The sequence below is a fragment of the Candidatus Methylomirabilota bacterium genome, from assembly GCA_035709005.1.
Taxonomy (GTDB): Bacteria; Methylomirabilota; Methylomirabilia; order Rokubacteriales; family CSP1-6; genus 40CM-4-69-5.
The window spans coordinates 168,988-224,210 of record DASTFB010000087.1; the positions used below are offsets into that span (position 1 = coordinate 168,988).

A 55,223-nucleotide genomic window follows, 5' to 3' on the forward strand; every position below is an offset into this window, starting at 1 on the left:
CTACATGTACCTCATCGACGACGGCGTTCGCGTGGTGAGCGACGTCCGGATCCGCGCCCTGCCGGCGCGGGGAGCCAAGCTCTTCGTGTGCGCCTATGGCTGCCAGAAACGTCGCATCGCCCTCCAGGAATCTTCGGACCTGACCTACTGTGGCCTGGTCGTCCTGACCGACATCATCAACGCGACCGATCGATTCATCGCGCTGAACTGACCCCGCCGTGGCCGGCTCCCACCCCGTCGTCGTCGTGATCTCTGCCGACCCGCGCGTCAGCCACCGGGCCTTCGAGGCGATGCGCATCGGCACCGGTATCGTGGCCGGCGAGAACCAGGTCGCCTTCGTGCTCACCGGCTCAGGCGTGCATCTCCTGGACGAGGACACCGAGGCCCTGGTGGACGGCGATGAGATCGCCAGGTTCCGCGCCACCCTCCGGGACCTGGGCGTGACGTTCCAGGTGGAGGCGACGGCGGTGCCCACCGATCCCACCTGGAACGCGGACAAACATCCCATCGTCCCGGTCAGCCGAGACCGCATCGCGGCCCTCCTGCGGGGCGCCGGCCGAACCCTGGTCTTCTGATGGCAGCGATGCTCCATCTGGTGAAAGGCGACCACACCGAGATGCTCCTCACCACCATCGGCCAACAACTCGCAGCGCATGAGGCGGTGACGGTGGCGCTGCTGCACGGCGCCCTGCCGCCGGCCCTGCCCCCGGCCGTGCGGGTCCTCCGGGTCCCGGACGACCTCTCCTACGCCGGCCTGCTGGACCTGATCTTCGCCTCCGACCACGTCGTCACATGGTAGATCGGACCGAGAGTGGCGTCGGCCGGGGGTGGTGGATGCTGTGAGACCCGTTTCCCTGGCGTGTTCAGCCCTCGCGGGTCGATGGCCAAGCGCGAGGCATCGGTCGGCACCGACCTCGTGGTCGAACAGCCTCCACCACCCCCGGCCGACGCCGCTCATCGGTTCCGGTACTCCTCCAGCCACGCCATCTGGATCTTCTCGAGGGCGGCCTCGGTAGACACCTTGGGATCGTCGGTGAATCCGGGCAGCTCGGTCACCCAGCGGTGGAGGTCGGTGAACCGCACCGCCAGCGGATCGGTGTCGGGGAAGCGCTCGGACAAGGCGATCCCGAGCTCCTCCGCGTCCCGCCACGTCAGCTTCAGCGTCAACTCGGAATCTCCACCACCACGTCTCCCTGCACCACCGCCTGGCAGCCCAGGCGCGAGTGGATCGTGAGCCCTGTCGCCGTGTCCAGGCGATCCTCCTCGTCCGCCTCCATCTCCGAGAGGTTCTTGTCGCCCTCCCTCACGATCACGTGGCACGTCGTGCAGGCGCAGTTGCCCCCACAGTTGTGCTCGAGGCCGATGTGGTGGGCGAGGGCGACGCCCAGGAGCGACCCCGGCTTGCCGTGATCGGCCAGGGGGTACTTCGCGTCGTCGACCTCGACGGTGACGTTCAGGGGCAAGAAGGTCACGCGATGCACGGCCATCAGTCCGTTCCCAGGATTTCCGCCGCCCGCCGGGTTCCCAGGGCCGTCCGGAGCGCCGCATCCATCAGCGCCTGGGCCAGGCCCTCGGTCACACGATTCAGCTCGCCGGTCCGGGCGCGGATCAGATCGCGATCGGCCGTCTCCCGCGCCCGTTCCAACGCCTCGAGGGCGGCCGTGATCCGGGCGACGTCGGTGGGCGTGGCCAGGTGCCCGCCCTGCTTGAGGGCGCGGCGGACGTGCGTCATGACGGTATCGGCCTCGTTGCAGACCTCGATCAGCATCCGGGTCTCCACGTCGGCCTCGGCGTACTGGAAGGACTCGTCCACCATGCGTTCGACGTCGGCCTCGCTGAGCCCGTAGGTCGGCTTCACGTCGATGGCCGCCGCCTTCCCCGTCCGCAACTCCTTGGCCGTGACCCGGAGGATGCCGTCGGCATCGATGAGGAACGTCACCTCCAGCTTGGGCATCCCCGCCGGCATGGGGTCGATCCCCCGGAGCTCGAAGCGGGCGAGGGACCGACAGTCTCCGGCCAGCTCGCGCTCCCCCTGCACCACGTGCAGGTCGACGACCGTCTGCCCGTCCACCGACGTCGTGAACAGTTCGCGGGCACTGGTGGGGATGGTGGTGTTGCGGGGAATGAGGACGCTGACGATCCCCCCCAACGTCTCGATCCCCAGCGACAGGGGCGTCACGTCGAGCAGCAGCATGCTGGTGATGCCGCCGGCCAGGATATGGGCCTGCACGGCCGCGCCCAGCGCCACCACCTCGTCCGGGCTCAGCCGGCTATGCGGGGTGCGGCCGAACAGCTCCTCGACGCGACGCCGGACCAGCGGCACGCGCGTGGAGCCGCCCACCAGCACGACCTCGTCGATCTGCGCGGGGGGCAGGCCGGCGTCGGACAGGGCCAGGCGGCAGGGCTCCAGCGTGAGCGCGACCAGCGGCTCGAGGAGCCGCTCCACCTCGGTCCGCTTGATCTCCACCCGATAGGTGAGGTCGTCGAAGGGAATGGTGAGCGTGGTCCGCTCCTCGGTCGACAGTCGCACCTTGGCGGCCTCGGCGCCGAGCCGCAGCTCCTGGATCGCTTGGGCGTCCCCGGCCACGTCGACGCCGTGACGCCGCCGGAGATCGTCGAGCAACCAGGCCACGAGGGCCCGGTCGAAGTCGTCGCCGCCCAGGCGGGTGTTGCCATTGGTCGCCAGCACTTCGAAGATGCCGTCCTTGACGCGGAGAATGGAGATGTCGAAGGTCCCCCCGCCCAGGTCGTAGACGGCGATGACGCCGTCCGGGAGGTGGTGCAGACCGTAGGCCAGGGAGGCGGCGGTCGGCTCGTTCAGGATGCGCACCACGTCGAGGCCGGCGATCCGTCCGGCGTCCCGGGTGGCCGCGCGCTGGCTGTCGTTGAAGTAGGCGGGGACCGTGATCACGGCCTTGTGCACGGGCTCACCGAAGTGGGCCTCCGCCCGCTCCTTGAGGCTCCGCAGGATGATGGCCGACACCTCGGGAGGCGTGACCAGGCGATCGCCGACCGCGAGCCGGACGATCCCGTCGGACGGCTGCACGGCGAACGGAAAGTATCCGAGCTCGTCCTTGACATCGTCGTAGCCGCGCCCCATGAGGCGCTTCACCGAGTAGACGGTGGCGTCGGGGCGGCGAACCAGATACCGCCTGGCGGCGTCGCCGACCACGATGCCGGCCGGCGTGAAGGCGACGATCGACGGCAAGAGGGGCCGGCCTTCGGTATCGGCGATGACCCGGGGCAGCCCACCGCCACCGTCGTCCACGTAGGCGATCAGGCTATTGGTCGTGCCCAGGTCGATGCCGACGATGCGCTCCACGACTAGACCGCCTCGGCTTCGCGCAGGGTCTCGCCGAGATCGTCGATGACCGTCTTGAGGTACGCGCGCACGGCCAGTCCCCGCTTGAGCTGCTCGAGCAGGGCGGGCCGTTCACCCGGAACGGCGGTGTCCCAGGCCGCGGTCAAGGGGCCGCTGAGCCGGACCTCCTCGTCCCGGCGCCGGGCGATCAGCCGTTCGCGCTGCTCGCGGAGCGCGCGGCGTGCGGCCGCGTCGAGCTGGCCGGCCCGCGCCTCGGCCAGCGCTTCCTGGATCTCGAACATCTCGCCGAGCAACTCCGGGGGCGCCGCCGGCTGCGCGGCGCCGCCATCACCGGTCTCGCGGCCGTCTTCGAGCTGCACCAGGTATTCGATGCGCGCCATGGGGTCGCGCAAGACCCGATACGCGGCGTTCAGTCGCGCCGACGTCTCCAGCACGCGGGCCTGGTCTTCGGGGGCAGCGGAGCCGTGGAAATCGGGATGGTAACGGCGTGACAGCTCGTAGAACCGCCGCTGTAGCGCTTCGGCGTCGACCCCCAGGCGGCGGGGTAGCCCGAAGACCTGGAAGTAGTCTGTCATTGACAGGGCACGGGCACCCGGGCCCTCACCCGCCTCGATCATTTCACCGCTCGCCTCGCGGCACGGCGCGCCTCGGCTCGCACGGCGGCCCCGCCGCGATCACCCGCGGAGCTGATTCGCTGGTCGGTCTGAGTCGTAACCCTGCCCCCCTAAAAAATGAACGGGCCCGCCGGCGGGCCCGTTCGACGACGCTCGCCGGGCCGCCTACCCCGAGAACGACGACCCACAGCCACAGGTCGATTTCGCGTTCGGGTTCACGAACGCGAAGCCGCCGGTGAGCCCCTGCTTGACGTAGTCCAGCGTGGTCCCGTTCAAGTACAGATAGCTCTTCTTGTCGACGACGACGGTGATCCCGTCCACGACGAACTCCCGGTCGTGGGCGGTCTTCTCGGTGTCGAACTCCAGGGCATACGACATCCCCGAGCAGCCACCGCCCCGGACCCCCATCCTGAGAAAGACCTCGTCGCCCAGGCTCTGGGCCCGCTTGAGCTCCCGCACCTGCTGCACGGCCGTTTCCGTCAGTGACACCGCCATCGCACTCGACCTCCCGGTCCCTACGTTGCCGCCGTCACGGCGCTGTGCCTGGCCTGATAGTCGGCCAGCGCGGCCTTGATCGCGTCCTCGGCCAGCACCGAACAGTGGATCTTGACGGGCGGCAGCTTGAGCTCGTTCACGATCTCCGTGTTCCGGATCTTGGCCGCTTCGTCCAGCGTCTTGCCCTTCAACCACTCAGTGGCGAGGCTCGAGGACGCGATGGCGCTGCCGCACCCGAAGGTCTTGAACCTGGCGTCCTCGATGACACCGGTTGTGGGGTTCACCTTGATCTGGAGCTTCATGACGTCGCCGCACTCCGGAGCCCCTACGAGCCCGGTCCCCACGTTCGGCATGTCCTTGGCGAAGGACCCGACGTTCCGCGGGTTGTTGTAGTGGTCGACGACCTTCTCGCTGTAGGCCATGGCCCGCCCCCTAATCGGCCTTCCACTGGATGGACTTCAGATCGATCCCTTCCCTGGCCAGCTCGTAGAGCGGCGACATGTCGCGCAGCCGTTTGACGACGTCGACCGTCCGCCGCCCGACCCAGTCGATCTCCTCCTCGGTGCTGAACCGGTGGAGACTGAACCGGATCGACGAGTGGGCGAGCTCGGCGCTGGCGCCCAGGGCGGCGATCACGTACGACGGCTCCAGCGTCGCCGACGTGCACGCCGAGCCAGAGCTGAGCGCGGTCTCTTTGTTCAAGCCCATCAGCACCGATTCCCCCTCCACGTACGCGAACGAGACGTTCACGTTGTGAGGCAGCCGGCGGTCGGGGTCGCCGTTGAGGTACGCCTCGTCGACATTGGAGAGGATGAGATCTTGCAGCCGGTCACGCAACGTCCGCAGCCGCTCGCTCTCGGCCGGCATGACCTCCTGGCAGATCTCAGCCGCTTTGCCGAACCCCACGCAGAGCGGAACCGGAAGCGTGCCGGGGCGCATCCCGCGCTCGTGGCCGCCACCGTCGAACAGTGCGGCCAGGCGAACCCGGGGCGCCTTGCGACGGACGTAGAGCGCGCCCACCCCTTTGGGTCCGTACAGCAGATGCGCGGTACACGACAGCAGGTCGATCCCCATCGCCTCCACGTCGATGGGGATCTTGCCGACCGCCTGGGTGGCGTCGGTGTGGAAGAGGACAGCCCGCTCCTTGGCGAGCTTCCCGATGGCCGCCACGTCCTGGATGGTGCCGATCTCGTTGTTGGCGAACATCGCCGAGATGAGAATCGTCTTGTCGGTGAGGGCTCGGGCGATGTCCGCGACGTCGACCAGCCCGTTGGGCCGCACGGGCACGTACGTCACCTGGAAGCCCTGCCGCTCCAGGCGCTTGCAGGTGTCGAGCCCGGCCCGCTGCTCGATCGCGGTGGTGACGATGTGGCTGCCCTTCTCCCGGTACATCTCGGCCACACCTTTGAGGGCGAGATTGATCGACTCCGTGCCGCCCGAGGTGAACACGACCTCCTTGGCGTCGCGGGCGCCGATCAGCCGGGCGATGCTGGCGCGGGCCGCGTCGCAGGCGGCCTCCGCTTCCCAGCCGAAGGCGTGGCTGCGGCTGGCCGGATGCCCGAACTTCTCGGTGAAGTAGGGCATCATAGCCTCGACCACGCGCGGGTCGCAGGGGGTGGTCGACTGGGCGTCCAGAAAGATGGGGAACTTCAGGGCCATGGATCCGATCCCCGTGCCGTCATCCCTTGATGGCAAGCAGCGTTGGCACGTCCTCGCCGACCAGCTCGGCCAGGCTCATGGTATCCAGCAGCTGGGTGATGGCCGCCTGGATCTTCTGGACCGGGCGCCGCAGGTTGCAGCGCTCCATCTGCGGGCAATCGGCGTCCTCCAGGCAGCTGACGATGTTGATCGGGCCTTCCAGCGCCCTGACCACCTGCCCGATCGTGACCTCGCTCGGCCGGCGCGCCAGAACGTAGCCGCCCTTGGGACCGTTCTGGCTGACGATCAACCGCTCACGCGCCAGCCGCTGGAGAATCTTGGCCAGCAGCTCCGGCGGGATCCCGAACTCCTCGGCGATACGCTTGGCGCTGACCGCGCCGCCGTCCTCGTGGACAGCGATGTAGTGGATCGCCATCAGGCCGTAGTCGGCGCGCTTGGTGAACCGAAGCATCTATCGGCGACCTTTTCAGTCGGAGTTTGACACCAGACACAGGAGGTGTCAAGCAAAACCTCGTCGAACTTAGCCTTCCCAGGCCTCCCTGAGCTCGGCCGCGGTCGCCTCCGGGGGCTTCTCGTTCACGAAGATGCCACCGACCCGGTTCGTCCGCTCAGGATTGGCGACGACCTCGATGTGCCAGTGGTAGTCGTCCCGGATGGTGGCCCAATCGCCCTGCAGGATCCGGGACTTCAGATTCGGGGCGTTGTGCAGGACCATCTCGTACCCGGGGTCGCCGAAACTCTTGGCCAGTGTCCGGAAGTACTGGGACAGCAGGAGGGCCAGATCACCGGCCGTCTGCGGTGTAACGGCCTCCTCGTACGTGCAGGCGTGCCGCCGTGGGAGGATCCAGGTCTCCAGCGAGGCCCGGGCGGCGTATGGAACCAGAACGACGAAAGCTGGCGTCATTTTGATCACCCGCTCCTCGGCGGCGATCTCCTGACGCACCATGTCGCAGTAGAGGCAGCGGCGCTTGTACTGGTAGTATTCGCGGGCCTCTCGCAGCTCGCGCCGGGTCTCGTCGAAGACGATCGGAATAGCGGTCACCCGGGAGTAGGGATGATGCGGCGGGACACCGACCTTCTTGTGGTGTCGCAGCACCAGGATGTCGCGGATCTGGCTATCCCGCTTGAGATCGAGGATCCGGTCGCGGTACATCCACAGGACCGCCTCGATCTGGCTCGGGTCCATCGTGGCCAGGGTGTCGTCGTGACGGGGGGACTCCAGAATGAGCTCGCCCGCGCCCCGGGGCGTGATCATGTCGAACATGCCGACACCCTCGCGGATGAGCTCTCGCTCGATACGGAAGTAGGGATCGGCGGCGGGCACGACCCTCACCGTCCAGCCGGGCCCGCCCGGGGGGGCGCCATTGTCGCGGTAGGCGGCGATCTCCGTCGTCGGGCCTTCGTTGCCCGGACAGTAGGGACACTCTCCGTCTGCTTCGAGCCGCGGCTTGGGCCTGACCAGCACCCAGCGCCCGCGTGTCGGATCCTTTCTCAGCTCGTCCACGTGTCCTCCCGCATGCCAACCGGCTGCCGAACCGACGCCCCGGATCCTGGCATCCTAAGATACGATCATACGGAGGCTGCCCAGCCCGACGCCACAAATCGGAGGAGCAGACTATGGCCCGTGATGTCGTTGTGTACTCCAGCCCCACCTGAGGCCCCTGCCGCGCGGCGAAAGAGTTTCTTTCGTCTCAGGGTGTCCCGTATCGGGACGTGAACGTCGTCGAGAGCGCCGAAGCCAGGGAAGAACTGGCCCGCCTCACCGGACGGATGTCCATCCCCGTCATCGTGGTCGACGGTCAGGTCGTCGTCGGCTTCGACAAGACCCGACTGGAGCGGCTACTGGCTAGTCCTTGAGCTGGCTCTTCAGCTTGCGAAGGTGCTGACGAGCGACATCGACCCAGTCCTTCTGGGCGGGGATCTGTGAGGCCAATGCGATGTAGCGCTCCCACTGGGCGATCGCTTCCCGCGGATCCACCTTCTCGTAGACGAGGGCCAGGTTGTAGAGCGCCTCCGCGTGCGCGGGCTCGGCCTCGATCACCCGCCCGTACTCCTCGATGGCCTCCTTGTACAGTCCTTTCTCCTCGTAGACCTCGCCCAGCCCCATCCGCGCCTCGACGGACCGCGGGTCCAGCTCGATCGCGCGCTTGTAGGCGTTCACCGATTCATAGTAGAGACCCTTTTCGCTGTGATAGATCTTCCCGAGGCTCACGTGGACGCGGGGACTGACCGCGTTGAAGGTCAGGGCCCGCTGATACGCGTTGATGGCGCCGTCCACGTCCCCTTTGGCGGCGAGCGCGTCGCCCAGTCCGACATGCGCCTCGGCGTAGAACGGACGGCGCTCGATGGCCTTCTGATACGCCTCCACCGCCTGGTCGAACAGCCGCCGGGGCGCGGACAGGAGCAGATCTCCCAACGCCTTGTAGGGCTCGGGATACGTCGCGTCGAGCTGTGTGGCCGCCCGGTACTGGGCGGCCGCCTTCCAGCGGTTGCCGAGGGCTTGATGCACCCGCCCCAGCGAGTACTGCGCCACCACGAAGTTGGGGTCGGCCTCGATGGCCCGCGCCAGAAGATCGGCCGCGCTCTCGTTGCCTTCTTGACCGCCGCGAGCGGCCGCCTGCTGGCTCCGCGAGTACAGCTCCAGCGCGCGGACCGATGTGGTGGGGCGTGTCGCCTTCTCGATGCGGGCCGTGTCGGCCTCGCTCAGCGTCACCTTCATGGTTCGGATGTAGGCAATGACGAGGGCCGGCAACCGGGTGGCCAGCTCATCGGCAGGAACAGTCAAGGGTTCCAGCCCCAGCGCGTCGCCTCCGGCGGCCTTCACGTTGAGCAGCCGGGCGTTCACGGTGAGGTCGGAGCCGACCCGGACCACTGTTCCGAACAGGGCCATGTCGGCGCCTAGAGAGCGGGCGGCCTGGCCCACGGCACCCTCGCCCCAGGCCTCCGGCTGCCCGAATGCCTTGAGCCGGGCCGGGTCGATCTGGACGACCCCCGCGTGCTGGGTCAGCCCCAGGCGTAGTACCTCGGCCACTCCCTGCCCCGTCCAGGACCAGTCCGGCCCGGCGGCCGCCGCGTCGAACGGAACCACGAGCACGACGTGCGTCTTGACCGCGGGGGCGGCCCCGGCCGGCTGCTGCATTACCAGGACCGTCAGCACGACAGTCAAGAGTGCGAACCGGTGCCGGAGGTCACGTACCATCACGCCCTCCCTCCGCTGGTCGAGCTCCGCGACGCCGGGGCCGGAGCGCCGTCACCCACCGCACGGTTCCGGCGCCGAGCCGCCGCAGCGCGATCTCCGGAATCAACAGCACCGCCACCGCCCCGACCAGCCAGGGCCACACGTCGACGGGAATCCGGGATTGGCGGCGTGACTTCAAAAATGCCTCGCGCGGCTGGCCGAGCGGGCCGCCGTTGGACAGCTCGGCCAGCTCCCGCAGGGCCGTCTCGTCCACCCCGAGGTCCCGGAGCTCTTGAGCATACGGTATCACCAGTCCGGCCAGTTGCGAGCCGATCACGCGATCGTTCCGGCGCTGGGCGGTCCCGATCAGGTAGACCCCCTCCTGAGGGGCCGGAAAGCGGCCCCGGTACTTGCCGGGCGCCACCTGCTCGAGATCGATGACCGTGCGCTCACGATTGGGCGCCACGACGCCGACCTGCGAATCGAGGAAGTTGATGAACTCCCCTTTGGCGTCGACGGCATCGACCACGACCTCACCCATGCCGTCGCGGCGCTCCACCAGGGCGACGGTATCCGAGCGCGAGGAGCTCCGCAGCGTCCACCGGGTGAGCTGGGCCCAAAACTTGTTGAAGTCCCGCCAGCGCAGCCACAGGACGCCCCACTTGGCCTTGGCGTCGGAGGTGAACGCCGCCGTCCGCCCCAGTCCGTAACGCCACGTGGCCAGGACGGGATCCTCCTGATGGCTCATGAGGACGAGCTCGGCGCTGCCCTTCACGGTCGTGGCCACGTAGCCGCCCAGCGGCGGCGCCGCGCGCCAGTCGATGTCCTGCATGGCCTCGTGAGCCGGCGCGGTGAGCTGGGGACGGAACGGCTGCTCGATCAACGAGGCCTTGGACGCCAGTTGCGTCTCCAGGGTGAAGATGCGGGGGATCGTCTGGGAGTCCTCGGTGTAATAGAACCGCCCCCGCCCCCACTTGGCGATGTCGACCATGAGCTGCAGGTCGGCGTCCTTGCCGATGGCCACCGTCGACACGGTGATCTTGTCCTTGGCCATGCGGCGGAGGAGGCCGCTGAAGTCGCCGCGCGTCATCTGGCCATCGGACAGGAAGATGACGTGCTTGAGTAGCGCGGGACGCTCGAACAATACCGAATAGGAGTCCTTGAGCGCGGGATACCCGTCCGTGCCCCCGCCGGCTTTGATCGTGGCGATGGCGTGGTGGACGGCCGCCCGGTCGCGGGCCGTCCGGATGGCGGAATCCCAGAGGAACTCGGTGTCCCAGCTCTGCACGCCGACCTCGTTGCGGTCGTCGAGGAGGTCCACGACGAGGTGGGCCGCCTCCTTGGCAACGTCGAGCTTGGTGACCTTCTCATCGCCGGTCGACATGGCCATCGAGCCCGACCGGTCGATCGACAGGACGACGGCCAGACTCGGGATCTCGACCTTCTGCTTGACCTCCATCGTGACCGGCAGGGCTTCCTCGACCGGGGTGCGATAGTAGCCGCCCAGGCCGAAGCTCTCCTCGCCGCCAACCATGATGAGGCCGCCCCCGTAATCGCGGACGTAATCCCGGATGTTGCCCATCTGGGATCGGCTGAGCTTGAGCGAGGAGACGTTGGAGAGAATGAGGCCGTCGTACCTCTGCAAGCCCGCCACGTCCTTGGGGATCCCGCTGGCCTCGACCACGGTCACGTCGATGTTCTGTGAGCGCAGGGCGGCGACCAGGGACCGGGCGTGGCTCTTGTCCTTCTCGGCGAGCAATACCTGGGGCCGGCCGCGCACGACCACCGTTCCGACCGCGCGGTTGTTGTCCTCGATGGTGTCGCCGCCGACCTCGAGCGCCGCCTGGTAGACGTGGATCCCGCTGTGATCCAGCGACTGGCGATAGCTGAAGACGTTCTTGCCGGCGGTGAGGCGGACCACCTGGGAGCCCAGGAACTCGCCGTTCCGGAACAGGGACAGGCGACCCTGCGTGTCCTTGAGGCTCCACGCCACCACCTTGGCCTGGAAGGGTTCGCCGAACTTCACCTCCTGTGGCAGGACCAGCGACTCGGCGACCACCTCCTGCTCGAACGTGAGCGGGGCCGGCACATAATAGATGTCCGCGCCGGCCGCCTTGGCGGCCTGGGCGGCGGCCAAGGCGGTGCCGCTGGTCTGACGACCGTCGGTGAGCATGACGATCCGGTTGGCGTGTCCGGGTGGCAGCGTGGCCAGGGCCAACTGGACAGCCTGGAACAGGTTCGTCCCCCGTCCGGCCACCTCGGCCTTGGGCCGCTCCAGCGTGGTGCGACTGGCCAGGGGTTGATCGACGACGGCGTCCTCCCCGAAGACGACCACGCCCGCCCGGTCGCCGCTGCGCATGGACTTCACGGACTCGGCGGCGAACCGCCAGGCCCGTTCCCGCGCGGCCAGGCTGACGCTGTCCGAGTGGTCGAGGAGGAAGACGACGTTCTGGCGATCGACGAATCGCGGCAAGGTCGGCTTCAGCAGCGTGGAGCACAGGACGACGAGCAGCGCGGCCCGCAATCCCAGGGCCCAGCGGTCGCCGGACGCCCGGGGCAGCAGCGGCCACTGCCCGCTCTGCCGGCGCCAATAGAGCAGCGCTTCGACCAGGAGCAGGAGCACGGCCAGCAGGACGAACAGCTGCCAGAGCTCGCGGTGCACCGGCACCGGCGCCGTCGCCGCGGTTGGCGTGCTCGCGGAGGTCGGCAGCGGTCGGGGCTGGACGTTCGACTCTTCGGCGTTGGACAGGTTGACGGCGACGCGCATCTCGCCCCGTGCCGTGTTGAAGCGATAGATGCCGACGTCCTCGGTATCGGGGAAGCTCACGACGCCGCGGGTGATCTGGGCCTTGATGGTGCGACCGCTCGGGGTGGTGACCGTCACCGAGCTCACCCCGTGCTCTACGGGCAGGAGGATGGGCTGCCCGGTAGCCAGCTGCAGGCTAGACTGATCGAGGGCGGCCGGGTGCAGCCAGCGGAGGCTGTTGGACAGGATCAGCGGAAAGGCCACCCGCAGGGGGAAGTCTGTCTTGAACAGGTCGAAGCCGATGAAGATCGCTTTCCGTTCCGGCTCCTCCAGGGCGTAGACGAGCGGACCGCCGATAGCCTCCACCAGCGGCCGCCCCGGAGCCAGGGGCCGGATGCGCAGCGCGTCCTCGATCACCACCTTGGCCAGCTCGACGTGTCGCATGACCGCGTGGGACCGGTCCCAATCCATGATGCTCGGCCGCTCCAGGCGGCCCAACACCTCCAACGGCACGTCGGGCGGAACCACGTTGACGAAGAAGAAGCGGCCCGGCCCGACCCGGGCCGGCGTCGTCGAGTCCAGCATGACGATGTCGGCCTCGGCCATGCCGCCCTCGTACTGATCAGGCGTGCGGACCTCCAGCGAAACCTGGGGATCCGTCCGGAGGACCTTCTCGAGGAACAGATTGCCGCGGCTGACCAGCAGCACCTGGATCTTGCGCGGGGGCGGGAGCACCGCGAAGGCGACGTCGTCCGATGCCAGGTCGTCGCGCACGTCGATACCCGCCTTCAGCGTGCCGCCCCCCGTATGGCTGAAGGGCAGGACGACCGACCGGCGGATGTTGGGCTCGAGGCTCAACGAGCGTTCGGCGATCGGCGAGCCGTCGAGCTCCAGCCGCAGTGTGAAGGTCTGAGGCTCGGCGGAATAGTTCACCAGTGAGGCGAAGGCCTGATATTCCAGCGCGCCCTGATAGCTCTTGCGGACCGCCAGATTGGTCAGGCCGACGTTGCGCCCGCCGCGCCCGACAGCGATCCAGCGCAGCCGGCTATCGGTCGTCTCCGGCGCCTGGGACAGCGTGAAGGCGCCGTCCGTGAACACGTAGATCTCGGCGCGGGGGTCGGCGCCGACGAGGGCCCGGGCCGTCCGCAGCGCCTCGGGCAGCCGGTTGGGCAGATCGCGCGCCTGGGCCGAGCGAATGGCGGCCAGCGCCCGGTCGCGATCCCGCGACAGCGGCGCCAGCACCCGGGGGTGCGCGCCGGTCTCCACCACCAGGACCTCGGCGCCCTCACCCAGCCGACCGACGAGGGCCGCCGCTTCCGCGCGGGCCGTCGCGAACCGGGACCCGCTACTGTCGCGGGACTTCATCGACGCCGAGGCGTCGAGCACGATCGCCACCTTGCGAGCCCCGTGCCCCATGATGGTCAGCGCGGGCCGGGCCAGGGCCAGGGTCAGCGCCAGCAAGGCCAGGAGTTGGAGCACGAGGAGCGGATCCCGCTGTAACCGCTGAAAGAAGGCCGAAGCCTGCCGGTCGTGCAGCGTCGTCTCCCAGAACAGGAGGCTGGGCACGCGCTGATCGCGACGCCGCACCTTGAGGAAGTAGAGCAGCACCAGGGGCAGCGAGAGGCCGAGAAGGGCGAAGGCCAGCGGTGTCAGAAAGCTCATGCCCGCTCCGTCACCCCAGGACCAGACCCCGCAGGTGGGACAGGACGAACTCCTCCACCGGAGTCTCCGTGCTCACCCGCCGGTATCCGATCTCCTGGGATCGGCAGAAATCTTCGACGCGCTGCAGGAACTCACCGAGGCGCTGGCGATATCTGCGTAGAGCCTCGCCGTCCACGGTGATCTCGAGCATGCTGTCGGTCTCGCTGTCGTGCAGGCGCAGGTCTCCGGCCAGCGTCGGCTGCAACTCCTCGGCGGCCAGGACGTGGATCACGTGCACCTCGAACCGGCGCTCCAGCAGCGCTCGCACCCCGCTCTCGAAGCCGCCGGGGTCGAGCAGGTCGGAGATGACGATGGCCAGCCCCGGCTCGTGGGCGCGGCGGGCGTAGTCGCTGAGCCCCCGGTTGAGGTTGGTGGCCCCGTCGGCCTCCAGCCGCGCCAGGAAATCGACCAGCGTCACGAACTGGTTCCGGCCCCGCGTGGGTGCCCAGCCTTCCGTCACCTTCTCGCGGAGGACACCGACGCCGACGCGCTCCAGGCTGACCAGCCCCACGAAGCCCAGGGCGGACGCGACCCGAGCCGCGTAGCGCAGCTTGGTCGGCTCGCCGAAGGCCATGGAGCTGGACCCGTCGACGAGCAGATGCACGCAGAGGTCTTCCTCGTCGACGAAGAGCTTCACGTGCAGGCGGTTCAGCCGGCCGTAGATGTTCCAGTCGACGTACCGGAGGTCGTCGCCCATCCCGTACGGCCGGTAGTCGGAGAATTCCACGCTCTGCCCTTTGCGGGGGCTGCGTCGTTCCCCCTTCACCCGGCCCCGGAAGGTGCGGCGGGAAGCCAGGGTGAGGCGCTCCAACTGAGCCAGGAACTCTGAGCTGAAGAAGCCGCGGTAGGTGGCCGCCGGCACCGATTATCGCTCGTCGAGCGACTGGAAGTAGTCGCGGATCTGCTCGTGATAGTCGCGGGGCACCTGTTCCCGGACCAACGAATCCTCCATGGCCTTGCGATACTGTCCGATGACGCCCAGATACGTCAGCCGCGAGGGTGTGTGACCGCCACGACCCGTCAGGTTCGTGTCGTAGCCGTCCTTGCGACCCTGGCGGGACTCCCCCTCCACGCCCACGTCGTAGGGGTTGGCGCGCAGGCGCTGGGAGGCCTCGCCCTTGGGCGTGGGGTTCTTGCCCTTGCCCGGCAGCATTCCCTCGCCCTCGCCGAAATCGGGATCCTCGCCCCCCGCCCCGGAGCCGCCGCTACGGCGGTCGCGGTCACGATCGGTCTCCTTCCCGCCGCGGAGCCCGCGCCCCGAGCGCTGCCCTTCCTCCATGGCCCGCAGCTTGTCGAGCGCCTTCTCCATCGCTTCCAGCGCGCGGTCCTGGTCGCCGTACTCCAGCGCCTCCATGCCCTCGCCGACGTCGGAGCTCCAGTCGCCTCCGCCTTTGCGGCCCAGCCGCTCCATCTCCTGCAAGAGTTCGCGCAGCTTCTGCGGGGAGATCTGATCCGGGCGCAAGCCGTCGCGCAGGGCTTTGGACTTGCGGAAGACCATCTTGTACTGGCTGGTGGTGAAGTCCGATTGAAGGTCCGGCAGGCGGTCCACCTGCTCGAGCAGCTTGAGGCGCTCGTCCCCCTTCTTGAGGAAGCTGTTGAAATCTGGCCGCTGATTGCCCAGCGAGGTGTCCTTGAAGAGGGCGCTGAGATCTCCGGCCGTCGGCGCCCCGCCGCCCGCCGTGCGCGCCATGTAATCCCGCTCTTCCAACGGGGACCGCCGCAGGCGGTCCCGCGTCGCCGCGGGCTGGTCCTGCTGCAGCAGGTCGCCGCCCGAACGGTCCACCGCATCCTCGTCCTCGGTCGTGGAGGTGAGGTCGAACAGGCTGGCGGACGGCAGGGGCACGGCCGGACTCAAGAAGAGGATGAGCACCACCAGCGCCAGCGCCGGCAGCCACTTCACCTCACGGGGCAGCACCCGCGGCACGATTTGACGCGGGGTCAGTCGGGCCGCGTGAGCGCGGGCATCGGCGATCAGAGCCTCCACCAGCGGAGTCCGGTCGGCGCGGCCCGCCCACTCCAGGGCGGTGGTGGCGCGGTCGTGGAGCCCGAAGGCGCGATCGCCCAGCCGGGCCGCGTCCAGCGAACTGACGCCGCGGCTCAAACCCCAGAGACCACCGGCCAGCAGCCCGGCCAGCACGACCGCACCGGCCACGACCGGCGCCCACGGACCGATCACCACCTTGAAGAGCAGGACGACGACGCCGGTCACGGCGCCCCAGAACACGCCGCGCAGGGCGAAGTGCTCGGCCCGGCGCCAGCGTACCTGGCTGGCGATACCGCGTACGAGCGCGTCGAGCTCGGGATGCAGGTCGCTGTCGGCCATCATGACCTCCGGCTGCGATCAGCGGAGAAAGGGCTCTTTGCTCCGCGCCGTGTGCTGCTCGATGCTCTCGACGACGTCGCCGATGAGCGAGTCGATGTCCACGGCCTCGGCTTCGCCCTCGAAGTTCAGGATCACGCGGTGCCGCAGCGCCGGCGCGGCCAGCGCCTTCAAGTCGTCAGCGCTCACATTGAACCGTCCCTGACACAGCGCTCGCACCTTGGCGCCCAGCACGAGGGCCTGGGCGCCCCGCGGGCTCGCGCCGTAGCGGACGAAACGCCGCGTGACGTCGGGGGCGTGCTCCCACTCCGGATGCGTGGCCATGATGATGGCCGAAGCGAAGTCGCGCACGTGGGAGGCGATCGGCACTTCACGGATCAGCTCCCGGTAGCCGAGCACCGCCGGCCCGTTCATCACCCGGTTCACCGCCACCTGGCGGGTCTGGGTCGTGCGCTCGACGATCGCGTTGAGCTCCTCGATGGCCGGATACCGCACGCGCAGCTTGAAGATGAAGCGGTCCAGCTGAGCCTCGGGCAGCGGGTAGGTTCCCTCCATCTCGATGGGATTCTGCGTGGCCAGGACGAAGAACGGCCCCGGCAGTGGCCGGGAAGCCCCGCCCACCGTGACGTAGCCTTCCTGCATGCCCTCGAGCAACGCCGACTGCGTCTTGGGAGTGGCCCGGTTGATCTCGTCGGCCAGCAGGATGTGGGCGAAGATGGGACCGTGCTGAAATTCGAAGTGCTTTCGACCCGCGGCATCCTCGACGATCATGTTCGTGCCGATGATGTCGGCGGGCATGAGGTCCGGTGTGAACTGGATGCGCGAGAAGGACAGCTCCAGGCCTTCGGCCAGCGTCTTGATGAGCAGTGTCTTGCCGAGGCCGGGCACGCCTTCCAGCAGCAGGTGCCCGCCCGCGAACATCCCGATGAGCACGTGCTCGATGATCTCGCGCTGCCCGACGATGACCTTCTCGACCTCACCGCGCAGCGCGTTGAAGCCGCCGACGAACTCCTGGACCCGGGCCTCCTGCGTCATCGAGCCCTCCGCTCTCCGGGAGCGGGGGTGACACCCCAGGCGCCCGGCCGCTTGATCTGTCTTGATTCTATCGTCAGACGCAAGGTGCTTGCCAAAAGAACCGACGCACCCGGCCGCCAACCCGACGGGGACAGCGCCGTCACCCGGCGGTTCCCAGGTGCAAGACCGGCAGCAGGCGTCGATAGACCTCGACGTAGCCGCTGATTTCCCGCTCGGGCGGATAGAGCGTGGTCACCCGGGCGCGCCCGGCGGCACCCAGGCGCGCGCGGAGCACGGGATCGGCGGCGAGCCGCGCGGCCTGGGCCTCGAGCTCGTCGTCGCTTCTGAAGAGGAGGCCGGTGACGTCATCCTCGATGAGCGAGCGGTTGCCCTCGATGTCGGCCGCGAGCACGGCGCGGCCGGCCGCGAGCGCCTCCAGCACCGAGTTGGCCATGCCGCCCTCGGAGAGCGAGCAGTTCAGGACGACGTCGGCCTGGGCGAGCAGCGAGGCCATCTGGGCGTGCGGCACGACCCCCAGGAAGCGCGTCCACGGCCGGTCCGCGAGCGCGGCGAGCAAGGCCTGACCCTCGTCGGCATCGAGGATCGGCCCCGCGTAGAGCAGCCGCAACTCCGGTCGTCGCGCGGCCAGCCGACCGAGGGGGGCCAGGGGCAGCCGCGGCCGCTTCACCGCACGGATCCCGCCGGGGAGGACGATGAGCAGCCGATCGTCGGGCAACGACCACCGGACCGCGAGATCGAACGGCTCACCCTCGGGGGGCGCCGCGGCCTGGGGCACCACCACCAGCCGGGAGCGCACATCGGGCAGCGTGGCGGCGACACGCTCGCCGATGGAGCCGTGAAACACCACGGTCGTCGCGGCTCCTTCCAGCACGCGACGCACCGCGGGGGCGCGTTCGGGATCGAAGAGGTCGTGGTTGACGTCCGTCCCTGTCAGCGTCACGACCAGGGGAAGCTCCATCCGACGGGCCAGTCGGAGGGCGAAGGGGCCGACGCGAAACGCGTGGAAGGCGTGAATCACGCCCGGTCGATACGCCTCGACGGCGACCTCGACCTCCGCCTCGGGCGTGGCCGAGAGATCCCAGAGGCGGAGCTCTACACCGCGCTGGCGCAGGCCGCGGGCCACACGATCGGCGGTGACGGCATTGCCGCGGACCGACGGAAAGGCGAATGGCGCGAGCAGCGCGATCCGCGACGCCATGCGTCCCGAGGATACGTTGAACGCGTGGGGCCGTCCAGAGGCCGGGAAAGAATCCCCCCGGCGTGGTCCGACATCTCCATATAATGATGGCGATGGCGGACGCTCGGGAGCCCTCAGGCCCGGCCGGGGCGACACCCTCCGAGATGGAGTGCCGCCGGATTGCGGAGCTGTTGGCGGACTATCTCGATGGTTCCCTTCCCCGACATACCGCCGAGCTGCTGGAGTGGCACATCGACGGCTGCGCTCCCTGCGTCGCCTTCCTCAACACGTATCGCGGGACCATTCGCGCCACCCGCAGCCTCATGCACGTCGAGGTACCACCCGAGCTGAAGCAACGCCTGCTGACCGTTTTGCGGTCTCAGCGTCCCTCGCCGTAGCTGCCGAAGCCGGCACTGACATCGGTCTTCCCGATAACCCCACTGTGATTCGATCTATATTTCCGATTTGGCCTCAGCAGAAATCGTCGCATCATTTCGGGTCGTTCCACCACACCGCTGTCAGCGGCCGCCCCGACTGGGAAAGGAGCTTCAGCATGAATCGACGTACGTTCCTGAAGACCACGACGGCGCTCTCGGGGCTTGCCACTTTGTCGGGCTGGCCAGCCGGCGGCTCGCCGGCCCACGCGCAGGACAAGACGTTCGATCCTCGTCCGGGCAACTGGCGGACCTTCGAGGTCACGCATCGCATCGAGGTCCAGTGGCCCAAGGGCGTGACCCGGGCATGGCTGCCGGTGCCGTCGGTGAACACCGAGTACCAGCAAGTCCTCGATAACCGGTGGTCGGGCAACGCCCGGACTGCGCAGCTCCTGACCGAGCCGAAGTACCGCGCCGTGATCCTCTCCGCCGAGTTCGCCAAAGGTGAGCAGAACCCCGCGCTCGAGATGGTGAGCCGGTTCAAGACTCAAGACCGCGCCGTGGATTGGGCCCGCAAGGGCCCGGTGAAGGAGGATCCGGCCGCCCTGGCATTCTGGACGCAGCCGACCGAGCTACTGCCCACGGACGGCATCGTCCGCGACACCGCCTTGACGATCACCAAGGGCGCGTCAGGGGATGTGGAGAAGGCGCGGGCCCTCTACGACTGGGTGGTCAACAACGCCTACCGCGAACCGAAGGTCCGCGGCTGCGGTGTCGGCGACGTCCGGACCATGCTGGAGACCAAGAGCTTCGGCGGCAAGTGCGCGGACATCAACGCCCTGTTCGTGGCTCTCGCCCGCGCGGCCGGGCTCCCGGCCCGGGACATCTATGGCGTCCGCGTTGCCGCCTCGGCGTTCGGGTACAAGGCGCTGGGCACCGGCAGTCCCAATGTCACTCGCGCCCAGCACTGCCGGGCCGACGTGTTCCTGCGCGAATACGGCTGGGTGGCGATGGACCCGGCCGACGTCGCCAAGGTGGCCCGGGAAGAGACCAGCGAGTGGCTCAAGGTGGATCATCCGCTCGTCAAGACGGTCCGTCCAAAGCTGTTCGGAAGCTGGGAGGGCAACTGGCTCGCCTACAACATGGCCCACGATGTGACCCTGCCGAACGCCACCGTGAAGAGCAAGCTGGGCTTTCTCATGTATCCCCAGGGCGAGAGCGACGAGGGCCGGTTCGACCCCTACGACCCGGACAACTTCAAGTACACCATCACGGCACGCGAGATCAGCGCCTGAGTCGCATCGGGGCCGGAGGTCGCGCGTTGCTGGGGCCACCGGCCCCCGTTGCGGGCCGGGATCGCCTCGTACGTCTGGTCGCCGCCGCCATCGTCCTGGCGCTCGCCGGCCTGGCCGGGGCGGAGAACATCGATCGCTTCCGGCCATGGCCAGGGCCCACTCCGCCTCTCGAGCTCCAGGATCTGGCCGGGAATCGCCATGTCCTGACGCAGTACAGCGGCTCTGTCGTCCTGATCAATTTCTGGGCGACGTGGTGCCCGCCCTGCCGTGATGAGATGCCCTCCATCCAGCGGCTCCGCGAGAGCCTGGCCGGCCAGCCGTTCGTCGTCCTGGGCGTGAACTATGGCGAGTCGGTTTCGCGTATCACGAGCTTTCTCAAGCAGGTGCCCGTGGACTTTCCCATGCTGCGCGACCCCCGCCATGAGGCCATCGAGGCCTGGCGGGTCCGTACGCTGCCGGCCAGCTTCCTCGTCGGCCCCGACGGGCTGGTTCGGTACTGGGTGGTGGGCGAGCTGGACTGGGCCGCTGACGACGTGGTCGCCCGCGTGCGAGGGCTGTTGCCTAAGCGGTGACGCGAATGACGGGCTCGGCGACGACGACGCCGATCTCGGCACAGGCCTCACCCCGCGCGGCGATTTCCCGGTGAACCTCGTTGGCGCGCTCCGGATCTACGGAGAAGAGGAGCCCGCCGGACGTCTCCGCTTCGAACAGGAGCGAGGCCAGCGCCGGGGCCACCGCCCCGTCGATCGTGAGCCGCGGGCCGAAGAGACCTTCGACGTAACGCCGGTTGCGCCTCATGCCTCCGCTGAAGTGGCCCTTGTCGGCCAGAGCCAGGGCCCCGGGCAATAGCGGCAGCCGGCCGGCCGAGATCTCCAGGCCGGCTCCGGACGCCTCCACCATCTCGCCGGCGTGGCCCAGGAGGCCGAACCCCGTGATGTCCGTCGCGCCTCGGGCGCCGCAAGCGATGGCCACCTGTGCGGCCGCCCGGTTGAGCCTCAGCATGCTGGCGACGGCGCCGGCCAGGACGTCCGCCGGAGCGGCGCCCTCCTTGCCCGCCGTCGTGATGACGCCGGTCCCCAGGGCCTTGGAGAGGAACAGGCGCTGACCCGGCTGCAGACCCCCCTTGACCAGGAGCCGGTCGGGATGCACCCGGCCGGTGACGCACAGGCCGTACTTGGGCTCGTTGTCGACCACCGTGTGGCCGCCGGCCACGACGCCTCCCGCCTCGGCGACTTTGTCGGCGGCGCCCCGGAAGACGTCGGCGATGATGGCCTTGGGCATGTCGCGCGGAAAGCCCGCGATGGCCAGGGCGAAGAGGACCTCGCCGCCCATGGCGTACACATCGGAGATCGCGTTGGCCGCGGCCACTGCGCCCCACACGTAGGCGTCGTCCACGACGGGCGGGAAGAAGTCGAGCGTCTCGACGATGGCCAGATCGGGCGCCAACCGGTAGACGGCCGCGTCGTCGGCCCGGCCCAGGCCCACCAGCAAGTGCTCGTGGGCCGGCGTGCGATCGGCCTTGAGGACGGCCAGCACCTCCTGGAGATCTCCAGGAGCCATCTTGGACGCTCACCCCGCGCAGGAGGCGTAGGCGGTGAGGCGGATGTCCTTGCCCGTCACGGGTCTTGCGATGCGCGCTCGCGCGCCTGCGATTCCACGAATTCCAGGAACGCCTGGGCCAGAGGCGAACGACTGCGATCGCGATGAGTGACCAGGTGGAACGACCGGCTTACGCCGAGATCCCGAACGGCCAGGCAGACGAGGAGCCGCGCCCGGCACTCGTCCTCGACCGCCAGCCTGGACACGAGTGACACGCCGAGGCCCGCGCGCACCGCCTGCTTCACGGCCTGGGCGGAGCCCATCTCGCCCGCCACGCGCAGGGCGGACAGGTCGGTGCCGGCCTCGGCGAGCGCTCGCTCCAGCGCCTGGCGAGTCCCCGAGCCGCGCTCGCGCAGCACCAGCGGCTCGGTCCGGACGTCGGCCAGCGTCACGCTCTGCCGCGAGCTCCACGGATGATCGGGTGGCACGATGATCACCAGACGGTCCGCCAACAGCTCCCGGGCGACCAGGGCCCGGCTATCCGGACGGGCGCCCACCATCCCTATCTCCACGCGGCCTTCCTGCACCCACTCGCTGACCTGCTGACTAGCGCCGACACGGAGGCGGATGGAGACCTCGGGGTACTTGGCTTTGAACTGCCCGATGAGGGCGGGAAGAATGTACTCGCCCGGGATCGTGCTTCCCCCCACCTCCAGCTCGCCGATGAGCCGGCCCTGGAACTGGTCGATGGCCTGACGGGCTTCGCGCATGAGGACCAGGACGCGATGGGCGTACTCCAGCAGCAGCTCCCCCGCGCGGGTGGGCACGGCACCCCGACCCAGCCGATCGAGTAGTTGCACGCCCAGATCCTCCTCGAGAGCGCGCACGTGCTCGGAGACCGTCGGCTGGGTGAGGAAGAGCGCTTCAGCAGCGCGCGAAAAGCTCCGCAGCTCGGCGACCTTCACGAACACCTCGAGCCGGCGGAGATCCATGAGGGGGCGGCCCTTCAGGGGCCGGGAATCAGTGGCAGGCGCAACCGCCCCCGCAGCAGGAGCCGCCCGAGGGCATGGCGGTCGACACCGCTCCCTCCGCCTTGAAGGCGAAGAGCGAGAGCTTGCGCTTGACGTTCGCGCTGGCGCAGGCCGGACACGTCACGCCCGCGGTCGGCGTGGCCACATAGCGCTCGAACTCCCGCCCGCAGCCGGCGCAGCGGTATTCGTACACCGGCATCGCCTACTGCCCTCCCCGCTGGACGTAGCTCTTGACGAACTCCTCGGCGTTCTCCTCCAGGATCTCGTCGATCTCGTCGAGGAGCTTGTCGATGTCTTCCTTGATCTTCTTGCCCTTCTTCGTCAGCTCGGGGCTGCCTGCCGCCGCCCCGTCGCCGCCCTCGGAAGGTTTGCTCGGCCTGGTCTCTTTCTTCTTCTGCTCTGCCATAAGCGCTCTCCGTCGGTCAGGTGGACCGCGCCGCTGCCACCATCCTGTCCCAATTCTAACAGATGGCCCGAGGCCAGCGGCCCTTTTCAACCCCGCCTAAAGTGCTTGCTCAACGTCAAGGTCTGATGCTGGTAGGACGAATTGAGGCCGACGCCGTACACGCGCTCCGGCCGGCTGGCCAGCCGCTCGAACAGGACCTTGAAGGAGATCTGGCCGTCGTAGAGGAGGAACGGAACCTCCCGAGCCCGCACCTCCATGACGACCTTCGTGCCCAGCACGCTACCGTCGCCGTAGCCGAAGCCGGGATCGAAGAACCCCGCGTAGTGGGTGCGAATTTCCCCCGCCCCGGCGTCGTACACCACCATCTCCGCCGCGAAGTCCGGGGGCACCCGGATGCGCTCGCGCGAGACCAGGATATAGAACCGGTTCGCTTCCAGGATGTAGGCATCGCGCCCGGGACGCTTGATGGGCTCCCAGAACTCGGCGGGATCGTACCAGTCGACGCGACCCAGGTCGACGGCGGGCGGGTTGGGATGCGCCCGATAGCCGATGATGCCGCCGGTGCGCCGTCCCGAGAGGTCGACGCCCATGCACAAGCCCTCATTGAAGACGACCCGCTCCAGGGGGATCTGGCGGTCGTCGTCGTCGTAGAGGAGCGGCGTGTTCCGGTAGAGCTCGGCCAGTCCCGCGTCGGGCAGCAGCGCCTGGCCGCTGAGCAGCCGGAGCTGGTTGAGGGACTGCCCGCGGTGCACGCGAACGGGGAACGATTGGGGCGAGATCTCGAGATACAGCGGGCCCTCGTAGCCGGCGCCGATCTCGTCGAACCGCGGGGTGGCGTCGGTGATGACGCGCGTGAAGATGTCCAGTCGCCCGGTGGTGCTCTTGGGATTGCAGCGGCCGCGCACTGCCGGGGGCAGCGCCAGCGACTCCAGCAGGGGCACCAGATACACCGAGCCCCGCTGGAGCGTGGCCCCCGCCTCCAGCGACAGCCGGTCGATGACCAGGTCGGTGTCCTCGTGGCGCAGCCGTGCTTCCACGGATTCCCGGAACGGCAGGAAGCTGGCGCGCAGCTGGTAGGCCACGGCTCCCAGACGCAGGTCGAGACTGGCCGGCTGGAACTGCTGGTCGTCGAGCGCCGCTGTCGCGCGGATCCAGCCCGCAGCGGCGCCGGCTCGCAGCGCCTGGTAGGGAAGCACCCCGGGGGGAAAGCCGGGCTCGCCCGGCGCGGAGCTCCGCGTCACGCGCTCCACTTAGCATCGCCCCCCGGCACCGTCAAGGCGTCCGACGGCGGGCCAGCCAGAAGCAGGCCGAGCCGAGCGCGCTGAAGAACACCGACGACAGGAACACCAGACGGTAGGACCCCAGGAGGTCGTGCACCGCGCCTCCGAACCAGGGCCCGATGGCGGCGCCCACGCCGTTGGACACGTTCAGCACACCGTAGATCACGCCGAAACGGCGGCCGCCGAACAGCTCCGTGGCGATGGCGGTGATGATCGGACCCCGGGCGCCGAAGCCGAGCCCGAACAGCACGGCGTAGGCCACGAGCCATCCCGCGTGGGGCCAGGCTTCCGTCGCGATCAACGTGAGGGCGCCCGCGGCGGTGCAGCCGAAGGAGACCGTGGCGGAGACCGCGCCCCCGAACCGGTCGGCGGCCACGCCGAAGAGCGGGCGGCCCAGACTCGACATCAACCCCATCAGCCCGAAGATCGAGGCCACCAGCAGCCGCGGGAAGCCCAGGTCCACGGCGAACGCCACCTGGTGCGTGAAGACGGGAAAGACGGCCAGGGGCGTGAGGAGGTACGCGGCGAACAGCGCCCAAAACGCGCGTGCGCGCAGCGCGCCGGCCAGGGTCGCCTCCCGCGCGCGGCGCGCGGCGGTATGATCCACGGCGCGCGAGCGCCGCGTTCCGTCGGTGCCCTCCGCCGCCGACGCCACGGGATCCCGCGTGCCGAACCACGCGGTCGGCAGCAAGACGACGAGCACGGCCAGGCCGAGCGCCAGGCTGGCCGCGCGCCAGCCCAGGTGATCGATGAGCCACTGGCTGAGCGGACTGATCACGAAGATGCCGGCGCCCATACCGGAGAACGCCAGGCCGACCATGCGGCCCCGCCGCTCCGTCACCCAGTGGGACAGGAGCACGCCCATGGGCACCCAGCCCATGGCCACGATCCCCATGGCGCCCAGCACGCCCGTGTAGACATAAAACTCCCATGGCGTGCGGATGGTCGCCGCGAGGATCGCCGAGGCGCCCAGCAACCCGACCCCGGCGAGGATGACGCGGCGCGGTCCCACGCGATCGACCACGATACCGGCGACGGGAGCCAGGAGACCCTGCAGCAGCGTCGACATCGACAGCGCGCCAGCGGTCAGGGCGCGCGACCAGCGGAACTCGTCGAGGAGGGCGACGAAGAAGATGGGAAAGGTGAAGAAGACGCCGTAGGCGACGGCCAGCACCAGCCACACCGCCGCGACGACCCGGTGCTGCCGTCGACCTCCGGCGGCCCCGGGCGATGGCGGGCCCGTCACGCGATGGCGTGCGCGACGGCACCCTGCCCGTCGACGTCGAGGGTACGTGCGCGGCCCGCGATCTGCGCGCGCCGGAGGGCCGCCTCCATCGCTTCGGCGACGGCCTGGGCGTCGTCGGCCACCACGGCCAGCAGCGCCGGGCCGGCGCCGCTCAGCACGCATCCCAGCGCTCCGGCCCGGCGCGCCGCCGCAGCCACCTCCGGCATCCAGGGGAACAACGACAGGCGGTACGGCTCGTGCAGCCGATCCTCCAGGGCCACCTGCAGGATCTCGGGACGGTCGGCCTGCAAGCTCGCCAGCAGCAGGGCCACCCGCTGCACGTTGAAGACCGCGTCTGAATGGGACACCGTCGCCGGCAGCACCGCCCTGGCCTCGGCGGTCGAGCTCGTGATCTCGGGCACGAGGACCACCCAGCGCAGGCGCTCGGGGACCGGCAGTGGCACGGCGGTGACTCCGTCCTTGCCCGAGCAGGACACGGTCAGGCCCCCGTAGAGCGCGGCCGCGACGTTGTCGGGATGGCCCTCGGCCCGAGCCGCCAGCGTGAGCAGCGCCGGACGGTCGAGGGGCGAGCCGAGCAGCGCATTGCCGGCCATCAGCCCGCCCACCCAGGCCGCCGCGCTGGAGCCGAGCCCGCGCGCCAGTGGGATGCGGTTCAGGCAGCGCACGGCGCATCCGGGGAAGCGACGACCGGCCGCCTCGTAGGCGGCGCGGATGCCGCGTACCACCACGTTGGGCTTGCCCGTGGGAACCTTGCCGGCACCCTCGCCCTCGACCGTCACGCTGATGCCGTCGGCTTCCTCGGCGCTCACCTCGTTGTAGAGCGCCAGGGCCAGGCCCAGCGCGTCGAAGCCCGGCCCCAGGTTGGCCGTGCTGGCAGGGACCTTGACCTGGACCTGCGGCGCTACAGCCGCTCGAGCAGCCACGCGGGCGTCAGCGAGATGGCCCAGGCGTTGAGGACCGTGTAGTAGTTCGTGAAGACGAGCACGCCCACGACGACGAGCAGGACGCCGGCGCTGCGCTCGACCACGGGGATGAAGGGCCGGTAGCGCTTGAAGAAGCGCAGGAAGGAGCCCAGGGCCAGAGCCGACAGCAGGAACGGCACGCCGAGGCCGGCGGAATAGGCGACGAGCAAGCCCACCCCCCGCTGCACCGTCTCCGCCGTGCCGGCCAGCGACAGGATCGCGCCCAGAATGGGTCCGACGCAGGGCGTCCAGCCGACGGCGAACGTGATGCCCACCAGGAGGGATCCCGCGTACCCTGCGGGCTTCTCGCGCAGCTGGAAGCTCGCGGTGCGGCCCAGAAGCCCCAGCCGGAATACGCCGGCGATGTAGAGGCCGAAGAGCACGATCAGCGCGCCGCCCAGTCGACGGATCCCCTCGCGATGCTCGAGCAGAAACTGCCCGGCCGCGCTGAACGTGGCCCCCAGCGCGATGAAGACCATGGAGAAGCCGGCCACGAAGGCGATCGCGTGCAGGAGGATGCGGCGGCGCGCCGCCGGCGCGATGTCGCCGGTCAGGTCGGCCACCGACATGCCGGTGATGAAGGACAGATACGAGGGGAACAACGGCAGCACACAGGGTGACAGGAACGAGAAGAGGCCCGCGCTGAAGGCCACCGCCACGCCGACCGACTGTCCCATCCCTATCTCGTCAGACCTTCCACCAGGGAATGCGCCGCGTCATTGTCCCAGGTTCGTGGCCCCAGCGCCAGGGCGGCCAGGTTGCCGTGCCGGTCGACGATGAACGTCGCGGGCAGCGCGCGCACGCCGTAGAGGTTGGCCACCTCGAATTTGGAGTCCAGCGCGACCGGGAACGTCAAGCGATGCTCGGCCACGAAGGGCCCGACGGGGGCGGGATCGCCGTCCAGCGAGACCGCGAGCAGGACGAAGCCACTGCCCTTGTGCTGTCGCCACAGCCGCTCCAGCGCCGGCATCTCCTCGAGGCAGGGTGGGCACCAGGTGGCCCAGAAGTTGACGAGGAGCACCTGTCCCCGATGCGCGGCGAGGCGGAAGGACTTGCCGCCCAGCAGGGGCAGCGTGAAGTCCTGCACGGCGCGGGGCCGGGACGGCCGGATCAGGTCCAGCTCGCGCATGGCCGCGTCGACGGAGATCTGACGCCCGCCCCGCGGCGTGCCCGCAGAGCCGGACGCCGGCCCCGGGGGCGCCGGCGCCGCTGGGGACGCCGGCGGCGTCTCCGGGCGGGCCGGCCGGGCGTGGACGACCGGAGCCTCGTCTTCCGCCGGACGTGAGGCGACGTAGGCGAGGCTCACGGCGATCGCCGTCAGCACCGCCGCGAGCAGAATCGAGCGAGCCAGCGCTCTCGACATGGATGAAAGCACCCTCTATATTATGCCCGCCTCGGCGAGGAGGTCGGACATGGATGAACGAGAGCTGCACGAGCTGCTGAGAGAGGTCAAGGCCGGACGCCTGTCGCGCCGCGCCTTCATGACGTCGATGATCGGGCTGGGGCTGACGGCGCCGATGGTGAGCCAGATGCTGGCGTCGGCCGGGATCGCGCAGGCCCAGCCGAAAACGAGCGGCTTCACCCCCACCAAGCGCGGCGGCGGAGGCCTGGTGAAGGCCCTCTTGTGGCAGGCGCCCACGCTCCTCAACCCGCAGTTCGCCGTGGGGACCAAGGACCAGATCGCCTCCCGCGTGTTCTACGAGCCGCTCTGCTCCTACGACCCCGACGGCAATCTGGTCCCCGTGCTGGCCGCCGAAGTTCCCAGCCAGCAGAACGGGATGTTGACGAAGGACGGAAAGTCGGTCACCTGGCGGCTGAAGAAGAACGCCGTGTGGCACGACGGCAAGCCGTTCACGGCCGACGACGTCGTCTTCACCTGGGAGTACGTGATGGATCCGGCGACGGCGGCCGTCACGGCCGGCCCCTACCGGGACATCGCGCGCATCGACAAGCTGGACAGCCACACCGTGAAGATCGCCTTCAAGAACCCGGCGCCGTTCTGGTCGGCGCCCTTCTGCGGCGGCACCGGCATGATCATCCCCAAGCACCTCTTCGCAGCGTACAAGGGGGACAAGTCGCGCGAGGCGCCCACGAACCTCAAGCCGGTGGGCACCGGGCCCTTCAAGTTCGTGGACTTCAAGCCCGGCGACATCGTGCGCGGCGAGATCAATACGCAGTACCACGTCCCCAACCGCCCCTTCTTCGACCAGGTCGAGCTCAAGGGCGGCGGCGACGCCATCTCGGCGGCTCGCGCGGTCATCCAGACCGGCGAGTACGACTACGCCTGGAACCTGCAGGTGGAGGACGACATCCTCAAGCGCCTGGAGCAGGGCGGCCGAGGGCGGGTCGACATCGCCGCCACCGGCAACATCGAGCACATCCAGCTCAACAACACCGACCCGTGGAACGAGGTGGACGGCGAGCGCTCCTCGGTCAAGAGCAAGCATCCGGTCCTGACCGACCCCGCCGTGCGCCAGGCCCTGAACCTCCTGGTGGACCGGGCCTCGGTGCAGGAGCAGATCTACGGGCGGACGGGTCTGGCCACCGCGAACTTCCTCAACGCGCCCGAGCGGTTCCGCTCGAAGAACACGCGCTACGAGCTCAACATCGACAAGGCCAACCAGATCCTGGACCAGGCCGGTTACAAGCGGGGCCCGGACGGGATCCGGGCCAAGGACGGCAAGAAGCTGAAGTTCGTCTACCAGACGTCGATCAACGCCCCCCGGCAGAAGAACCAGCAGATCGTCAAGCAGGCCTGCGCCAAGGCTGGGATCGATGTGGAGCTGAAGGCCGTGACCGCCTCCGTCTACTTCTCGTCGGACGCGGCGAACTGGGACACCTACAATCACTTCGCCACCGACATCCAGATGTACACGACCACCATGACCGAGCCCGACCCCCAGCGCTTCATGGATCAGTTCACCTCCTGGGAGGCGGCCGGCAAGGCCAACAAGTGGCAGGGACGCAACAAGACCCGGTGGCAGAACGGGGAGTACGACAAGCTCTGGAAGGCCGCCGAGTCCGAGATGGATCCGGTCAAGCGGGCGAGCCTGTTCATCCGGATGAACGATCTCGTCATCCGCAACGTTGTCGTCATCCCCGTCGTCTACCGGCCGCGCGTGGCCGGTATCTCCAGCCGGCTGCGGGATGTCGTCCAGAGCGGCTGGGACGTGGATACCTGGGGCCTGGCCTACTGGTCGCGCGCCTAGCGGTCCGAGGCGGGAGCCGGGTCGCCCGGCCCGGCTTCCGCTGAGGCGGCATGTCCAGGTACCTCGTTCGGCGCCTCTTGATCGCCGTCCCGGCCCTCCTGGGGATCAGCCTCGTGCTGTTCACGGTCCTGGCCCTGGCCCCGGGCGACCCCTTCGAGGAGCTGGCCACCAATCCGAATGTTCCGGCCGAGGTGCGCCTGAACCTCAGGGCGAAGTTCGGCATGGACGATCCGGTGCCGGTGCGCTACGCGCGCTGGCTCACCTCCATGCTGCGCGGGGAGTGGGGATTCTCGTTCGCCAGCCGCGTCGACGTCGACACCTTGATCCTCCAGCGGCTGCCTACCACGCTCATCGTCTTGGGCTCCGCCCAGCTGCTGGGGCTGCTCATCGCGCTTCCCGTGGGGACGCTGTCGGCGATGCGCCCCTACTCCATCTTCGACCAGGTGGCGACGACGTTCGCCTTCATCGGCTTCTCGCTGCCGACGTTCTTCACCGGCCTGCTCTTCATCCTGCTCTTCAGCATCTATCTCGACTGGCTGCCCTTCATCTATCGCGCCGACATCGCGGCGACCGGCTGGCAGTGGTACTGGGAGCACCTCAAGCAGGCCATCATGCCCGTCACCGTGCTGGGCCTCTTCCAGGCCGCCTCGCTGACCCGGTTCACCCGCTCGGCGGTCCTCGACGTGATCCGGCTGGATTACGTCACCACCGCCCGGGCCAAAGGGCTCTCCGAGCGCGTCACCATCCTCAAGCACGTGATCCGCAACGCCCTCATCCCGGTGGTGACGCTGGTCGCGCTCCAGCTGCCTCAGATCTTCACCGGAGCCGTGGTCACCGAGCAGATCTTCCGGGTTCCCGGCATCGGGTCCCTGCTCATCTCGGCTATCCTGGCCAACGACACGCCGGTGATCATGGCCATCACCTTCGTGTTCTCGTGCCTGGTCGTGCTCTTCAACCTGGTGGCGGACCTCGCCTACGGCTGGCTCGACCCCCGGATCTCCTTCCGCTGATGGCCGACGACGCCGCCTCGGCCGCCATTTCGGCTCCCGTTCTTCCCCGCGGCGTGGCCAGCGACACGCTCTGGACCGAGATGCGGCGCCGCTTCCGACGCCATCGTCTGGCCATGGCGGGGACGCTGGTGCTCGCCCTGATGGTCCTGGCGGTCCTGGTCGGGCCGCTAATCTACCGGGTGCCCGTCAACGAGATCGATTTCCGGGCCAAGCTCCAGGGACCGTCCTGGGCGCATCCGCTCGGCACCGACGATCTCGGCCAGGACCTGCTGGCCCGCATGCTCTATGGCGGGCGCATCTCGCTGGCGGTCGGCCTGGCCGCCATGCTGATCGCGATCACCGTCGGCACGCTCATCGGCGCGCTGTCCGGGTATGTCGGCGGCGTGATCGATCAGGCCCTCATGCGCGTGACCGATCTGTTCCTCTCCCTCCCGCAGCTACCGCTGCTGCTGCTCATCGTCTACCTCTTCCGTGACCTGCTGAAGAACGCGCTGGGCGCGGAAGCCGGGGTGTTCGTGCTCATCGTGGCCGTCATCGGCGGGCTGCGCTGGATGCCGGTGGCCCGTCTGGTGCGTGCGCAGTTCCTGTCCCTGCGCGAGAAGGAGTTCGTCGAAGCCGCGCGCGCGCTGGGCGCGCCCCCGCCCCGCGAGGTGATTCGCCACATCTTGCCCAACGCCGTGGGCCCGGTGATCGTGGCCGGCTCGCTCGACGTGGCCACGGCCATCATCGCCGAGTCCACGCTGTCGTTCCTCGGCCTGGGCTTCCCGCCCGACATCCCGACCTGGGGACGGATCCTCTTCGACGCCAAGGACAACCTGGACTTCGCCCCTCACTGGGCGGTGTTCCCGGGGACGGCCATCTTCCTGACCGTGCTGTCGATCAACTACGTGGGCGATGGGCTGCGCGACGCGCTGGACCCTCGGCGAGTGCTGGGGGATTAGGGACATGGGGGGCCCCGAGATGGCCCCCCATTCCCCCCAACGCGTATCTAGCCCTGGCCCTGCAGGAGGAGCTTGGCCACCTCGGACACGATCGCGCGAGCCCGTTGGTCCAGCTCGGCTTCCGTGAGGTTGGCGATCGGGTGCGGCATCATCAGGAACCGGTAGTCGGGGAGCCCCCACTGGGTGGCCATGGCCCGGCCTGTTCCCTCGAACACGTCGGTCACGATCGAGGCCGAAGGCACGCCGGCCTTCTCGAGGACGATGCCGTCGAGCACACTGCCCGACGAGCAGGACCCTCAGTCGCCGATGCCGGCGACCACGACGTCGCAGGTCCGGCGCACCTCCTCGACGATCTCCTCGTGGGCGGGCACGCTGGCGTTCCGCTTGCGCCACATGCGCGCCGAGGCGGCCCCGTACTCCTGGACCAGCAGATCACCGATCTTCTGGAGCAACCGGTCGGAGTTGAACTTGGTGTTCTCGATGAGGGCCACGCGCTTGCCGGTGAGCGACGTCGGCCGGGCCGTGTAGGCGATGGCCTGCCGGGCCGCCGGGGTGGTAGGGTCGAGGAGCTCGATCATCGCTTGATCTCCTTTGTCACGGCTTGGCAGGAGCGCCGGCTGCCCCAGCCGGGAATGTAGGCGGAGAAGGCTCCGGCTCGCCCGCCTGCGGCCACGACCAGAATATCATCGGGCGTTTCCACCAGCGGGCGCATCTTGCTCTCGTCACCCGGCTGAACCGGGCCGGCCATCCGCTGGGTCCGCCTGAGGTGGGCGTGGGAGTTCTGGGTGTGCTCCCACACGAAGCGGCGGATCTCCGGCTTGCCCCAACCGCCGGCGGCGATGGTCCGCATGTGCTCGCCGGCGATGATCAGCGCGTAATGCGGCTGCCCCATCACGTTGCCGGAGATCCGCATGGCGTCGCTGAGGGTGGTGAGAAACCCTTCGGCGGTATTGGAGAGCTGGTTGTACACCTGATGGGGAGCCTCGGCGGCCATCACGGTCACCGCGCTCTGCTCGGGCCGGAGCCCCCGCTCCACGTGCAGGGGCGTCCACGGACTTTCCTCCTCGTTCTCCCCGATCACGTAGGAGAGCTTGCCGGGATGGCCCAGGGTGCCCCGGTCCAGCGTCCCCGGCCAGGATCCGCACACGTTGCGCATGATCAAGCGCACGGCCCGCCCGATGGTGAGATTCGAACGCCAGCCCGGCCCGAAGAGATTGTCGCCGCAGTTGATGTCCAGCTCCCGCCGGATGGGCCCGTTGACGATCATCAGCACCCCGGCGCCGGCCGTCGAGGTGCCGGGCCCGTGATAGGACCACCGCGGGTCTCCGATGGCCTCCACGGCAGCGACCACCACCGGCATGTAGGCGGGGAGGCAGCCGGCCATCACCGCGTTGATGGCGACCTTCTCGGCGGTGATGGAGACCGCGCGGTGCTCGACGTAGGACACCTGGTGCTGCGGCTGCAGCCGGACCGCCTCCAGCATGGCCCGCACCTTGGCCTCGGTCGGGGGCACGACGGGCAGACCGTCGCTCCACCCTTGCTGAAAACAGAACTCGATGGCGTCGTCCGCGCTTGCCACGGAGTGACGCTGCGACGTCAACGTGACGGACATGGCGCTCCTTTCTCCAGCGGCGGCCACCCTATCACCGCCCCCTGGCGGGGGCAACGGGCTCTTCCACGGGCACGGTCACCGCGCGGGTGGCCCCGAAGGTCGGGACGATCGCCGAGTGCTTGCCGGGGCCTCCGGCCACGACCACCATCACGTCGTCGGGGGTGACGGCGACGCTCACGGTGTCGTCGGGCGAACGGCCGCGGAACCGGGCGGGGTCGATGGTGGCGAACCGGGCCAGGTTTTCCCGGCTGAACGCGCCCAGGCGCACGCGCGCGCGCTCGAAGAAGGCGCGCTTGAGGTCTTGCTTCGACCAGCCCGACGCGGCGATGGTCCGGGCGTGCTCGGGACCGAGAATGATCAATGGCTCTCCGCCCAGGTAGATGTTGTTGTTGCCGGTGGTCGCGGCGGTACCGGCCAGCGCCGACAGCATCGCCTCCGCCGACGTCGAGCCATGGTCGTTGACATTGTGGGGCGCCTCGGCGCCGCACACGGTCACGCAGCTGGTCGAGGCCGCCAAGCCGCGCTCGACGTGGAGCGGCTCCCAGGGCGATTCCGCCTCGTTCTCGGCCACACAGTAGGTGAACTTGCCGGGATGGCCGAGCGTGGCCCGGTCACCCTGGCCGGGTCGCGCCCCGCCGACGTTCTGCAGCGTGAGCCGGAGGGCGCGCCCCACGACGGCGTTCGCCCGGTGACCCTGCCCCAGGGCGTTGGGACCAGCGCTCACCCCGAGCCGCCGGGCGGCGGGACCATTCACGATCACCAACGGTGTGCACGGGTGGGTGGTGGCCTGGATGGCGTCGAGGTTGAAGCGGGGATCGGCGACAGCGCGGACAGCGGCGATCACCAGCGGCAGATGCTCGGGTCCGGCGCCGGCCAGCGCGGCATTGGCCGCGATCGCTTCGAGGGTTGCCCCGCCCCGTCGCGGCGCCAGGGTGGCCACGACCTCTCCGGCCGGCCGGCCGGAGAGCAGACGGGCGACTCGCTCGGCAGTCGGCGGCAGCACCGGCAGCCCGTCCCCCCAGCCTTCGGCGAGGGCGAACTCCTGGAACGCCTCGATGTCGTCGGGCGCGGCCAGCAGGGCGGCCGCGCGCGCCGCCGCCCTCGCCGAGGGAACGGGATCACGGGTCAGCGCGTGCACAACCGCGTCGAACACGCCGGCGGCGCGCGCCGCGACGGCCTCCGGATCCACGCCGCCGATGGGGTGGGCTACGGTGACGACGGGAAGGTCGGGCATGCCCAGCGCGGCGGCCGCGCCGTGGCCCAGCGAGGCGAAGAGATCAGTGCCCAGAACGACGGTGGGGATTCCCCGCGCCTCGATCTCGACCGCGTCGTGGATACTCCACGACGTGCAGGACCCTCAGTCCGCGGAACCGGTCAGGACGACGTCGGCGGCTCCCACGATGGCGTCGATGTCTTCGGCGGCCCGCGAGGACCCCGGCTTGCGCCAGCGGCGGATCGAGGCCACGCCGGCCCGGCTGACCAGGAGCTCGGCCAGGCGCGCCAGGAGCACGTCCGCGTTGGGCTTGGAGTTGTCCAGGACGGCGAGCCGGCAGCCGCCGAGAGCGGCGGGGCGCTTGGCCAGCGTTCTCAGCGATGTGTCGGTCAGCCCCAGCGGACTCAGCACCTGCATCGAGTGGGCCTCCCCTATGTCCAGGCGTGGGCCAGGAACGCGACTAGATCGTAGACCACGTGGACGACGATAGTAAACGTCGTCGAGGTGCGCCGTTTCACCAGGCCGAGCGCTGCCCCCACCGCGAAGATCATGAGGATTCCTGGGATCTGATACTGGACGTGGAGGACGGCGAAGAGCGCGGCGCTGACGGCGATGCCGACCCGGGGCTGGAGCGCGCCCCGGAAAAGCACTTCCTCGCCCACCCCGGCGCTGAGCGACACCAGGGCTGCGCCAGCCACCGGCGGGATGCCGACGAGCTCGAATTCGAACCGGTCCTCGAGCGCGTGAACGCCGGGAAGCACCAGGCTCTCGGCCCACTCCATGACGGCGACCGCGACGTTCAGGGCGAGCGCCGTCAGCGCCGCGTAGCCGACCTGCGGCGGCCGGAGTGGTCTGAGGTCGAGACGGGCCAGGGTCACGGCCACGTCGCGCGTGACCAGGAAGCCGACGCCGGCCAGAGCCAGGGCGACGTCGGAGACGACGGCGACCAGTGGCTCCGTCGGATGGAACGGGACGCTGGCGGAGGGCTCCTCCTGCAGTTGCACGAACAGGACGGCCGCGGAAAGGGCGGTCAGCACCATCGTCGCGGCGGCCACGGCGTGGACGGGACAGGCCGGGTCGAGCCCCAGCGGTCGCAGCCAGGCCGCGCGGAGCCGGGCCGGCGCCAGCACGGCGGCCAACGCGGCCGCCGCAAGCGAGGCGACGACCGTCTCGAAGGGATCGAGCCCGAACGGCTCCAGCGCGAGCGCCCACGTCGCGGCCGCGCCGGCCGCACACACTGCGGCGACCGCCAGGGCCACCCCGGTCAAGTGATTCCTGCCCCAGCTGGCGCGCCCCACCGCGTGCGCCGCCACCGCGGCGACGATCAGCGGAACGGTGAGGGCCAGGCCCTCCGCGACACCGGCGAGGTCGAGCGCAGTGAAGGCGACCGATAGAACCAGCCAGAGGAGCAGGCCCCACCCGGGCATCCTGTCCTGCCCTCCTAGCACCTCCCGACGCGCCTGACGAGCGGCGGACCAGGGACGCCACGGCCCGCCTCGCTCAGGACGGGCGCCCGCGTTCGACGCGCCCGGCCGGCGGCATAGCCACGGCCTGCCGGAACGGCAGCGTGACGGTGAACGTCGCGCCGTACCCGAGCCCCGGGCTCTCCGCCTGGACCGTGCCCCCGTGGAGCTCGACCAGATGGCGGACGATTGCCAGTCCCAGTCCGAGCCCGCCGTGGGTTCGCGCACTGGTGGTTTCGGCCTGGCGGAACCGCTCGAAGACGTGGGGGAGAAATTCCGGACTGATGCCCTGTCCGGAATCGCGGACGATGATCCGGACGTGCGCCCCGTCGGTCTGCAGGCTCACCTCTACGCGTCCACCGGTCGGCGTGAACTTCACCGCGTTCGAGAGCAGGTTCCACATGACCTGCTGGAGCCGACCGGGATCCCCCAGGAAGTGGGCGCCGGGGGAGTCCAGCTTCGTCTCGACGCGGATGGCCTTGGCCTCGGCCGCGGCCAGCACTCCGTCCAGGGCGGCGCGGATGACCGCGTTGAGATCGAGCGGCCGTACATCCAGGCGGAGGCGGCCGGTGATGATGCGCGACACGTCGAGCAGGTCCTCGATGAGCCGGGTCTGAATGCCCACGTTGCGCTCGATCGTCTCCAGCGCGTGCTGGGTGGCCGTCTCGTCGAGCATGCGGTTGCGCAGCATCCGCGTCCAGCCCAGCATCGAGGTGAGCGGAGCCCTGAGCTCGTGCGAGACGGTGGCCAGGAACTCGTCCTTGGCCCGATTGGCGGCCTCGGCCTCGGCGCGGGCGACTTGCTCCCTGGCCAGCAAGGCCGCCCGCTCCTTCTCGGCCTGCGTGCGCTCGGTGACATCGCTCACGATGTACACGCAACCGATCAGCGTCCCCTCGTCGTCGAGGACGGGATCGGCCGTGACATGGTACCAGCTGTCGCGGAAGGCCATGGTAGCGGTTTCCCGGCGGCAGCTCAGGAGCAGCCGCACGAAGGGCAACTCGGAGTCACGCTCGGGCGGCCCCCCCCACAGCCGCATCACGGGAGTCCCGGTGATGTCCGAGCCGGCGCGCGCGAATATCCGGAGGAACGCCTCGTTGCACTGCAGCACGGTTCCCGCGACATTGAGGACGGCGACGCCGTCCCGGATGGCGTCGAAGGTCGCCTGCCATTGCTGGGCCAGCTGGCGTGCGCGTGCTTCGGCCCGCCGAATGCGCAGCAGGGCCTTGATGGTCGCTACCAGCACGGGCGGCTCCACCGGCTCCGTCAGATACCCGTCGGCGCCGCCCTCCAGGCCCAGGGCGCGATGGCCGGGGTTGACGAACGTCGCCGACAGATGCAGCACCGCGATCATGGCCGTCCGCGGCTCCGTCTTGAGGCGCCGGCACACCTCGAAACCGTCCATGTCGGGCAAGTTCACGTCGAGCAGCACCACCGCGGGAGCGTGGGCCAGGGCCGCCCGCAACGCCTCGGCGCCGGTCGTCGCCTCCCGTACGGTGAAGCCTGCCCGGCGCAGGACCTGGGTGCGCGCGTAGCGGGTCGGCTCGTAGTCGTCCACGTTGAGCACCAGGGCCGCGGCCGTTTCACCCACGGGGCGCCTCCACAACGATGCCCGCCTGGACTAGCGCCTCCCGCAACGCGGCTCGGGCGGCGCGCCGGGAACTGTTGCCTTTGGAGAGCACGGCCGCCGCCCGGCTGGCCAGCTGGCGGTGCTCGGCGGCGTCGAGCATCTTCGAGGTCAGCACGATCACGGGGATGTCGGCCGTGCGCGGCTCGCCCCTGAGACGGTCGAGCACCTCGAATCCGGTCAGGCCGGGCATGACGAGATCCAGGATGATGGCGTCCGGTCGCTCCTCCCGGGCGCGCCGCAGGCCCTCCTCCCCGCTCGCGGCTTCGCCGACGACGAACGGCAAGTCCCGCAGCACCGTGCGCAGCACATAGCGATCCACCTCCTCGTCGTCGATGATGAGCAGCCGCCGCTCGGGGGCGGGCAGCGTGAGCCGGGTCAGCGTATGGATGAGCCAGTCGCGCTCGATGGGCTTGACGCCGTACGCATCGGCGCCGAGCGCCAAACCCTTCTGGCGATCCTCGACGGAGGTCGCCACGATGACGGGGACCGATTCCCCCTCGTGGCCCCGCTTGGTCTCGACCAGGAATTCCCACGCGTCCTCGCCCCGCAACACGATGTCCAGGATCACGGCGCGGGGCCGCGCCACCTTCAGCGCCTGCCGCGCCTGGCGGGTCGTGGCGGCGTGCACGAGCTGAAATTGAGTGCCCCTGAGGAACTTCTCGTAGAGCAGACGCTCCTGGGAGCTGTCCTCCACGACCAGCACCGGCACGCGGTCGGGCTCGGGCCGCCAGTCGGCCTCGAGGGGCGGCTCCACCGGCTCGGGCTCGGCATAGCGGATCGGGATCGTCGCCGAGAACGTCGAACCCAGGCCAGGCTGGCTCTGGACGGCGATGCTACCGCCCAGCAGGGCGGTGAGCTTGCGGGTAAGCGGCAGGCCCAGGCCGGTGCCGCGGAACCTCCGCTGCACGGGATGGTCCAGCTGGGTGAAGTCCTCGAAGATCCGCTCCAGGTCCTCGGGGGCGATCCCGATCCCGGTGTCGGCGACGGAGAAGACCACGGCCTGCCCATCGGAACTGAGGGTTGCCGACACGCGCACCTCGCCGCGCTCGGTGAACTTGAGCGCGTTGGAGATGAAGTTGCGCAGGATCTGGGAGACCTTGGCCTCGTCCGTGTCGAGCGGCGGGAGCGAGGATGGATCCTCGATCACGAGGCTCACCGCTTCGTTGACGAGGAGCGGGCGCAGCATGCCGCGCAGCGCCCCGAACAGGCCGGCCACGTCGAATTCCGAGGGCCGGACGACGATCTTGCCCGCCTCCACCTTGGCCAGGTCGAGCAGGTCGTTGACCAGCTCGGAGAGCTCCTCGGCCGCGCGCCGGATGAACCCGACCTGTTTGTCCTGCTCGCTGGTCAACGGCCCGTCGGCATGCTCGAGGAGCAGGCCGGACAGGGCCAGGATGGAATTGAGGGGGGTGCGGAACTCGTGGCTCATGTTCGACAGGAACCGCGACTTCATCGTGTCGGCCTGGCGCAGATGCTCGGCCTTCTCGTCGAGCTCGGCATAGAGGGCCACCACCCCCCGGTTGGTGTCCTCGAGCTCGCTGTTGAGCAGCGAGAGCTCCTCCTGGCGGGCCCGCAGCTCCTCCAGGGTGCGCAGGAGCTCCTGGTTCTGGCGCTGGAGCTCGGCCAGCGGGTCGATGGACTCCTGCATCGCCAGCCGCCTGCCCAGCGCGTCGAGCATCTCGGGGAGCATGACCGGCGCTCGTCGCGGGAACAGCTTTTTCAGCGACACCCGCGTCCCGCGACCGGGGGTCGACTCGATCTCGAACCGGTCCACGAGACGCCGGGCGCCCACGATGCCCAGGCCCATTCCCGTTCGGGATTCGTAGTCGCCGTCGAGGACCCGGGACAGATTCGGGATCCCGGGCCCCTGGTCGCTCACCTGGACGACGAAGAGCTGCGGCGCCTCCTTGCCTTCCACCAGGAAGTCCACGCGGCCGCCCCCGGCGTACGAGTACGCGTTGCGCGCGATCTCCGAGACGGCAGTGGCGATGCGCGTCTGGTCCTGCGCGTCGAACCCGAGCTGCTCGGCAATGGCCCGGGCCCGCTGGCGGGCCGTCACGACATCGGGTTCGTGTCGGAGGGCTAGCCCGAGCACAAGGGACGGCATGACGTTACTCCGACGACTCGCGGGCCACGATGACCGTCACGTCGTCGCGGCCGCGGGTGAAGTCACGGTAGAGCACACCGGCGATCAGGCCGGGGTGACGCCGGGCCAGCCCCGGGTAGCGCTCGAGGTCCCAGTGGGTGGCCAGGCCGTCCGAATGCAGCACGAGCAGGCCGCCGGGCGGCCACGGATAACTGAACTCGTCGATCCGTCCGGCGGAGTGTCCCGCCGTCCCGTTCTGGGAGACCAGCCGGCGAACACCCTCGTCGCCGACGATGACGGCCGAGATGTTGCCGAGCCCGCAGAACCGGACCACGCTGCGGCCGAGATCGACCTCGGCGACGGCCAGGGCGCCTCCCCGGGTGCCCTTGAGCCCGGCATGGGCCGCGGCGACCCAGCTCCGCGGTCCGTCACCGGTATGCCGACGGACCAGTCGCATCGCCGTCCAGGCGGCCTCACCCGCCAGGGGACCATGCCCGAGACCGTCGGCGACGGCGATGATGCTCCGCAAGCCGAGCCGCTCCACCATCCAGTCGTCGCCAGCGACGTCCTCCCCGGCCTTGGCGACACACACGGTCCCGACGTCCAGCCTCGGCCCGGCGGGCCGCGTGGGCTTCCTCTTGCCCCAGAGCTGGACCACGATCGCCGTGCCGGCGGCGGCCAGCGAATACAGGTCGAAACGGTCGCTGAGCCGGCGGACCGCGCCAAGACCGGTCCCCGGCGTCCCCGCGGTCGAGGCGCCGTCGCGCAGCGACTCGGCCAGGTTGGCGATGCCCGGTCCGCGGTCCACCGCTGATACTCCCACGCCGCAGCAACCGTCCTCGTCCAGCGTCTGGAGCAGCAGCTCGCCGCCGCCCGCGTGCTTCAGGAGATTGCTACCCAGCTCCGTGACTACCAGCGCCACCCGGCCGGCATGCTCGGCGTCGAACCCCAGTCGGAGGGCCAGCTCCTGGGCGGCCCGGCGAGCCTCCCCGGGCTGGCTCGGGTCCATGACGGCAAACTGGCGGGTGGCGCCCCGGCCGGCCGTCATCTCCACTTGGTCACCGTCACCCGCGTGCCTTCACCGCGCCGCGACACGATCTCGAATTCGTTGCACAGCCTTCGGGCGCCCCCCAGGCCGAGCCCCAGGCCCCCGCCCGTCGTGTACCCGTCCTTGAGGGCAAGCTCGATGTCCCCGATTCCCGGCCCCTTGTCCTCGAAGATGAGCCGCAGGCCCCGCCGGGTCCCCTCGGCCAGCGCCTGCAGATCGACGCGGCCTCCCCCGCCGTGATCGAGCGTGTTCCGGGCCAGCTCGCTGGCCGCGGTGACCAGCTTGGTCTGATCGACCAGCGAGAATTGCAGATCCACCGCCCATTGCCTCACTTGCTGGCGAACCGCGACGATGTCGTCCGAGGACCGGATGGGGCGGCTGTCACTCCTGAGCACGACCCCGCCCGTTCGCGCGCAGCAGCTCCATGCCCTTCTCGACGTTGAGGGCGGTCCGCACGCCGGGCAGCTGGAGCCCCAGCTCCACGAGCGTGATGGCCACGGCCGGCTGCATGCCGACGACGACGGTCTGGGCGTCGAGGACTCGGGACATCCCCGCGATGTTGGCGAGCATGCGCCCGATGAACGAGTCCACCACCTCGAGCGACGAGATGTCGATGAGCACTCCCCGGGCCCGTGTCTTCACGATGCGGTCCGTGAGGTCGTCCTGCAGCGTCATGGCCAGGCGATCGTGCATGTCGACCTGAATCGACACGAGCAGAAACTCGCCCATTTTGAGGATCGGAATACGTTCCATGCTGCGCTCCGCTCAGCGGGAGCCCTGGCGCGACATCGGCGCGCCCGTTTTCTGCAGCGCCACCGCGAAGGCGTCGGCCAGCGTGGCCTTGGTGATCACCGCGCCCAGCTCCACCCCGAGATGGACGATGGTCTGGGCGATCTGGGGCCTGATCCCGCTGATGATGCAGTCGGCGCCCATGAGCCGGGCCGCGGCGACGGTCTTCAACAGGTGCTGGGCCACCAGCGTGTCGACGGTCGGCACCCCGGTGATATCGATGATGGCGATGGCGGCGCCCGTCTCGACGATGCGCTGCAGGAGCGTCTCCATGACCACCTGGGTCCGGGCGCTGTCCAGCGTGCCGATCAACGGCAGGGCCACGATCCCATCCCACAGCTGCACGACCGGCGTGGACAGCTCCAGCAGCTCCTGCTGCTGCCGGAGGATGATGTCCTCGCGATTCTTCTGGAAGACTTCCATCGTGTAGAGTCCGAGCCGATCGAGTACCAGCGTGGCGGCCCAGATCTCGTCGACCAGCATCTCAGGCGACCCCGCGTATTCCTGGCGCAGACGCGCGAACACCGGCTGCTTCAGGGAGAAGACGAAGGTCGCGGTCTCCGCCGGCGTGAATCCGTGCTTGGCCCGCTGGCTGGAGGCCTCGGCCAGCAGCCCCCGGACGTCGCTCCAGACCGGGTCGGCGACGTCGGAACTCCCGCCGCGCTCCACGGCCTCGCGGAACGCGGCCAGGAAATGGCGCGACTGCTCGCGCTGCTCGGCCTCGTTCATGCGGTCCGAACGCAATGAGGAGCTGGCCAGTTGCTCCTTGATCCACAGGTTGAGCAGGTCCCCCTCGTGCTTTCGGATGATTTCGGCGAATCCCGGTCCAACTCGGCCCATGTCCGCTGTCCTCCTACGGAGACAGCACCCTTCGCTGTCGGTTCCGTCGAAGCTCTACCCTAGACACGCCGGCTCCGACCGGCAATGCGTAGTCGTACGTGATTCCGGAGTCGGGCCCTACGCGGGTGCGTAGCCGGCCGGCCGCTCAGTCGGCGGATAGGATTCCCTGGCGGATCGCGTAGCGGATCAGGTCCGTCTGGCTCCGGAGGCCGAGCTTGCGCAGCAGACTGGCTCGATGTGTCTCCACGGTCCGAGGGCTCAAATACAGGCGCTCGGCGATCTCCTGGCTCGTGCGGCCCTCGGCCGCCAGCTTGAGCACCTCGCGCTCACGAGTGCTGAGCGTCTCGTGTGGCGCCGGCGCAGCGGCCCGGGCGCCTTCCACGTAGGCCTCGACCGCCCGCTGGGAGAGGGTGGGGCTGAGGTAACGGTGTCCGGTGGCGACGGCCCGGATGGCGTCGACGAGGTCGCTGGGGCTCGCCTCCTTGAGCACGTAGCCGCTGGCCCCCCCGCGGACCGCCTCCCGCACGTAGGCGTCGCTGTCGTACATGGACAGGACGACGACCTGCGTCCGCGGCACGCGGCTCACAATCTGCCGGGTCACTTCGAGCCCCGTCATCCCGGGCATCATGAGATCCACCAGGATGACGTCGGGTTTCAGGCGCTCGGTGAGGCGCACCGCCTCGATGCCGTCACCGGCTTCTCCGATGACCTGGAGGTCGGCCTCGCCTTCCAGCAGGGACCTGAGCCCCCGCCGCACGACGGGGTGATCGTCGGCGAGCACGATGGTCGTCATGCCGCACCGTGCCCCTGCTCCGTCCTGTTCACCGGAAGCCAGCCCGTCACCATCGTCCCCTGGCCCGGCTGGGACTCGATGGTGAGGTGGCCACCCAGCAGGTCGGCTCGCTCGCGCATCCCCGAGAGGCCCGACGAGGCCCCGGAGGCCAGCGCCGTTTCCACGGCGAACCCCGCTCCCTGGTCCTCGATCTGCACCACGAGCATCGTGCCACCCTTCACGACGCGGACCGAGACGTGACGGCCCCGGGAGTGGCGGGTGACATTGGTCAGCGCCTCCTGGACGATCCGGTAGGCCGCCGTTTCCACCCGGTGCGGCAGGCGGGCCTCCAGTCCTCCGTGCTCGAACCGGACGCCGATGTTGGTGCGCGCGGTGTAGCGCTCGAAATAGGCCTCGAGCGCCGCGCGCAGGCCGAGGTCGTCCAGGACGGTGGGCCGCAGGTCGAGCGAAAGGCCCCGGACACGCCACACCAGCTCGTCGACGAGCTCGCCGGCCTCCTTCAAGACGTGCTCCCGGGCAGTGGAATCGCGCTGGGCCAGCCTGAGGAGCATCTTGAGAGCCGTCAGCTCCTGGCCCACGTGGTCATGCAACTCACGAGCCAGGGCCCGTCGCTCGCTCTCCTGAGCGTCGAACAGCTGCTCGCCCAGGCGCTGCTCCAGGCGCTTGCGCTCGGTGACATCGACGATGGCCCCGACCCATCGTCCGGGAAGCCCGTCCTCCGACGGCTCGGGACGGGCATGCCCGATGACCCATCGCGCTTCCCCGTCCGGACGCCGCACACGGAACTCGGCGGCGAACTCCCGTCGCTCGTCGAAGGCCTGCTGCCAGGCCTTGAGGATGCGATCCCGGTCGTCGGGATGGACGGCAGCCGCCCACCCCGTGCCCAACGCCTGGTCGGCCGGCAGCCCGGTGATGGCGAACCATTGATCGTTGACGTAGGTGAGCGATCCGTGGGCGTCGGCTTGGGCAAGACCGACCGGAGCATGCTGCGCCACTTGCCGTGATTCGCTCACGCTTGCAACTCCTGCCACGGGTGCCGCCCAAGGATCGTGCAATGACCGCGTCGGCGAAGCCCACGCTACCGGCCGGGCGCGACCCTGTCAACGCGTCGCTTCACGCCGTTCGCCCTCTCCTCGCCACGACGACGATCAGGGCGGCCACGGCAGCCAGCCCCACGGCCGTCGCGGCCGTCAGATAGGCTCGCGCGAAGGCGGTGTCGAAGCCGGCCGCCGCGCGCGCCACCGCGAACACGTAGGCCAGCGTCGCCACACCGCCCACCGTTCCGAGCGTACGGGCCAGAAAGGCGAAGCCGCCGGCAACGCCCTGCTGCCCGGCTGGAAACTGCGCCATCAGCGCCGTCATGTTGGGGGCCTGAAAGAGGCCGACGCCCAGACCGGCGGCGAGAAGCGCTGCCGCCAGCAGCGCGGAAGACGTCGTCGGGCCGGCGGCCGACAGCACCAGCAGTCCCGCCGACTCCAGAGCGAGCCCGGCCGCCATCGGCGCCCAGGGACCGACCCGATCGGCGAGCCGGCCCGCGGGCGTCGCGGCCAGCGCGGTGCCCATCGGCATCAGCATGAACAGCGCGCCCCCGTACAGGGCGCCCAGCCCGCGGCGCTCGAGCAGATCGAACGGGCCGAACAACCAGATGGCGAATATGCCGGCCTGGGCCAGGAAAGCCAGGACGCCGGTGCCGAGGACACCTGCGCGTGCGACCTCACGCAGCGGGATCAGCGGAGCCCCGACACGGCCCGTGGTCGCTGGCGCCGCCGCCATTGCCCAGCCCAGCACGGCCAGGGCCAGGGGCGCTCGCAGGTAGAACACCGATGCCCAGCCCCAGCGGTCCACGACCAGGCCCGCGATGAGCGGCCCCAGGGCGAAGCCCAGCCCGATCGCCGCGTTGAGAAACCCCAGCGCTCGGCCACGCGTGTCGGGCGCGGCGGCGAACGTGACCAGCGCGGGCGTGGTGCCGTAGACCAGGCCGCCCGCGAGCCCCTGGAGCACGCGTCCCCCCAGGAGCGCCGCGAAGCTGGCCGCCGTGCCGCAAACGACGAAGCTCAGCGCGCTCAACCCCAAGCCGGCCAGGAACACGGGACGGTGTCCGACGCGATCCCCCAGTGCCCCGCCGAAGAACGACACCAGGGCGTAGGTGAGCACGTAGCTGATGACCACCCAGCGGATCCGCTCGGCAGGAACGGCGAAGGCGGCGGCCATCGCCGGAAAGGCGATGTTCACGGTGGAGTCGAGCGAGACCACGAAGGCGCCCGCCCCCGCCAGCGCTTTGCCCACATCGCGTATGATGGCACGAGTGCGGACACGCGATGCCTGACCCGTTCGGCTGGGCCCTCCTGCTCGGCGGTGCGGCGCTCGGCTCGGTCATCGGGGGCGTCGCCGGATTCGGCGCCGGGCTCATCTTGCTTCCCCTGCTGGTCTGGGCGGTGGGCGTCCGCGCCGCCGCGCCCGTGCTCACCGTCGCCATGCTGCTGGGCAACATCTCGCGGATCTGGTGGAGCCGGCGCGAGGTGCACCCCGGCGTGGCGTTCCGCTTCCTGGCCGGCGCCATGCCCGCCACCGCTCTTGGCGTGGTGTTCTACGCGGGCGCCCCCGGAGAGTCGTTGCGGTGGATCATGGGCGCTTTCCTCATCGCCTCGGTGCCGTTGCGGCGCCTGCTGCTCAACCGAAGCGTCACCGTGCGGCTGCGCCACTTCCCCGTGGTCGGCGCTCTGGTCGGCACGCTGTCCGGAATCGTGGTGGCCACCGGTCCCGTCGCCTCCCCGTTCTTTCTGGCCTACGGCCTCCGGCGCGGGGCCTACATCGGCACCGAGTCCGTGTGCGCCCTGGGGATGCACGTGGCCCGCGGGCTGACCTTCGCCGGCTTCGCCCTGATCACCTGGGAAACCGTGACGGTGGGCCTGGTGCTGGGGGCGGTCATGTTCGTGGGCGCCTGGCTCGGCCGCGGCCTGCTCGACCGCATGAGCGATCGCACCTTCCTGGCCATTCTCGAGGTCTTCCTGGTGCTCATGGGCTTGCGGTTCCTCCTCGTCTCGCGGTAAAAGGGGCGCGCCATGGACCTGAAGGCCGGCGCCAACGCCGAGGTGGCCGTCACGGTGACGCCCGATCGCACGGCCGACGCCATGGGCAACCGAGGCGTCCACGTCTTGGCCACGCCATTCGTCGTCGGACTGCTGGAGGACGCCGCCGGCGCCGTGCTCGAGCCGCATCTGCCGGCGGGCGCGGCGACCGTGGGCACCATGGTGGAGATGCGCCACCTCGCCGCCACGCCCGTCGGCATGCGAGTGCGGGCCCGGGCCACCCTGCTCCAAGCCGACGGACGGCGGTTCCTCTTCTCGGTCGAGGCGTGGGACGACCGGGAGAAGATCGCGGAAGGCAAGCACGAGCGCTTCTTCGTGCGCGATCTCTCAGTATTCCTGGACCGGGTCATGCAGAAAGGCCGGGCCTGATGGCCGTCGCCCTCGCCACCGCCATCATCGGCAAGGAGTACCCGCCCTTTGCATTCACCGTGGAGCGCGGGAAGATCAAGGAGTTCGCGCGAGCCATCGGCGATCTCAACCCCTTCTACCTCGACGACGAGGCGGGGCGGGCCTCGCCGTGGGGCGACATCATCGCGCCCCCGACCTTTCCCATCATCTTCCGCTCGGAGGCCGCCGATTCGACCGCCGTGCTCCGCGACCTCGGCGTGGACATCGGCCGGGTGCTCCACGGCGAGCAGGAATTCGAGCAGGTTCGCCCCATCACGCCGGGCGAGACCCTGCTCTGCCGGACGCGGGTCGTCGACGTCTACGAGAAGCCCGGGCGCAGCGGTCCCCTGGGATTCGTGGTGCGAGAGATGAACGTGACCGACCGCGACAACGAGATCGTGGCGACCATGCGACAGGTCACGGTGGTGCGGCTGTGAAGTTCGCCCGGCTCTACTTCGAGGACGTGGCGGTGGGCGCCGACACGCCGCCGCTCGTCAAGGGCCCGATCCAGCAGATCCAGCTCACCCGCTACGCCGGCGCGTCCGGGGATTTCAACCCGATCCACCAGGACGAGGAGTTCGCCCGCGCGGCCGGCATGAGCGGCGTCTTCGCTCACGGCATGCTCTCGATGGGCTTCGTGGCCCAGGCCCTCACCGACTGGGCCGGGCCCGGCACCGTGCGCAAGCTGGGCGTCCGCTTCACCGCGCTGGTGAGGCTCAAGGACACCGTGACGTGCCGGGGGCGCGTGCTGGCCAAGCAGTCCAAGGACGACCAGCACCTGGTGGAGCTGGATGTCTGGGCCGAGAATCAGCGGGGCGAGAAAGTGGTGACCGGCCGCGCCACCCTCACCCTCCCCTCCCGGCTGTAGTGGCCCTTCGAGCGCCGGCTCCGCTGGCGCCTCCGGTCCTGGGGGAGGATTCGGAGGGGGTCGTCGCGCCCCTTAAGGGCGCACCAGTTTAACCGCCGGGAACCTCGCCGCGGGAGGCGACCCACTCGCGCAACGCGTCACGCGTCGAGGGAAAGGCCAGGGCCGTCCAGGGAATCTCCGACGGCTTCATCCACTCGAGCGCGTCGTTCTCGTTACAGGCGGTCAGGGTACCTCCCGTGACTCGGGCCTGGTAGACGATGATCACGGGAGCGGCCGGATAGGAATAGACGTTCAGCAGCCCCGTGAGCTCGGCCCGGAGCCCGGTCTCCTCGAACGTCTCGCGCAGGGCCGCGTCCGTCGCCGTCTCGCCGAAGTCGACGAAGCCGCCCGGGAAGGTCCACAAACCGCGCCCCGGGTTGATGGCGCGACGGGTGAGGAGGATCCGGCCATCCTGTTCGAGGATGGTGCCGGCGACGACCTTGGGATTGAGATAGAACACGAAGCGGCAGGCCGAGCACACCGCCTGCTCCCGCTGGTCGGGCGGGACCGCCTCCCGCGCCAGCGGCGCGGCACAGAGCGGACAGAACCGGATGGTGTGCGGGGCCAACAGCCGCTGTCCGTGATCGTCGCTCACGCCGTCGAGTCTAGCATGTGGTCGCTTGACACCTTCCGTGACCCGGTGCTAGAACGCAGGCGTCATCCGCACCGTTCTCTCGCCATCGGGGGGAGGTCACCCATGCGCCACCGTGTCGTCGGCGTCACCGCCAGCCTGCTCGTCCTCTCGGTCGTCGTCCTGCTCAGCGGGAGCCAGGCCCAGCCGCTGGCCGGCGAGTACAAGATCGGCGTCCTCGAACCCCTGACCGGACCGCTGGCCGGCGAGGGCAAGCGCCACCTGGAGGGCTTCGAGATCGTGCGGGACATGATCAACGAGCGGGGCGGGGTGATGGGCAAGCGGCTCGTCTTCGCCGTGGGCGACGCCCCCGACCCCACCGCGGCGGCCAGCGAGGCCAACCGCCTCATCACCCGCGAAGGGGTGAAGATCATCACGGGGACCTTCTCCTCCACGCTGTGCGGCGCGGCCAGCGAGGCGGCCGCCCGGCACAACGTCATCTACTGGGAAACCTCGTGCGTCGATCCGCGCTTCAGCAAGCGCAATCTCAAGACCGCCTTCCGGACCGAAATCGACGCCACCGGCTTCGGCTGGTACAACGTCGAGTTCATCGCCAAGCACCTGGCCCCCCGCCTGAACCTCCGACCGAATCAGCTCAAGATCGCCTTCCTCAGCGAGGACTCCTCGTACGGGCAGGGCGTCACCGAGTCGGCGCGGCAGCGAGCCAAGCAAGAATTCGGGATGCAGGAGGTGGGGCTGGAGTATTACAACTTCCGGACCATCAACGACTTCACCCCGGTCATCGTCAAGTTCAAGCAGGCCAACCCCGACGTCCTCCATCACGTCGCCTACAACAACGACGCGATCCTGTTCTGGCGGCAGGCGCGCGAGCAGAGCTTCCTCTTCAAGGCGCTGGTGCACGCTGGGGCCACCGGCTACGGCTCTCCCGATTTCGGCAAGGCTCACGGGGCCGACGCCAACGGGCCCTTCGCCCTGCTGGAGCCGGGGCCGGGCTTCCGCATCGAGTCCCTCCGGCCGGAGGGGCGGAAGCTGGAGCAGGAGTACCGTGAGGCCGTACAGAAACGCACCGGCTCCTATCCGCAAGGTGGCCACCAGCTCGCCGGCGGCGGCCTCTGGCTGCTCAAGCTCGTCCTCGACCGCGCCCGCACTGACGATCCCGAGACCTTCCGGAAGACGGTCCTCTCGCTGGATCTGCCGGTCGGGTCGATGATCAACGGCTGGGGCGTGAAGTTCAGCGAGGTGGGGCAGAACGCCAACGAGCGCGTACAGCACTACATGCTGCAGTGGCAGGACGGCCGCCTCGTCACCGTGTGGCCGGAGGAGTTCACCACCCTGCGGGCCAAGTGGATTCCCCTGCCCGCCTGGGGCCAGCGGAAATAATAGGCGTCCTCGCCCAGCTCGGCGTCGCCACGGTCCTGTTAGGGAGCATCTATGCGTTGATCGCCGTCGGGCTCACCCTGATCTTCGGGATCATGCGCGTGGTGAACTTCGCTCACGGCGAGTTCCTCATGCTCGGCATGTACCTGGCCTTCTGGTCGTTCACCCTGTGGTCCATCGACCCCTGGTTCATGGTGGTGGTGGCCATTCCGCTCTTCTTCCTCATCGGCCTGCTGACCTACGCCCTCGTCATGCGGGGCATCATCCACGCCTCGCATAACGTGCAGATCTTCACGACGGTCGGGCTGTCCATCGCGCTCCAGAACCTCGCCCTCGTCCTGTGGACGGGCGACTACCAGGTACTTCGTCCGTGGCACGCCGCGGTCGTGGTCCGCATCGGCAGCGCGGCCTTCAACCTCTCCCAGGTGGTCGCCTTCGCGGCATCGATGGCCCTCACCCTCGCCCTGTTCGCCTTCATGAAGTGGACGGCGGCCGGCCGGGTCATCCGGGCCACCGCTCAGGACGGGGAAGCGGCCACGCTCATGGGGATCGACACCGATCGCGTGTACCGCGTCACCTTCGCCATCGGCATCGCCTGCGTGGGCGCCGCCGGGGTGCTCGTCTCCCCCCTCTATGCCGCCTACCCGACCGCGGGCTTGCAGTTCGTGCTCCTGGCCTACGTGGTGGTCGTCCTGGGTGGCCTGGGCGACATGGTCGGCGCCCTGCTGGGCAGCCTCATCGTGGCCGGCGTGGAGGTGGTGGGCTCGTACTTCTTCGGCGCCGCCTGGAAAGAGGTCTTCTATTTTGTCCTGTTCATCGCCGTGCTCGTGTTCCGCCCGGCCGGGCTCTTCGGCCAGCGGGGCGCCGAGATGCTGGGCGCGTGATGGGCGCCCCGCGTCTCGGGCGGTGGGGCCCCGCGCTGCTCGTCGTCGTCGCCGGGGTCACGCCGCTGGTGGTGCACGATGCCTTCTTCCTCGACGCGCTGGTCCTCGTCCTCTTGTGGGGCGCCATCTCCGCCGCCTGGAACGTCGCCGGCGGCTACGCCGGCCAGGTCTCGCTCGGCCACTCCGCGTTTTTCGGGATCGGCGCCTACTCGGCGGCCCTGCTCTCCACCCGATGGCAGCAGAGCCCGTGGCTCGGCATGCTGGTGGGGGTACTCGTCTCCCTGGTCGCCGGCGCGCTGATCGGCTACCTGTCGAACCGCCTGCGCGGGCCGTACTTCGCACTGTCGACCATTGCGTTCTCGCAGGTGCTGCTGATCCTGGTCAGTCGATGGCGCGGCTTCACCGCCGGGTCCGAGGGCATCCCGGTGCCCTTTCGGCCCGGCTTCTGGACGCTCGGGCTGGATCATGTGGCCTGGGTGTATCTGGCTCTGGCGCTGGCCATCCTGTACTACGCCGTACAGCGGTACTTCGAACGCTCGCGTATCGGCTACCAGCTGGCCGGCGTGCGCGAAGACGAAGACGCCGCCCAGGCCCTCGGCATCCCGAGCCGGCGACTAAAAATCTTTGCCGTCACGCTGAGCGCGGCCATGACGGCGATGGTGGGAACGCTGTGGGCGCAGTACGTGGGCTTCGTGGATCCGTACTACGTCTTCTCCGTCGACCTCTCCATCCGGTTCGCGCTGAACGCCATCATCGGCGGTCTGGGCACCGCGCTCGGCCCGTTCCTGGGCTCGCTCCTCATCACCACGATCGAGACGTACCTGCGCGCGACCTTTTCCGGCGTGAAGACGGGCTTCGCCGGCATCTACCTCGTCTTCTACGGGTGCGTCCTGATCCTCGTCGTTCGCTTCGTTCCCGAAGGGCTGGCGGGGCTGGCCGCCCGCCTCCGGGCCCGGCCGGCGCGGGCTTAGGCCTGAAAGGACATGACGAGCGATGCTCAAGCTCGAGGGGGTGACCAAACGCTTCGGGGGGCTCACCGCTGTGAGGCAGGTCACGCTGGCCGTCGGCTCCGGCGAGCTCGTGGGCGTCATCGGCCCCAACGGGGCCGGCAAGACCACCCTCTTCAACGTCATCGCTGGGTACCACCCGCCCGACGGGGGACGCGTGCTGTTCGAGGAGCGGGACATCACCGGCCAGCCGCCCCACCTCATCTGTCAGAGCGGACTCACTCGCACGTTTCAGATCGTCAAGCCCTTCGGCAACCTGTCCGTCCTCGACAACGTCATGATCGGCTCGCTCACCAAGGTGACCTCCGTCCGCGCCGCCCGCGTCGACGCCGAACGGGTCGTCGAGACGTGCGGGCTGGCTGCGTACACGACGACACGCGCCAAGGCGCTGCCGGTCGGGCTGCGCAAGCGGCTGGAGGTGGCGCGGGCCCTGGCCACGCGGCCCCGGCTGCTCCTGCTCGATGAGGTGATGGCCGGCCTCAATCCGACCGAGCTGGCCGCCATGGTCGATCTCATCCGGGGCCTGCACGCCCAGGGCCTCACGCTGCTCGTGATCGAGCACATCATGGCGGCGATGATGCGCCTGGCCCAGCGCATCGCCGTCCTTCACCACGGCGAGCTGATCGCCGAAGGCCCCCCGGCGCAGATCGCCAGCGATCGCCGGGTGATCGATGCGTATCTCGGCGAGGAGTTCGTGCTTGCTCAAGCTTGAAGCGGTCGACGCCTTCTACGGCGATCTGCAGGCGCTCTTCGGGGTCTCCCTGGAAGTGCGGGACCGGGAGATCGTCGCGCTGGTCGGCGCCAACGCCGCCGGCAAGACGACGACGATCCGCGTCATCTCGGGCCTGCTGGCACCGCCGCGCGGTCGTGTGCTGTTCGGGGGGGACGACCTGGCCCGGGTGGCCGCTCACCGCCGCGTGGACCTGGGCATCGTACAGGTGCCCGAAGGGCGCCGGCTGTTCCCCTTCATGTCGGTGATGGAGAACCTCTTGCTCGGCGCTCACCCCGAGCGCGCCCGGCCCGAGCGTGGCCGCGCCCTGGATTACGTGTTCGCGCTGTTTCCCGTCCTGGCCGAGCGCCGGGGGCAGCTGGCCGGCTCGCTCTCGGGTGGCGAGCAGCAGATGTGCGCCATCGGCCGCGCCCTCATGGCCCGGCCCCGCCTCCTGATGCTCGACGAGCCGACGCTGGGCCTGGCCCCGTTGCTGGTCCGGCAGATCTTCGAGACCGTCCGCACCATCAACGCCGACGGGATGACCGTGCTGCTGGTCGAGCAGAACGTGCGCCAGGCCTTGACGGTCGCCCACCGGGCTTGCGTGCTGGAGAGCGGGCGCCTCGTCCTCGACGGTCCGGCCCGCGACCTGCTGCGCGACGACCGCCTCAGGCGCGCCTACCTGGGTCTGTGATCACGCGCCGGCGCGTGTGGGCGGGCGTGGACGTGGGGGCCGCGGCCAAAGGTTTCCACCTGGCGCTCGTCGACGACCGTCGGCTGGTCGGCGGCCCCGAGCGGTGCCCGAGCGTCGCCCAGGCGGTGCGCCGGCTCGCATTCTGGGCGCCGCGCCTCGTCGCCGTCGACAGCCCCCGCCGGCCGGCGCCGGCCGGCGAACGGTCTCGGCCCTGCGAACGCGAGTTCGCGCGGGCGGGAATCTGCGGCTTGCGCTTCACGCCGGACCGGGGGACCTTGCAGTCCAATCGCTATTACGCGTGGATCCTGAATGGCTTCGCCCTGTACCGGGCGCTGCAGGCCGCCGGCCTCGCCGCGGTCGAGTGCTTCCCCACAGCCTCGTGGACCCGCTGGCACGGGCCGCGCCGCGCCTCGCGAACGGCATGGTCCGGGGCCGCCCTCCGCGACCTGCCCCTCGCGGGCGTCCCTGGCCGTCTCAACCAGGACGAGCGCGACGCGATCGCCGCCGCCGTGACGGCCCGGGAACACCACCTGCGGCTCACCGAGCGCTTCGGCGATCTGGTGGTGCCGCGGCACCGGACGATCGGCGATCCTGGACGCGACGGCCTGGTTGCGTTATAGGACTGTCAGATGAAGATCGAGCGAAGCCGCCTCGAGCACTCCATCCAGACGCTGGGCCGCATCGGCGAAACCGCGCGGGGCGGCCTCACCCGCCTGGCGCTCAGCGACGACGACAAGCGGGCCCGCGACCAGATGGTGGCGTGGATGCGGGAGGCCCGGCTGAGCGTGACCGTCGATCAGATGGGCAACATCTTCGGCGAGCGCCCCGGCGCGGGCGCGCTGCCGCCCGTCGTCATCGGCTCCCACGTGGACTCGGTGCCGACCGGCGGCAAGTACGACGGTCAGCTGGGCGTGCTGTGCGGGCTGGAGGTGATCCGCGCCCTCGACCAGCACGGGGTGCGCACGCGCCATCCGGTGACGCTGGCGATCTTCACCAACGAGGAGGGCGCCCGCTTTCAGCCGGCCATGATCGCCAGCGGCGTCATGGCCGGCAAGATCTCGCTGGAGGACGCCTACAACGCCCGCGACAAGGACGGCCGGCGCCTCCTGGACGAGCTGGAGCGGATCGGCTACCTGGGATCCGAGCCCTGCGTGGCGCGACCCCTGCGGGCCTATCTCGAGCTGCACATCGAACAGGGCCCCTTCCTCGAAGAAGAGGGCCTGTCGGTCGGCGTGGTGGAAGGCATCGTGGCCATCTCGTGGTCGCGCCTGACTGTCCACGGGGTGCAGGACCACGCCGGCCCCACCCCGATGCGCAGCCGCCACGACGCCCTGGTGGCTGCCGCGGAGGTGATCACCGGCGTCCGTCGGCTGGCCAAGGATCTCGGGCCCGACACGGTGACGACCGTCGGCAACCTCACCGTGCAGCCCAATATCGTCAACGCGATTCCCGGCCGCGTGGTGCTGTCGATCGACATCCGGGACCCGCGTGACGAAACGCTGGCCCGCGCCCGGCCGATGCTCGATCGCCTGGTGAAGGAGGCTTGCGAACGCGAGGGCGTGCGCTGGGAGCTCGAGCACTACTGGCAGGTGCCCTACACGGCGTTCGATCCGGGTGTCGTCACCGTGGTGGAGCGCGCGGCCAGGGCCGCCGGCGCCCGCTACCGGCGCATCCGCTCGGGCGCCGGCCACGATGCCCAGTACATGGCGGCGATCGCGCCGGCTGGGATGATCTTCGTGCCCTCGCACGACGGCCGCAGCCACTGCGAGGAAGAGTTCACCCCCATGGACGACATCGAGCACGGCGCCAACACGCTGCTGCTGGCAGCCGTGGACTTGGCCGGCCGGGCGGACACGGCCGGCCAGGACTGAGGGCGGTCCGGCCATGAAGCCCCATCCCATCTTGCCCGGGTACTATGCCGACGAGACGCAGCGTCGCCGCTTCCTCACCCGGATGTTCAACGAGACGGCCACCCACTACGACCGCATCAACGGGATCATGGCCTTCGGCTGGGGCATCTGGTACCGGCGCTGGATTTTACGGCGCGTGGGGCTGCGACCGGGCGCCCGCCTCCTCGATGTCGCCGTGGGAACCGGCGCCGTCGCCGGCGCCGCCGTCCGGATCGTGGGATCGCCCGGCCGCGTGGTCGGGATCGACCCGAGCCCCGGCATGCTGGCCGAAGCCAGGCGGAAGCTTCCGATCCCGCTCGTCCAGGGCCTCGCCGAGCAACTCCCCTTCCGCGCGGGCCAGTTCGACTTCGTCAGCATGGGATACGCGCTGCGCCACGTCTCCGACCTCAAGCACACCTTCGGCGAATACGTCCGCGTGTTGCGGCCCGGCGGCACCCTGCTGATCCTGGACTTCGCCTGCCCGCGCTCTCGGCTGGGTCGCGGCCTGGGACGGCTTCACGTCAATCACCTGGGCCCGCTCGTCGCCCGGCTGCTGTCGCGCCGTCGCGAGGCGCAGACGCTGATGCGGTATTGCTGGGACACCGTCGAGCACCTGGTGCCCGCGGACACGATCCTCACCGCCATGGCCAACGCCGGGTTCGAGGTCGTCAACGCCA

Annotated in this window: 61 protein-coding genes and 1 pseudogene (2 of these 62 only partly in view); 22 read left to right on the top strand and 40 right to left on the bottom strand. The window is 69.5% G+C overall.

Going from position 1 to position 55,223, the window contains the following annotated elements; all coding sequences use genetic code 11:
- The 3 genes in view from VFR64_15860 to VFR64_15870 are tightly spaced (at most 8 nt apart) and all read left to right on the top strand, a layout consistent with a single transcriptional unit that may run on beyond the window.
- A protein-coding gene (locus VFR64_15860; GenBank protein ID HET9491215.1) for a DsrE family protein crosses the window boundary here: on the top strand, nucleotides 1-211 show its 3' portion. 113 nt of this gene lie to the left of the window's left edge; the window shows 211 of its 324 coding nt (coding positions 114-324); its start codon lies off the left edge, out of view; its stop codon occupies nucleotides 209-211.
- Between the two features lie 7 nt (nucleotides 212-218).
- Nucleotides 219-575: a hypothetical protein gene (locus VFR64_15865; GenBank protein ID HET9491216.1), complete on the top strand. Its 357-nt coding sequence runs from the start codon at nucleotides 219-221 to the stop codon at nucleotides 573-575.
- 8 nt (nucleotides 576-583) lie between these two features.
- The gene (locus VFR64_15870; GenBank protein HET9491217.1) at nucleotides 584-799 is read left to right on the top strand and encodes a hypothetical protein; all 216 of its coding nucleotides are present in this window, start codon (nucleotides 584-586) and stop codon (nucleotides 797-799) included.
- Nucleotides 800-954: 155 nt separating this feature from the next.
- On the opposite strand, the gene iscX is transcribed toward VFR64_15870, so the two are convergent.
- From iscX to VFR64_15915, 9 genes are all read right to left on the bottom strand, one after another.
- Nucleotides 955-1,167 carry a Fe-S cluster assembly protein IscX gene (gene iscX, locus VFR64_15875; GenBank protein HET9491218.1) on the bottom strand — a complete coding sequence of 71 codons (213 nt, stop codon included), beginning with the start codon at nucleotides 1,165-1,167 and terminating at the stop codon, nucleotides 955-957.
- Nucleotides 1,164-1,487 carry a 2Fe-2S iron-sulfur cluster-binding protein gene (locus tag VFR64_15880; protein ID HET9491219.1) on the bottom strand — a complete coding sequence of 108 codons (324 nt, stop codon included), beginning with the start codon at nucleotides 1,485-1,487 and terminating at the stop codon, nucleotides 1,164-1,166. Before VFR64_15880 ends, iscX begins: the two co-directional genes overlap by 4 nt.
- Complete coding sequence (gene dnaK / locus VFR64_15885) at nucleotides 1,487-3,322, bottom strand: molecular chaperone DnaK (protein HET9491220.1); 1,836 nt, start codon at nucleotides 3,320-3,322, stop codon at nucleotides 1,487-1,489. The genes VFR64_15880 and dnaK overlap by 1 nt, the downstream gene beginning before the upstream one ends.
- Nucleotides 3,323-3,324: 2 nt before the next feature.
- Nucleotides 3,325-3,897, bottom strand: coding sequence for a Fe-S protein assembly co-chaperone HscB (hscB, locus tag VFR64_15890; GenBank protein ID HET9491221.1), 573 nt, complete (start codon nucleotides 3,895-3,897; stop codon nucleotides 3,325-3,327).
- Nucleotides 3,898-4,101: 204 nt separating this feature from the next.
- Nucleotides 4,102-4,431, bottom strand: coding sequence for an iron-sulfur cluster assembly accessory protein (locus tag VFR64_15895; protein HET9491222.1), 330 nt, complete (start codon nucleotides 4,429-4,431; stop codon nucleotides 4,102-4,104).
- A gap of 20 nt (nucleotides 4,432-4,451) precedes the next feature.
- Nucleotides 4,452-4,853: a Fe-S cluster assembly scaffold IscU gene (gene iscU / locus VFR64_15900; protein HET9491223.1), complete on the bottom strand. Its 402-nt coding sequence runs from the start codon at nucleotides 4,851-4,853 to the stop codon at nucleotides 4,452-4,454.
- Nucleotides 4,854-4,863: 10 nt separating this feature from the next.
- Entirely contained in the window at nucleotides 4,864-6,090 is a 1,227-nt protein-coding gene (locus VFR64_15905; protein HET9491224.1) for an IscS subfamily cysteine desulfurase, read from the bottom strand.
- Nucleotides 6,091-6,109: 19 nt separating this feature from the next.
- A complete protein-coding gene (locus tag VFR64_15910) occupies nucleotides 6,110-6,541 on the bottom strand; it encodes an Rrf2 family transcriptional regulator (protein HET9491225.1) in 432 nt (143 codons plus the stop codon).
- A 69-nt stretch (nucleotides 6,542-6,610) separates the two neighbouring features.
- A complete protein-coding gene (locus tag VFR64_15915) occupies nucleotides 6,611-7,594 on the bottom strand; it encodes a galactose-1-phosphate uridylyltransferase (protein HET9491226.1) in 984 nt (327 codons plus the stop codon).
- A gap of 167 nt (nucleotides 7,595-7,761) precedes the next feature.
- Here VFR64_15915 and VFR64_15920 point away from each other — a divergent pair.
- Nucleotides 7,762-7,947, top strand: a pseudogene (locus VFR64_15920) (glutaredoxin domain-containing protein).
- Here VFR64_15920 and VFR64_15925 read toward each other — a convergent pair.
- From VFR64_15925 to VFR64_15950, 6 genes are all read right to left on the bottom strand, one after another.
- Nucleotides 7,937-9,289, bottom strand: a complete 1,353-nt coding sequence (locus VFR64_15925; protein HET9491227.1) for a tetratricopeptide repeat protein — start codon at nucleotides 9,287-9,289, stop codon at nucleotides 7,937-7,939. The pseudogene VFR64_15920 and the gene VFR64_15925 overlap by 11 nt on opposite strands.
- Complete coding sequence (locus VFR64_15930; GenBank protein ID HET9491228.1) at nucleotides 9,279-13,676, bottom strand: VWA domain-containing protein; 4,398 nt, start codon at nucleotides 13,674-13,676, stop codon at nucleotides 9,279-9,281. The genes VFR64_15925 and VFR64_15930 overlap by 11 nt, the downstream gene beginning before the upstream one ends.
- Before the next feature lie 10 nt (nucleotides 13,677-13,686).
- Nucleotides 13,687-14,577, bottom strand: coding sequence for a DUF58 domain-containing protein (locus VFR64_15935; protein ID HET9491229.1), 891 nt, complete (start codon nucleotides 14,575-14,577; stop codon nucleotides 13,687-13,689).
- 3 nt (nucleotides 14,578-14,580) lie between these two features.
- On the bottom strand, nucleotides 14,581-16,041 hold the full coding sequence (locus VFR64_15940; protein HET9491230.1) for a hypothetical protein: 1,461 nt from the start codon (nucleotides 16,039-16,041) through the stop codon (nucleotides 14,581-14,583).
- Between the two features lie 15 nt (nucleotides 16,042-16,056).
- The gene (locus VFR64_15945; protein ID HET9491231.1) at nucleotides 16,057-17,070 is read right to left on the bottom strand and encodes an AAA family ATPase; all 1,014 of its coding nucleotides are present in this window, start codon (nucleotides 17,068-17,070) and stop codon (nucleotides 16,057-16,059) included.
- A gap of 139 nt (nucleotides 17,071-17,209) precedes the next feature.
- Nucleotides 17,210-18,268: a glycosyltransferase gene (locus tag VFR64_15950; protein HET9491232.1), complete on the bottom strand. Its 1,059-nt coding sequence runs from the start codon at nucleotides 18,266-18,268 to the stop codon at nucleotides 17,210-17,212.
- Nucleotides 18,269-18,360: 92 nt separating this feature from the next.
- On the opposite strand from VFR64_15950, the gene VFR64_15955 reads away from it, so the two are divergent.
- From VFR64_15955 to VFR64_15965, 3 genes are all read left to right on the top strand, one after another.
- Nucleotides 18,361-18,645, top strand: a complete 285-nt coding sequence (locus tag VFR64_15955; protein ID HET9491233.1) for a zf-HC2 domain-containing protein — start codon at nucleotides 18,361-18,363, stop codon at nucleotides 18,643-18,645.
- A gap of 155 nt (nucleotides 18,646-18,800) precedes the next feature.
- Nucleotides 18,801-19,916 carry a transglutaminase domain-containing protein gene (locus tag VFR64_15960; protein HET9491234.1) on the top strand — a complete coding sequence of 372 codons (1,116 nt, stop codon included), beginning with the start codon at nucleotides 18,801-18,803 and terminating at the stop codon, nucleotides 19,914-19,916.
- 26 nt (nucleotides 19,917-19,942) lie between these two features.
- Nucleotides 19,943-20,488 carry a TlpA disulfide reductase family protein gene (locus tag VFR64_15965; GenBank protein HET9491235.1) on the top strand — a complete coding sequence of 182 codons (546 nt, stop codon included), beginning with the start codon at nucleotides 19,943-19,945 and terminating at the stop codon, nucleotides 20,486-20,488.
- Here the strand turns inward: VFR64_15965 and selD are convergent.
- The 9 genes from selD to VFR64_16010 form a co-directional block, all read right to left on the bottom strand.
- Entirely contained in the window at nucleotides 20,478-21,536 is a 1,059-nt protein-coding gene (gene selD, locus VFR64_15970) for a selenide, water dikinase SelD (protein ID HET9491236.1), read from the bottom strand. The genes VFR64_15965 and selD overlap by 11 nt on opposite strands.
- On the bottom strand, nucleotides 21,533-22,447 hold the full coding sequence (locus VFR64_15975) for a selenium metabolism-associated LysR family transcriptional regulator (protein HET9491237.1): 915 nt from the start codon (nucleotides 22,445-22,447) through the stop codon (nucleotides 21,533-21,535). The genes selD and VFR64_15975 overlap by 4 nt, the downstream gene beginning before the upstream one ends.
- A gap of 28 nt (nucleotides 22,448-22,475) precedes the next feature.
- Complete coding sequence (locus VFR64_15980; GenBank protein ID HET9491238.1) at nucleotides 22,476-22,685, bottom strand: zinc ribbon domain-containing protein; 210 nt, start codon at nucleotides 22,683-22,685, stop codon at nucleotides 22,476-22,478.
- 3 nt (nucleotides 22,686-22,688) lie between these two features.
- Entirely contained in the window at nucleotides 22,689-22,892 is a 204-nt protein-coding gene (locus VFR64_15985; protein HET9491239.1) for a ubiquitin-like protein Pup, read from the bottom strand.
- Nucleotides 22,893-22,978: 86 nt separating this feature from the next.
- Nucleotides 22,979-24,133 (bottom strand): 2'-deoxycytidine 5'-triphosphate deaminase, encoded by a 1,155-nt coding sequence (locus VFR64_15990; protein HET9491240.1) that lies wholly within the window; start codon nucleotides 24,131-24,133, stop codon nucleotides 22,979-22,981.
- 31 nt (nucleotides 24,134-24,164) lie between these two features.
- Nucleotides 24,165-25,418 (bottom strand): MFS transporter, encoded by a 1,254-nt coding sequence (locus VFR64_15995; protein HET9491241.1) that lies wholly within the window; start codon nucleotides 25,416-25,418, stop codon nucleotides 24,165-24,167.
- The gene (thrB, locus tag VFR64_16000; protein HET9491242.1) at nucleotides 25,415-26,341 is read right to left on the bottom strand and encodes a homoserine kinase; all 927 of its coding nucleotides are present in this window, start codon (nucleotides 26,339-26,341) and stop codon (nucleotides 25,415-25,417) included. The genes VFR64_15995 and thrB overlap by 4 nt, the downstream gene beginning before the upstream one ends.
- Nucleotides 26,320-27,057 (bottom strand): cytochrome c biogenesis protein CcdA, encoded by a 738-nt coding sequence (locus VFR64_16005; protein ID HET9491243.1) that lies wholly within the window; start codon nucleotides 27,055-27,057, stop codon nucleotides 26,320-26,322. Before VFR64_16005 ends, thrB begins: the two co-directional genes overlap by 22 nt.
- Nucleotides 27,058-27,059: 2 nt before the next feature.
- Nucleotides 27,060-27,743, bottom strand: coding sequence for a TlpA disulfide reductase family protein (locus VFR64_16010; protein HET9491244.1), 684 nt, complete (start codon nucleotides 27,741-27,743; stop codon nucleotides 27,060-27,062).
- 49 nt (nucleotides 27,744-27,792) lie between these two features.
- On the opposite strand from VFR64_16010, the gene VFR64_16015 reads away from it, so the two are divergent.
- Genes VFR64_16015 through VFR64_16025 form a run of 3 tightly spaced genes read left to right on the top strand, consistent with a single transcriptional unit; the run spans nucleotide 27,793 to nucleotide 31,540 of the window.
- On the top strand, nucleotides 27,793-29,589 hold the full coding sequence (locus tag VFR64_16015; protein ID HET9491245.1) for a peptide ABC transporter substrate-binding protein: 1,797 nt from the start codon (nucleotides 27,793-27,795) through the stop codon (nucleotides 29,587-29,589).
- Nucleotides 29,590-29,639: 50 nt separating this feature from the next.
- Nucleotides 29,640-30,599 (top strand): ABC transporter permease, encoded by a 960-nt coding sequence (locus tag VFR64_16020; GenBank protein HET9491246.1) that lies wholly within the window; start codon nucleotides 29,640-29,642, stop codon nucleotides 30,597-30,599.
- Complete coding sequence (locus VFR64_16025; protein ID HET9491247.1) at nucleotides 30,599-31,540, top strand: ABC transporter permease; 942 nt, start codon at nucleotides 30,599-30,601, stop codon at nucleotides 31,538-31,540. Before VFR64_16020 ends, VFR64_16025 begins: the two co-directional genes overlap by 1 nt.
- A 47-nt stretch (nucleotides 31,541-31,587) precedes the next feature.
- On the opposite strand, the gene VFR64_16030 is transcribed toward VFR64_16025, so the two are convergent.
- The 15 genes from VFR64_16030 to VFR64_16100 form a co-directional block, all read right to left on the bottom strand.
- Nucleotides 31,588-31,815 (bottom strand): hypothetical protein, encoded by a 228-nt coding sequence (locus VFR64_16030; protein HET9491248.1) that lies wholly within the window; start codon nucleotides 31,813-31,815, stop codon nucleotides 31,588-31,590.
- A 21-nt stretch (nucleotides 31,816-31,836) separates the two neighbouring features.
- Nucleotides 31,837-32,118: a hypothetical protein gene (locus VFR64_16035; protein HET9491249.1), complete on the bottom strand. Its 282-nt coding sequence runs from the start codon at nucleotides 32,116-32,118 to the stop codon at nucleotides 31,837-31,839.
- The gene (locus VFR64_16040) at nucleotides 32,115-33,152 is read right to left on the bottom strand and encodes a hypothetical protein (protein ID HET9491250.1); all 1,038 of its coding nucleotides are present in this window, start codon (nucleotides 33,150-33,152) and stop codon (nucleotides 32,115-32,117) included. Before VFR64_16040 ends, VFR64_16035 begins: the two co-directional genes overlap by 4 nt.
- A 31-nt stretch (nucleotides 33,153-33,183) precedes the next feature.
- Nucleotides 33,184-34,386 (bottom strand): hypothetical protein, encoded by a 1,203-nt coding sequence (locus tag VFR64_16045; protein ID HET9491251.1) that lies wholly within the window; start codon nucleotides 34,384-34,386, stop codon nucleotides 33,184-33,186.
- Nucleotides 34,387-34,509: 123 nt separating this feature from the next.
- A complete protein-coding gene (locus VFR64_16050; GenBank protein ID HET9491252.1) occupies nucleotides 34,510-34,782 on the bottom strand; it encodes a hypothetical protein in 273 nt (90 codons plus the stop codon).
- 14 nt (nucleotides 34,783-34,796) lie between these two features.
- Nucleotides 34,797-35,792: a type II CAAX endopeptidase family protein gene (locus VFR64_16055; protein HET9491253.1), complete on the bottom strand. Its 996-nt coding sequence runs from the start codon at nucleotides 35,790-35,792 to the stop codon at nucleotides 34,797-34,799.
- A gap of 73 nt (nucleotides 35,793-35,865) precedes the next feature.
- Nucleotides 35,866-37,416, bottom strand: coding sequence for an ATP-binding protein (locus VFR64_16060; protein HET9491254.1), 1,551 nt, complete (start codon nucleotides 37,414-37,416; stop codon nucleotides 35,866-35,868).
- Nucleotides 37,409-39,562 (bottom strand): ATP-binding protein, encoded by a 2,154-nt coding sequence (locus tag VFR64_16065; protein ID HET9491255.1) that lies wholly within the window; start codon nucleotides 39,560-39,562, stop codon nucleotides 37,409-37,411. Before VFR64_16065 ends, VFR64_16060 begins: the two co-directional genes overlap by 8 nt.
- Nucleotides 39,563-39,566: 4 nt before the next feature.
- The gene (locus tag VFR64_16070) at nucleotides 39,567-40,589 is read right to left on the bottom strand and encodes an ATP-binding SpoIIE family protein phosphatase (protein HET9491256.1); all 1,023 of its coding nucleotides are present in this window, start codon (nucleotides 40,587-40,589) and stop codon (nucleotides 39,567-39,569) included.
- Nucleotides 40,586-40,984 carry an anti-sigma regulatory factor gene (locus VFR64_16075; protein ID HET9491257.1) on the bottom strand — a complete coding sequence of 133 codons (399 nt, stop codon included), beginning with the start codon at nucleotides 40,982-40,984 and terminating at the stop codon, nucleotides 40,586-40,588. The genes VFR64_16070 and VFR64_16075 overlap by 4 nt, the downstream gene beginning before the upstream one ends.
- Nucleotides 40,971-41,342 (bottom strand): STAS domain-containing protein, encoded by a 372-nt coding sequence (locus VFR64_16080; GenBank protein ID HET9491258.1) that lies wholly within the window; start codon nucleotides 41,340-41,342, stop codon nucleotides 40,971-40,973. Before VFR64_16080 ends, VFR64_16075 begins: the two co-directional genes overlap by 14 nt.
- Nucleotides 41,343-41,354: 12 nt before the next feature.
- Nucleotides 41,355-42,218 carry an STAS domain-containing protein gene (locus tag VFR64_16085; GenBank protein HET9491259.1) on the bottom strand — a complete coding sequence of 288 codons (864 nt, stop codon included), beginning with the start codon at nucleotides 42,216-42,218 and terminating at the stop codon, nucleotides 41,355-41,357.
- A gap of 145 nt (nucleotides 42,219-42,363) precedes the next feature.
- A complete protein-coding gene (locus VFR64_16090) occupies nucleotides 42,364-43,011 on the bottom strand; it encodes a response regulator transcription factor (protein HET9491260.1) in 648 nt (215 codons plus the stop codon).
- Nucleotides 43,008-44,024, bottom strand: coding sequence for a PAS domain-containing sensor histidine kinase (locus tag VFR64_16095; GenBank protein ID HET9491261.1), 1,017 nt, complete (start codon nucleotides 44,022-44,024; stop codon nucleotides 43,008-43,010). Before VFR64_16095 ends, VFR64_16090 begins: the two co-directional genes overlap by 4 nt.
- Nucleotides 44,025-44,124: 100 nt before the next feature.
- Nucleotides 44,125-45,297 (bottom strand): MFS transporter, encoded by a 1,173-nt coding sequence (locus VFR64_16100; protein ID HET9491262.1) that lies wholly within the window; start codon nucleotides 45,295-45,297, stop codon nucleotides 44,125-44,127.
- Nucleotides 45,298-45,329: 32 nt separating this feature from the next.
- Here VFR64_16100 and VFR64_16105 point away from each other — a divergent pair, with 32 nt between their 5' ends.
- Genes VFR64_16105 through VFR64_16120 form a run of 4 tightly spaced genes read left to right on the top strand, consistent with a single transcriptional unit; the run spans nucleotide 45,330 to nucleotide 47,355 of the window.
- Nucleotides 45,330-46,061: a sulfite exporter TauE/SafE family protein gene (locus VFR64_16105; protein HET9491263.1), complete on the top strand. Its 732-nt coding sequence runs from the start codon at nucleotides 45,330-45,332 to the stop codon at nucleotides 46,059-46,061.
- Nucleotides 46,062-46,073: 12 nt separating this feature from the next.
- A complete protein-coding gene (locus VFR64_16110; protein ID HET9491264.1) occupies nucleotides 46,074-46,469 on the top strand; it encodes a thioesterase family protein in 396 nt (131 codons plus the stop codon).
- On the top strand, nucleotides 46,469-46,924 hold the full coding sequence (locus tag VFR64_16115) for a MaoC family dehydratase N-terminal domain-containing protein (protein HET9491265.1): 456 nt from the start codon (nucleotides 46,469-46,471) through the stop codon (nucleotides 46,922-46,924). Before VFR64_16110 ends, VFR64_16115 begins: the two co-directional genes overlap by 1 nt.
- Entirely contained in the window at nucleotides 46,921-47,355 is a 435-nt protein-coding gene (locus tag VFR64_16120) for a MaoC/PaaZ C-terminal domain-containing protein (GenBank protein ID HET9491266.1), read from the top strand. Before VFR64_16115 ends, VFR64_16120 begins: the two co-directional genes overlap by 4 nt.
- Nucleotides 47,356-47,443: 88 nt before the next feature.
- Here VFR64_16120 and VFR64_16125 read toward each other — a convergent pair whose 3' ends face one another.
- The gene (locus VFR64_16125) at nucleotides 47,444-47,989 is read right to left on the bottom strand and encodes an NUDIX hydrolase (GenBank protein ID HET9491267.1); all 546 of its coding nucleotides are present in this window, start codon (nucleotides 47,987-47,989) and stop codon (nucleotides 47,444-47,446) included.
- Nucleotides 47,990-48,091: 102 nt separating this feature from the next.
- Between VFR64_16125 and VFR64_16130 the strand changes: the two genes are divergently transcribed.
- The 8 genes in view from VFR64_16130 to VFR64_16165 are tightly spaced (at most 22 nt apart) and all read left to right on the top strand, a layout consistent with a single transcriptional unit that may run on beyond the window.
- A complete protein-coding gene (locus tag VFR64_16130) occupies nucleotides 48,092-49,366 on the top strand; it encodes an ABC transporter substrate-binding protein (GenBank protein ID HET9491268.1) in 1,275 nt (424 codons plus the stop codon).
- Nucleotides 49,330-50,247 (top strand): branched-chain amino acid ABC transporter permease, encoded by a 918-nt coding sequence (locus tag VFR64_16135; GenBank protein ID HET9491269.1) that lies wholly within the window; start codon nucleotides 49,330-49,332, stop codon nucleotides 50,245-50,247. The genes VFR64_16130 and VFR64_16135 overlap by 37 nt, the downstream gene beginning before the upstream one ends.
- A complete protein-coding gene (locus VFR64_16140) occupies nucleotides 50,247-51,218 on the top strand; it encodes a branched-chain amino acid ABC transporter permease (GenBank protein HET9491270.1) in 972 nt (323 codons plus the stop codon). The genes VFR64_16135 and VFR64_16140 overlap by 1 nt, the downstream gene beginning before the upstream one ends.
- Nucleotides 51,219-51,240: 22 nt before the next feature.
- The gene (locus tag VFR64_16145; protein ID HET9491271.1) at nucleotides 51,241-51,966 is read left to right on the top strand and encodes an ABC transporter ATP-binding protein; all 726 of its coding nucleotides are present in this window, start codon (nucleotides 51,241-51,243) and stop codon (nucleotides 51,964-51,966) included.
- Nucleotides 51,953-52,657, top strand: a complete 705-nt coding sequence (locus VFR64_16150) for an ABC transporter ATP-binding protein (GenBank protein ID HET9491272.1) — start codon at nucleotides 51,953-51,955, stop codon at nucleotides 52,655-52,657. Before VFR64_16145 ends, VFR64_16150 begins: the two co-directional genes overlap by 14 nt.
- Nucleotides 52,654-53,277: a hypothetical protein gene (locus tag VFR64_16155; GenBank protein ID HET9491273.1), complete on the top strand. Its 624-nt coding sequence runs from the start codon at nucleotides 52,654-52,656 to the stop codon at nucleotides 53,275-53,277. Before VFR64_16150 ends, VFR64_16155 begins: the two co-directional genes overlap by 4 nt.
- 9 nt (nucleotides 53,278-53,286) lie before the next feature.
- Nucleotides 53,287-54,528: a Zn-dependent hydrolase gene (locus VFR64_16160; GenBank protein HET9491274.1), complete on the top strand. Its 1,242-nt coding sequence runs from the start codon at nucleotides 53,287-53,289 to the stop codon at nucleotides 54,526-54,528.
- 13 nt (nucleotides 54,529-54,541) lie between these two features.
- A protein-coding gene (locus tag VFR64_16165; protein HET9491275.1) for a class I SAM-dependent methyltransferase crosses the window boundary here: on the top strand, nucleotides 54,542-55,223 show its 5' portion. 68 nt of this gene lie beyond the right edge of the window; the window shows 682 of its 750 coding nt (coding positions 1-682); the start codon lies at nucleotides 54,542-54,544; the stop codon falls past the right edge of the window.

Excerpts from the sequence above, each read along its gene's own strand:
- VFR64_15870 (HET9491217.1), top strand. The coding sequence starts at position 584 with ATGCTCCATCTGGTGAAAGGCGACCACACCGAGATGCTCCTCACCACC.
- VFR64_15880 (HET9491219.1), bottom strand. The coding sequence starts at position 1,487 with ATGGCCGTGCATCGCGTGACCTTCTTGCCCCTGAACGTCACCGTCGAG.
- hscB (HET9491221.1), bottom strand. The coding sequence starts at position 3,897 with ATGACAGACTACTTCCAGGTCTTCGGGCTACCCCGCCGCCTGGGGGTC.
- VFR64_15895 (HET9491222.1), bottom strand. The coding sequence starts at position 4,431 with ATGGCGGTGTCACTGACGGAAACGGCCGTGCAGCAGGTGCGGGAGCTC.
- iscU (HET9491223.1), bottom strand. The coding sequence starts at position 4,853 with ATGGCCTACAGCGAGAAGGTCGTCGACCACTACAACAACCCGCGGAAC.
- VFR64_15905 (HET9491224.1), bottom strand. The coding sequence starts at position 6,090 with ATGGCCCTGAAGTTCCCCATCTTTCTGGACGCCCAGTCGACCACCCCC.
- VFR64_15910 (HET9491225.1), bottom strand. The coding sequence starts at position 6,541 with ATGCTTCGGTTCACCAAGCGCGCCGACTACGGCCTGATGGCGATCCAC.
- VFR64_15925 (HET9491227.1), bottom strand. The coding sequence starts at position 9,289 with ATGGTACGTGACCTCCGGCACCGGTTCGCACTCTTGACTGTCGTGCTG.
- VFR64_15930 (HET9491228.1), bottom strand. The coding sequence starts at position 13,676 with ATGAGCTTTCTGACACCGCTGGCCTTCGCCCTTCTCGGCCTCTCGCTG.
- VFR64_15940 (HET9491230.1), bottom strand. The coding sequence starts at position 16,041 with ATGATGGCCGACAGCGACCTGCATCCCGAGCTCGACGCGCTCGTACGC.
- VFR64_15945 (HET9491231.1), bottom strand. The coding sequence starts at position 17,070 with ATGACGCAGGAGGCCCGGGTCCAGGAGTTCGTCGGCGGCTTCAACGCG.
- VFR64_15950 (HET9491232.1), bottom strand. The coding sequence starts at position 18,268 with ATGGCGTCGCGGATCGCGCTGCTCGCGCCATTCGCCTTTCCGTCGGTC.
- VFR64_15955 (HET9491233.1), top strand. The coding sequence starts at position 18,361 with ATGGCGGACGCTCGGGAGCCCTCAGGCCCGGCCGGGGCGACACCCTCC.
- VFR64_15960 (HET9491234.1), top strand. The coding sequence starts at position 18,801 with ATGAATCGACGTACGTTCCTGAAGACCACGACGGCGCTCTCGGGGCTT.
- VFR64_15975 (HET9491237.1), bottom strand. The coding sequence starts at position 22,447 with ATGGATCTCCGCCGGCTCGAGGTGTTCGTGAAGGTCGCCGAGCTGCGG.
- VFR64_15980 (HET9491238.1), bottom strand. The coding sequence starts at position 22,685 with ATGCCGGTGTACGAATACCGCTGCGCCGGCTGCGGGCGGGAGTTCGAG.
- VFR64_15985 (HET9491239.1), bottom strand. The coding sequence starts at position 22,892 with ATGGCAGAGCAGAAGAAGAAAGAGACCAGGCCGAGCAAACCTTCCGAG.
- VFR64_16005 (HET9491243.1), bottom strand. The coding sequence starts at position 27,057 with ATGGGACAGTCGGTCGGCGTGGCGGTGGCCTTCAGCGCGGGCCTCTTC.
- VFR64_16010 (HET9491244.1), bottom strand. The coding sequence starts at position 27,743 with ATGTCGAGAGCGCTGGCTCGCTCGATTCTGCTCGCGGCGGTGCTGACG.
- VFR64_16015 (HET9491245.1), top strand. The coding sequence starts at position 27,793 with ATGGATGAACGAGAGCTGCACGAGCTGCTGAGAGAGGTCAAGGCCGGA.
- VFR64_16020 (HET9491246.1), top strand. The coding sequence starts at position 29,640 with ATGTCCAGGTACCTCGTTCGGCGCCTCTTGATCGCCGTCCCGGCCCTC.
- VFR64_16025 (HET9491247.1), top strand. The coding sequence starts at position 30,599 with ATGGCCGACGACGCCGCCTCGGCCGCCATTTCGGCTCCCGTTCTTCCC.
- VFR64_16035 (HET9491249.1), bottom strand. The coding sequence starts at position 32,118 with ATGATCGAGCTCCTCGACCCTACCACCCCGGCGGCCCGGCAGGCCATC.
- VFR64_16040 (HET9491250.1), bottom strand. The coding sequence starts at position 33,152 with ATGTCCGTCACGTTGACGTCGCAGCGTCACTCCGTGGCAAGCGCGGAC.
- VFR64_16045 (HET9491251.1), bottom strand. The coding sequence starts at position 34,386 with ATGCCCGACCTTCCCGTCGTCACCGTAGCCCACCCCATCGGCGGCGTG.
- VFR64_16050 (HET9491252.1), bottom strand. The coding sequence starts at position 34,782 with ATGCAGGTGCTGAGTCCGCTGGGGCTGACCGACACATCGCTGAGAACG.
- VFR64_16055 (HET9491253.1), bottom strand. The coding sequence starts at position 35,792 with ATGCCCGGGTGGGGCCTGCTCCTCTGGCTGGTTCTATCGGTCGCCTTC.
- VFR64_16065 (HET9491255.1), bottom strand. The coding sequence starts at position 39,562 with ATGCCGTCCCTTGTGCTCGGGCTAGCCCTCCGACACGAACCCGATGTC.
- VFR64_16070 (HET9491256.1), bottom strand. The coding sequence starts at position 40,589 with ATGACGGCCGGCCGGGGCGCCACCCGCCAGTTTGCCGTCATGGACCCG.
- VFR64_16080 (HET9491258.1), bottom strand. The coding sequence starts at position 41,342 with ATGGAACGTATTCCGATCCTCAAAATGGGCGAGTTTCTGCTCGTGTCG.
- VFR64_16085 (HET9491259.1), bottom strand. The coding sequence starts at position 42,218 with ATGGGCCGAGTTGGACCGGGATTCGCCGAAATCATCCGAAAGCACGAG.
- VFR64_16090 (HET9491260.1), bottom strand. The coding sequence starts at position 43,011 with ATGACGACCATCGTGCTCGCCGACGATCACCCCGTCGTGCGGCGGGGG.
- VFR64_16105 (HET9491263.1), top strand. The coding sequence starts at position 45,330 with ATGCCTGACCCGTTCGGCTGGGCCCTCCTGCTCGGCGGTGCGGCGCTC.
- VFR64_16110 (HET9491264.1), top strand. The coding sequence starts at position 46,074 with ATGGACCTGAAGGCCGGCGCCAACGCCGAGGTGGCCGTCACGGTGACG.
- VFR64_16115 (HET9491265.1), top strand. The coding sequence starts at position 46,469 with ATGGCCGTCGCCCTCGCCACCGCCATCATCGGCAAGGAGTACCCGCCC.
- VFR64_16130 (HET9491268.1), top strand. The coding sequence starts at position 48,092 with ATGCGCCACCGTGTCGTCGGCGTCACCGCCAGCCTGCTCGTCCTCTCG.
- VFR64_16140 (HET9491270.1), top strand. The coding sequence starts at position 50,247 with ATGGGCGCCCCGCGTCTCGGGCGGTGGGGCCCCGCGCTGCTCGTCGTC.
- VFR64_16145 (HET9491271.1), top strand. The coding sequence starts at position 51,241 with ATGCTCAAGCTCGAGGGGGTGACCAAACGCTTCGGGGGGCTCACCGCT.
- VFR64_16160 (HET9491274.1), top strand. The coding sequence starts at position 53,287 with ATGAAGATCGAGCGAAGCCGCCTCGAGCACTCCATCCAGACGCTGGGC.